General features: G+C 56.1%; 49 protein-coding genes (1 of these 49 running past the window's edge). 27 read left to right on the top strand and 22 right to left on the bottom strand.

Annotated elements, in window-relative coordinates; all coding sequences use genetic code 11:
* The 3 genes in view from ACR0BZ_RS14740 to ACR0BZ_RS14730 are tightly spaced (at most 5 nt apart) and all read left to right on the top strand, a layout consistent with a single transcriptional unit that may run on beyond the window.
* Positions 1-174, top strand: the 3' portion of a protein-coding gene (locus tag ACR0BZ_RS14740) for a nitric oxide reductase activation protein NorD (protein ID WP_480920596.1). The gene continues 1,749 nt to the left of window position 1, outside the view; only the last 174 of its 1,923 coding nucleotides appear in the window; its start codon lies off the left edge, out of view; its stop codon occupies positions 172-174.
* Complete coding sequence (locus ACR0BZ_RS14735; protein ID WP_480920595.1) at positions 171-719, top strand: cytochrome c oxidase subunit 3; 549 nt, start codon at positions 171-173, stop codon at positions 717-719. Before ACR0BZ_RS14740 ends, ACR0BZ_RS14735 begins: the two co-directional genes overlap by 4 nt.
* Before the next feature lie 5 nt (positions 720-724).
* Positions 725-1,012: a cytochrome C oxidase subunit IV family protein gene (locus tag ACR0BZ_RS14730; RefSeq protein ID WP_480920594.1), complete on the top strand. Its 288-nt coding sequence runs from the start codon at positions 725-727 to the stop codon at positions 1,010-1,012.
* A 52-nt stretch (positions 1,013-1,064) separates the two neighbouring features.
* On the opposite strand, the gene hemA is transcribed toward ACR0BZ_RS14730, so the two are convergent.
* The gene (gene hemA / locus ACR0BZ_RS14725) at positions 1,065-2,288 is read right to left on the bottom strand and encodes a 5-aminolevulinate synthase (RefSeq protein ID WP_480920593.1); all 1,224 of its coding nucleotides are present in this window, start codon (positions 2,286-2,288) and stop codon (positions 1,065-1,067) included.
* Positions 2,289-2,473: 185 nt separating this feature from the next.
* Between hemA and ACR0BZ_RS14720 the strand changes: the two genes are divergently transcribed.
* From ACR0BZ_RS14720 to ACR0BZ_RS14710, 3 genes are all read left to right on the top strand, one after another.
* Positions 2,474-3,166, top strand: coding sequence for a Crp/Fnr family transcriptional regulator (locus ACR0BZ_RS14720; protein ID WP_267365173.1), 693 nt, complete (start codon positions 2,474-2,476; stop codon positions 3,164-3,166).
* Between the two features lie 139 nt (positions 3,167-3,305).
* The gene (locus ACR0BZ_RS14715) at positions 3,306-4,316 is read left to right on the top strand and encodes a D-cysteine desulfhydrase family protein (protein ID WP_480484321.1); all 1,011 of its coding nucleotides are present in this window, start codon (positions 3,306-3,308) and stop codon (positions 4,314-4,316) included.
* Between the two features lie 184 nt (positions 4,317-4,500).
* Positions 4,501-5,745, top strand: a complete 1,245-nt coding sequence (locus ACR0BZ_RS14710) for a molybdopterin molybdotransferase MoeA (RefSeq protein ID WP_480920592.1) — start codon at positions 4,501-4,503, stop codon at positions 5,743-5,745.
* Here ACR0BZ_RS14710 and ACR0BZ_RS14705 read toward each other — a convergent pair.
* The 4 genes from ACR0BZ_RS14705 to ACR0BZ_RS14690 form a co-directional block, all read right to left on the bottom strand.
* Positions 5,742-8,162, bottom strand: a complete 2,421-nt coding sequence (locus ACR0BZ_RS14705; RefSeq protein ID WP_480920621.1) for a GcvT family protein — start codon at positions 8,160-8,162, stop codon at positions 5,742-5,744. The two genes, ACR0BZ_RS14710 and ACR0BZ_RS14705, sit on opposite strands and share 4 nt — an antisense overlap.
* A 152-nt stretch (positions 8,163-8,314) precedes the next feature.
* Complete coding sequence (locus ACR0BZ_RS14700) at positions 8,315-8,554, bottom strand: hypothetical protein (protein ID WP_480488707.1); 240 nt, start codon at positions 8,552-8,554, stop codon at positions 8,315-8,317.
* Positions 8,555-8,687: 133 nt separating this feature from the next.
* Positions 8,688-9,845: an aromatic ring-hydroxylating oxygenase subunit alpha gene (locus tag ACR0BZ_RS14695; RefSeq protein WP_480488705.1), complete on the bottom strand. Its 1,158-nt coding sequence runs from the start codon at positions 9,843-9,845 to the stop codon at positions 8,688-8,690.
* A gap of 103 nt (positions 9,846-9,948) precedes the next feature.
* Positions 9,949-10,854, bottom strand: coding sequence for a LysR substrate-binding domain-containing protein (locus tag ACR0BZ_RS14690; RefSeq protein WP_480488703.1), 906 nt, complete (start codon positions 10,852-10,854; stop codon positions 9,949-9,951).
* A gap of 140 nt (positions 10,855-10,994) precedes the next feature.
* Here ACR0BZ_RS14690 and ACR0BZ_RS14685 point away from each other — a divergent pair, with 140 nt between their 5' ends.
* Together ACR0BZ_RS14685 and ACR0BZ_RS14680 are read left to right on the top strand one after the other, a co-directional pair.
* On the top strand, positions 10,995-11,939 hold the full coding sequence (locus tag ACR0BZ_RS14685) for a PDR/VanB family oxidoreductase (RefSeq protein WP_480920591.1): 945 nt from the start codon (positions 10,995-10,997) through the stop codon (positions 11,937-11,939).
* Positions 11,940-12,356: 417 nt separating this feature from the next.
* The gene (locus ACR0BZ_RS14680) at positions 12,357-14,183 is read left to right on the top strand and encodes a BCCT family transporter (protein ID WP_480484328.1); all 1,827 of its coding nucleotides are present in this window, start codon (positions 12,357-12,359) and stop codon (positions 14,181-14,183) included.
* A gap of 197 nt (positions 14,184-14,380) precedes the next feature.
* On the opposite strand, the gene ACR0BZ_RS14675 is transcribed toward ACR0BZ_RS14680, so the two are convergent.
* From ACR0BZ_RS14675 to ACR0BZ_RS14660, 4 genes are all read right to left on the bottom strand, one after another.
* On the bottom strand, positions 14,381-15,172 hold the full coding sequence (locus tag ACR0BZ_RS14675; protein WP_480484329.1) for an FAD binding domain-containing protein: 792 nt from the start codon (positions 15,170-15,172) through the stop codon (positions 14,381-14,383).
* A gap of 95 nt (positions 15,173-15,267) precedes the next feature.
* Complete coding sequence (locus tag ACR0BZ_RS14670) at positions 15,268-17,628, bottom strand: xanthine dehydrogenase family protein molybdopterin-binding subunit (protein WP_480920590.1); 2,361 nt, start codon at positions 17,626-17,628, stop codon at positions 15,268-15,270.
* Between the two features lie 80 nt (positions 17,629-17,708).
* Positions 17,709-18,191, bottom strand: a complete 483-nt coding sequence (locus ACR0BZ_RS14665) for a (2Fe-2S)-binding protein (RefSeq protein ID WP_480920589.1) — start codon at positions 18,189-18,191, stop codon at positions 17,709-17,711.
* A 28-nt stretch (positions 18,192-18,219) separates the two neighbouring features.
* A complete protein-coding gene (locus ACR0BZ_RS14660) occupies positions 18,220-18,768 on the bottom strand; it encodes an SRPBCC family protein (protein WP_267367516.1) in 549 nt (182 codons plus the stop codon).
* A 180-nt stretch (positions 18,769-18,948) separates the two neighbouring features.
* Here ACR0BZ_RS14660 and ACR0BZ_RS14655 point away from each other — a divergent pair, with 180 nt between their 5' ends.
* Genes ACR0BZ_RS14655 through ACR0BZ_RS14645 form a run of 3 tightly spaced genes read left to right on the top strand, consistent with a single transcriptional unit; the run spans position 18,949 to position 23,061 of the window.
* Entirely contained in the window at positions 18,949-19,629 is a 681-nt protein-coding gene (locus ACR0BZ_RS14655) for a response regulator (protein ID WP_480484332.1), read from the top strand.
* A 45-nt stretch (positions 19,630-19,674) separates the two neighbouring features.
* Positions 19,675-20,844 carry an FIST N-terminal domain-containing protein gene (locus ACR0BZ_RS14650; RefSeq protein ID WP_480920588.1) on the top strand — a complete coding sequence of 390 codons (1,170 nt, stop codon included), beginning with the start codon at positions 19,675-19,677 and terminating at the stop codon, positions 20,842-20,844.
* A 3-nt stretch (positions 20,845-20,847) separates the two neighbouring features.
* A complete protein-coding gene (locus ACR0BZ_RS14645; RefSeq protein ID WP_480920587.1) occupies positions 20,848-23,061 on the top strand; it encodes a hybrid sensor histidine kinase/response regulator in 2,214 nt (737 codons plus the stop codon).
* A gap of 24 nt (positions 23,062-23,085) precedes the next feature.
* Here ACR0BZ_RS14645 and ACR0BZ_RS14640 read toward each other — a convergent pair whose 3' ends face one another.
* Positions 23,086-24,030, bottom strand: a complete 945-nt coding sequence (locus ACR0BZ_RS14640; RefSeq protein WP_480920586.1) for a LysR family transcriptional regulator — start codon at positions 24,028-24,030, stop codon at positions 23,086-23,088.
* 129 nt (positions 24,031-24,159) lie between these two features.
* Between ACR0BZ_RS14640 and ACR0BZ_RS14635 the strand changes: the two genes are divergently transcribed.
* The 6 genes from ACR0BZ_RS14635 to ACR0BZ_RS14610 all read left to right on the top strand — a co-directional run bounded on the left by ACR0BZ_RS14635 (position 24,160) and on the right by ACR0BZ_RS14610 (position 33,272).
* The gene (locus ACR0BZ_RS14635; RefSeq protein WP_480774227.1) at positions 24,160-25,167 is read left to right on the top strand and encodes a TAXI family TRAP transporter solute-binding subunit; all 1,008 of its coding nucleotides are present in this window, start codon (positions 24,160-24,162) and stop codon (positions 25,165-25,167) included.
* Between the two features lie 80 nt (positions 25,168-25,247).
* Complete coding sequence (locus ACR0BZ_RS14630) at positions 25,248-27,461, top strand: TRAP transporter permease (RefSeq protein WP_480774228.1); 2,214 nt, start codon at positions 25,248-25,250, stop codon at positions 27,459-27,461.
* Position 27,462: 1 nt separating this feature from the next.
* Entirely contained in the window at positions 27,463-28,701 is a 1,239-nt protein-coding gene (locus tag ACR0BZ_RS14625; RefSeq protein ID WP_480920585.1) for an NAD(P)/FAD-dependent oxidoreductase, read from the top strand.
* Between the two features lie 38 nt (positions 28,702-28,739).
* Positions 28,740-29,480 (top strand): aspartate/glutamate racemase family protein, encoded by a 741-nt coding sequence (locus ACR0BZ_RS14620; RefSeq protein WP_480484339.1) that lies wholly within the window; start codon positions 28,740-28,742, stop codon positions 29,478-29,480.
* A gap of 135 nt (positions 29,481-29,615) precedes the next feature.
* Positions 29,616-31,796 carry a Tex family protein gene (locus tag ACR0BZ_RS14615; RefSeq protein ID WP_480774230.1) on the top strand — a complete coding sequence of 727 codons (2,181 nt, stop codon included), beginning with the start codon at positions 29,616-29,618 and terminating at the stop codon, positions 31,794-31,796.
* Between the two features lie 279 nt (positions 31,797-32,075).
* Positions 32,076-33,272 carry an acetate/propionate family kinase gene (locus ACR0BZ_RS14610; protein ID WP_480546686.1) on the top strand — a complete coding sequence of 399 codons (1,197 nt, stop codon included), beginning with the start codon at positions 32,076-32,078 and terminating at the stop codon, positions 33,270-33,272.
* Here the strand turns inward: ACR0BZ_RS14610 and ACR0BZ_RS14605 are convergent.
* The 5 genes from ACR0BZ_RS14605 to ACR0BZ_RS14585 form a co-directional block, all read right to left on the bottom strand.
* Positions 33,269-34,036 carry a citryl-CoA lyase gene (locus ACR0BZ_RS14605; RefSeq protein WP_480920584.1) on the bottom strand — a complete coding sequence of 256 codons (768 nt, stop codon included), beginning with the start codon at positions 34,034-34,036 and terminating at the stop codon, positions 33,269-33,271. The two genes, ACR0BZ_RS14610 and ACR0BZ_RS14605, sit on opposite strands and share 4 nt — an antisense overlap.
* On the bottom strand, positions 34,033-35,217 hold the full coding sequence (locus ACR0BZ_RS14600; protein WP_480920583.1) for a CaiB/BaiF CoA transferase family protein: 1,185 nt from the start codon (positions 35,215-35,217) through the stop codon (positions 34,033-34,035). The genes ACR0BZ_RS14605 and ACR0BZ_RS14600 overlap by 4 nt, the downstream gene beginning before the upstream one ends.
* On the bottom strand, positions 35,210-36,721 hold the full coding sequence (locus ACR0BZ_RS14595; RefSeq protein ID WP_480588430.1) for a tripartite tricarboxylate transporter permease: 1,512 nt from the start codon (positions 36,719-36,721) through the stop codon (positions 35,210-35,212). The genes ACR0BZ_RS14600 and ACR0BZ_RS14595 overlap by 8 nt, the downstream gene beginning before the upstream one ends.
* Before the next feature lies 1 nt (position 36,722).
* Positions 36,723-37,205 carry a tripartite tricarboxylate transporter TctB family protein gene (locus ACR0BZ_RS14590; RefSeq protein ID WP_267366075.1) on the bottom strand — a complete coding sequence of 161 codons (483 nt, stop codon included), beginning with the start codon at positions 37,203-37,205 and terminating at the stop codon, positions 36,723-36,725.
* 66 nt (positions 37,206-37,271) lie between these two features.
* Positions 37,272-38,252 carry a tripartite tricarboxylate transporter substrate binding protein gene (locus ACR0BZ_RS14585; protein WP_480484345.1) on the bottom strand — a complete coding sequence of 327 codons (981 nt, stop codon included), beginning with the start codon at positions 38,250-38,252 and terminating at the stop codon, positions 37,272-37,274.
* Positions 38,253-38,359: 107 nt separating this feature from the next.
* Between ACR0BZ_RS14585 and ACR0BZ_RS14580 the strand changes: the two genes are divergently transcribed.
* The 3 genes from ACR0BZ_RS14580 to ACR0BZ_RS14570 are packed head-to-tail and all read left to right on the top strand — an operon-like array spanning position 38,360 to position 41,371.
* On the top strand, positions 38,360-39,028 hold the full coding sequence (locus ACR0BZ_RS14580; protein WP_480507962.1) for a response regulator transcription factor: 669 nt from the start codon (positions 38,360-38,362) through the stop codon (positions 39,026-39,028).
* Positions 39,018-40,385 (top strand): sensor histidine kinase, encoded by a 1,368-nt coding sequence (locus tag ACR0BZ_RS14575; protein WP_480484358.1) that lies wholly within the window; start codon positions 39,018-39,020, stop codon positions 40,383-40,385. Before ACR0BZ_RS14580 ends, ACR0BZ_RS14575 begins: the two co-directional genes overlap by 11 nt.
* The gene (locus tag ACR0BZ_RS14570; RefSeq protein WP_480484346.1) at positions 40,364-41,371 is read left to right on the top strand and encodes an ABC transporter substrate-binding protein; all 1,008 of its coding nucleotides are present in this window, start codon (positions 40,364-40,366) and stop codon (positions 41,369-41,371) included. The genes ACR0BZ_RS14575 and ACR0BZ_RS14570 overlap by 22 nt, the downstream gene beginning before the upstream one ends.
* Positions 41,372-41,379: 8 nt before the next feature.
* Here ACR0BZ_RS14570 and ACR0BZ_RS14565 read toward each other — a convergent pair whose 3' ends face one another.
* Both ACR0BZ_RS14565 and ACR0BZ_RS14560 read right to left on the bottom strand, forming a co-directional pair.
* Positions 41,380-42,696, bottom strand: a complete 1,317-nt coding sequence (locus ACR0BZ_RS14565; RefSeq protein ID WP_480920582.1) for an HlyD family type I secretion periplasmic adaptor subunit — start codon at positions 42,694-42,696, stop codon at positions 41,380-41,382.
* Complete coding sequence (locus ACR0BZ_RS14560; RefSeq protein ID WP_480484348.1) at positions 42,696-44,435, bottom strand: type I secretion system permease/ATPase; 1,740 nt, start codon at positions 44,433-44,435, stop codon at positions 42,696-42,698. The genes ACR0BZ_RS14565 and ACR0BZ_RS14560 overlap by 1 nt, the downstream gene beginning before the upstream one ends.
* Before the next feature lie 390 nt (positions 44,436-44,825).
* Here ACR0BZ_RS14560 and ACR0BZ_RS14555 point away from each other — a divergent pair, with 390 nt between their 5' ends.
* The 7 genes from ACR0BZ_RS14555 (at position 44,826) to ACR0BZ_RS14525 (ending at position 52,202) form a co-directional block, all read left to right on the top strand.
* Positions 44,826-45,602, top strand: coding sequence for a FadR/GntR family transcriptional regulator (locus tag ACR0BZ_RS14555; RefSeq protein ID WP_480488680.1), 777 nt, complete (start codon positions 44,826-44,828; stop codon positions 45,600-45,602).
* A complete protein-coding gene (locus ACR0BZ_RS14550; RefSeq protein ID WP_480920581.1) occupies positions 45,595-46,746 on the top strand; it encodes an aminotransferase class I/II-fold pyridoxal phosphate-dependent enzyme in 1,152 nt (383 codons plus the stop codon). The genes ACR0BZ_RS14555 and ACR0BZ_RS14550 overlap by 8 nt, the downstream gene beginning before the upstream one ends.
* A gap of 35 nt (positions 46,747-46,781) precedes the next feature.
* The gene (locus tag ACR0BZ_RS14545) at positions 46,782-48,041 is read left to right on the top strand and encodes an ABC transporter substrate-binding protein (RefSeq protein ID WP_480920580.1); all 1,260 of its coding nucleotides are present in this window, start codon (positions 46,782-46,784) and stop codon (positions 48,039-48,041) included.
* Entirely contained in the window at positions 48,023-48,973 is a 951-nt protein-coding gene (locus ACR0BZ_RS14540; RefSeq protein ID WP_480920579.1) for a carbohydrate ABC transporter permease, read from the top strand. The genes ACR0BZ_RS14545 and ACR0BZ_RS14540 overlap by 19 nt, the downstream gene beginning before the upstream one ends.
* A 10-nt stretch (positions 48,974-48,983) precedes the next feature.
* A complete protein-coding gene (locus tag ACR0BZ_RS14535) occupies positions 48,984-49,826 on the top strand; it encodes a carbohydrate ABC transporter permease (RefSeq protein ID WP_209506774.1) in 843 nt (280 codons plus the stop codon).
* A gap of 11 nt (positions 49,827-49,837) precedes the next feature.
* Positions 49,838-50,905, top strand: a complete 1,068-nt coding sequence (locus ACR0BZ_RS14530) for an ABC transporter ATP-binding protein (RefSeq protein ID WP_480920578.1) — start codon at positions 49,838-49,840, stop codon at positions 50,903-50,905.
* Positions 50,906-51,056: 151 nt separating this feature from the next.
* Complete coding sequence (locus ACR0BZ_RS14525; protein ID WP_480920577.1) at positions 51,057-52,202, top strand: AGE family epimerase/isomerase; 1,146 nt, start codon at positions 51,057-51,059, stop codon at positions 52,200-52,202.
* 153 nt (positions 52,203-52,355) lie between these two features.
* Here the strand turns inward: ACR0BZ_RS14525 and ACR0BZ_RS14520 are convergent, their stop codons facing one another.
* From ACR0BZ_RS14520 to hpaD, 5 genes are all read right to left on the bottom strand, one after another.
* Positions 52,356-53,411 (bottom strand): aldolase/citrate lyase family protein, encoded by a 1,056-nt coding sequence (locus ACR0BZ_RS14520; RefSeq protein ID WP_480920576.1) that lies wholly within the window; start codon positions 53,409-53,411, stop codon positions 52,356-52,358.
* Between the two features lie 12 nt (positions 53,412-53,423).
* The gene (gene hpaH / locus ACR0BZ_RS14515) at positions 53,424-54,224 is read right to left on the bottom strand and encodes a 2-oxo-hept-4-ene-1,7-dioate hydratase (protein WP_480900595.1); all 801 of its coding nucleotides are present in this window, start codon (positions 54,222-54,224) and stop codon (positions 53,424-53,426) included.
* On the bottom strand, positions 54,221-55,075 hold the full coding sequence (locus ACR0BZ_RS14510; protein WP_480920575.1) for a fumarylacetoacetate hydrolase family protein: 855 nt from the start codon (positions 55,073-55,075) through the stop codon (positions 54,221-54,223). Before ACR0BZ_RS14510 ends, hpaH begins: the two co-directional genes overlap by 4 nt.
* A complete protein-coding gene (locus tag ACR0BZ_RS14505; protein ID WP_480920574.1) occupies positions 55,075-56,547 on the bottom strand; it encodes an NAD-dependent succinate-semialdehyde dehydrogenase in 1,473 nt (490 codons plus the stop codon). Before ACR0BZ_RS14505 ends, ACR0BZ_RS14510 begins: the two co-directional genes overlap by 1 nt.
* A 93-nt stretch (positions 56,548-56,640) precedes the next feature.
* On the bottom strand, positions 56,641-57,492 hold the full coding sequence (gene hpaD, locus ACR0BZ_RS14500; RefSeq protein ID WP_480920573.1) for a 3,4-dihydroxyphenylacetate 2,3-dioxygenase: 852 nt from the start codon (positions 57,490-57,492) through the stop codon (positions 56,641-56,643).
* Positions 57,493-57,671 lie beyond the last annotated feature (179 nt).

Here is a 57,671-nt window from a genome sequence, read left to right as displayed (position 1 = left end):
GCCGTGCGTGAGGCACGCCGCGCCGGGCAATCGGTTTTTGGTGTCACCATCGACATAACCGGCAAAAGCTGGTTCCCCCGCATGTTCGGACAGGGCGGTTTCGCTGTTATCCCAGACCCGCACCGCCTGACCATGGCGTTGCCGCAAATATATCGCCAATTGGTCGGTGCATGAGCGAAACCTCCTTCATCGACGAGCTTCCGGGCGAATTGCTGATGTGGGTTCTGATTATCAGTGAGCTGCTGGTTTTTGGTGCCGGGCTGATCGCGTTCATGGGCGTTCGCCTGACCGACCCTGCAGGCTTTGCCGAGGCGCAATCGCATCTTTATCGAACAGGTGCAGCCTTTAACACTGCAATACTGGTCACATCTGGCTACCTGGCCGCGCAGGCCCTGAACTGGCGCCGCGCAGCATTCCGGTTCAAGGCCAAGCTTGCCCTGACAGGCGCGGCCGTACTTGGGATCGCATTCCTGGTTATCAAAAGCGTGGAATATGCTGGAAAGGCGGGGCAGGGCATTACCTATGAAACCCACCCGTTCTTCATGTTCTACTACCTGCTGACAGGATTTCACGCGGCGCATGTTCTGGCCGGGGTGGGTATTCTGTTGCTGGTCGCGTGGCGCGATGATCCTCGTAACATCGAGGCGGGCGCACAGTTCTGGCACATGGTCGATCTGGTCTGGATCCTGCTGTTTCCCGTGATTTATCTTCTGGGATAAACAATATGCCGGCAACTTCATCTTTTGCTAAATACTCCCGCCGGAGGCGTCCGAACTCACTCACCAGCGCATGGCTGGTGCTTCTGGCACTCAGTCTGGCCTCAACGCTTTTAACCCTGATGAAAACGCCTGGCGAACTCATTGCAGGTGGTATCCTGCTCCTTGCCTTGATCAAAGCCCGTGTGATCCTGGCCCGATATCTGGACCTGGCTGAAAGCCCGGGCTGGCTGCGGGGTTTCACCATAGTTTTGACGGGGTTCTCTGCCGTGATCTTCGCACTTTACCTGATCTGAAAAAAGCCGCCCCAAAAGGGGCGGCAGGTTACCAAGCAAAGGGACGCTTAGGTTATTGTGCGGCCATTGGCATCCGCGCGATCTGACAGCGCTGCCACAGCGCCGACAATGCGCCCACCAGATGATCGATATCCTCGTCCGTATGAACGGGTGACGGTGTGATCCGCAGGCGCTCGGTTCCTTTTGGAACTGTGGGATAGTTGATCGGCTGAATGTAGATGCCAAACTCCTCAAGCAGCGTGTCCGAAATGAATTTGCACTTCACCGGGTCGCCAACCATCACCGGGATGATATGGCTGGGGTTGGTCAAATGCGGAATGCCTTCTGCATCCAAAAGGGCGCGTACCTGCGCCACACGGGTTTTTTGCAATTCACGCTCGGCACTTGAATGCTTCAAATGCCGGATCGATGCGGCGGCGCCGGCTGCAATCGATGGGGGTAGGGCAGTGGTGAAGATGAAGCCACTGGCAAAGCTGCGGACAAAATCACACAGCGCGGCTGAGGCTGCGATATACCCACCAACCACGCCGAACGCTTTGCCCAACGTGCCTTCGATGACCGTCAGGCGATCCATCAATCCTTCGCGTTCGGCAATTCCGCCCCCGTGCGGGCCGTAAAGGCCGACGGCATGAACCTCGTCCAGATAGGTCATCGCGCCGTACTTGTCCGCCAGATCGCAGATTTCCTTGATGGGGGCGATATCGCCATCCATGGAATAAACCGATTCAAAGGCGATCATCTTGGGTGCGTTGGGATCAGCTGCGGCCAGTTTGGCGTCCAAATCCGCCAGGTCGTTATGTTTCCAAATCACCTTCTGGGCACGCGAATGCCGGATACCTTCGATCATCGAGGCGTGGTTGAGCGCATCAGAAAACACGATCAGCCCGGGAATTCGCGCGGCCAATGTCCCCAAAGCAGCCCAGTTCGACACATATCCCGAAGTGAACAGCAATGCCGCTTCTTTCCCATGCAGATCGGCCAGCTCAGCCTCAAGCAGAACGTGATCATGCGTGGTGCCCGAGATATTGCGCGTACCGCCAGCGCCTGCTCCACAGCGATCCAGTGCGTCGTGCATGGCAGAGATCACCGAAGGTTGCTGCCCCATGCCCAGATAGTCATTTGAGCACCAGATCCGCACATCCCGCTGAACCGGCCCGTCGGTTTGACGCGCGTTCGGAAACGCGCCACGATGGCGTTGCAGGTCGATGAAAATCCGGTAGTTGCCTTCGTCTTTCAAAGTGTCGAGGCTCTGGCTGAAAAATTGCTCGAAGTCCATCTGGCGTGCTCCCCGGATAACTGAAATTTCGTTGAACCTATGCCAGAGGCGCCCGCCCTTACATGACAATAGTCAAGTTGGAGACTGAGAAAAGGGTGGCACCCCCGCGCTGGCTTTGGCATAGCATATCTCGGGGTTGATCATCCGGGGGTGTTCCCGGAGCGGACGAATAAGGGGCTGCCTTCTTGTCACACGAGGCACAAAAGATAATTGCGCGGCAGTCACTGCTCTTGCGAAGCCTGCCAGAGCAACATGTCGATACTCTGCTGCGTCAGGCCGTCTGGCGGCAATACGACCGGGGCGAGACGATCTTTCTGCAAGAGGAAGAGGCCAAGGCCGTACATGTTGTACTGGCTGGTTGGGTCAAGCTGTTTCGCATTTCCCCGACCGGTGCCGAAGCCGTGGTGAGCGTTTTCACGCGTGGTGAAAGCTTTGGCGAAGCCGTTGCGCTGCGCAATGTGCGCTATCCCGTTTCGGCCGAGGCGGTATCTCCCTGCGAGATCATGCACATCCCAAGTCCGGTGCTGCTGTCGCTGATGAAGCAAGACCCGGAAATCTGCGTATCGATCCTGGCGGCCACATTCACGCATCTGCATTCCCTGGTGGCGCAGCTCGAACAGCTCAAAGCCCAGACCGGTGCGCAGCGTGTCGCGGAATTCCTGCTGAACCTGTGTGATTGCGATGCCGGCCAGTGCGAAGTTGAACTGCCGTATGACAAGATGCTGATCGCCGGGCGTCTGGGGATGAAACCCGAAAGCCTGAGCCGCGCGTTTTCGAGGTTGAAACCAGTTGGGGTTAAGATCAACCGAAACCACGCGGAAATTGCAGATATGGATGTATTGCGGAATTACGCGGAAAGCGACCCGAGCGAGAAATAGAGCCGCGTGACGGTTGCTCTGTATAGTAAACTGGCCATTCCCGGTCTGCGATCTTTCCGGCAATCACTATCTTTCCTATTCTTGCTGGATATGCCCTATCGGGCGTGATGCTGAATGGGTGAGTTGATGGAACACAGGCATGACGATTGAACAGCTACTGGCCGGTTTTCCCCGCGCGAGACTGATGACAGCTGCTACACCGATCGAACGGCTCGACCGTCTGTCCGACCAGCTTGGTCTGGATCTGTGGATCAAGCGGGATGATCTGACAGGGTTGAGCTTTGGCGGCAACAAGACCCGACAGCTTGAATTCTATATGGGCGAGGCACAAAAACAGGGGGCAGATACCATTCTGATCACCGGCGCTGTGCAATCCAATTTCGTGCGCACGGCTGCCATGGCTGCATCGAAGCTTGGGATGGAGGCCGTGCTTCAATTGGAAGAGCGTGTGCCGGATATGGGAGAACATTATTATTCCTCGGGAAATGTACTTCTGGCCCGGCTTCTGGGTGCCGAGCACATGCACTACGATACCGGAGAAGACGAGGCCGGGGCCGACAATGCCCTTCACGCGCGGGCAGATCAGCTGATCGCTGAGGGCCGAAAACCATATGTAATTCACTTGGGCATCGATCATCCGCCCTTGGGGGCGTTAGGTTATGTGGCCGGGGCTGCCGAACTACTGGATCAGATCGCCGATTTCGACGTGGCGGTGGTGCCATCCGGCAGCGGTTCGACCCACGGCGGGTTTTTGGCCGGGCTGCGGCTGGCTGGCAACACGGCACCTGTTTATGGCATCTGCGTTCGCCGCGACCGCCACCAGCAACATGCGCGGTTGCAAAAGGTATTGGAACGGTTGGCGGGTATGATGAAGTTTGACCCGGCTCTGGTCATGAATGACATCCTCACATGGGACGGCACATTGCCCCCTGGATACGGGCGGATAGGTCCGTCCACACGGAGGGCGCTTGAACAGATGGCGCGTGCCGAGGGTGTTTTTCTTGATCCGGTCTACTCGGCCAAAACCTTTGCAGGTTTGTTGGAATTACTTGAAAACGGCACAATTCAACAGGGCCAGAAAGTTGTGCTGTTGCATACGGGTGGGCAACCCGCGCTGTTCGCATATCAGGAAGAGCTGTTCCCGGCCTGAGAGCCATCCGGGAAGCCACTGTAGCGGAAGTCGCGCTTGGCCAGCCAACTCGTCGTTTCGAAGCGCGCGACGCGGTTTCACGTGACCTATGTCAATGACAGTACCGCGGATGTCGTGTCGGTTGAGCGAGCCTAGCCCACCTTAGAATGGATGGAAGGCATGTTCGCAGAGTTGGAGGCTGGATATGGCTGATGGATGCGGCTGTGATCGACACGCGCATATGTATCTGAGCGTGGATGAGGCCCTGCGCCGGGGCCTGTCCGCTGCTGATCCGATCACAGAAACGGAAACGCTACCTTTGGCCGCTGCAATTGGGCGAGTATTGGCCTGCGACTGTTTCAGCAAGGTCGATATGCCCGCTTTCGACAATTCGGCAATGGATGGCTATGCGGTTCGAACAGCCGATCTTGGCGATACCGACCTGTTCCAGATGCCGGTGGCGGGTCGCATCGCGGCGGGGGACAGCGGATCTCATGCTGCACCTGTGGGTAGCGCGCTGAGGATTTTTACCGGAGCGCCCGTTCCCTCTGATTACGACGCCATCGTCATGCAGGAAGATTGTGATTTTGTGGAGGGACAAATTCGCTTCAGCCGCCGTCCAAAGCCCGGGCAACATATCCGGCGTGCCGGTGAAGACCTTCGTGCCGGAGCGCCGATCCTGCGGCGCGGCTGCGAGATTGGCCCGCGTGAGGTGGCAGCCCTTGCTTCCGCCGGGTATGGCGAGGTCGTGGTCCTCCGCAAGCTGAAGGTTTTGATCTTTTCAACCGGCAGTGAGTTGCGCCAACCGGGTGAGCCCCTTGGGCCGGGGCAGATCTATAACTCGAACCGTTACATGCTGCTTGCGCTGTTGCAGAAACCCTGGATTGAAATCACGGACCGGGGGCAAGTTGAAGATGACTCCGAGCTTTTGAAACAGGTCTTGCTGGACGCGACTGAAACCTCTGACCTGATTATCACAACCGGTGGTGTTTCTGTCGGCGATGAAGATCATATGCCGCGTCTGTTCACCGAGATCGGTGGCGTGACGGATGTGATGAAAGTCGCAATGAAACCGGGCAAGCCTATCATGTTCGGTCGACGTGGCCGTGCTCTTTACATTGGTCTTCCGGGTAACCCGGTTTCTGCTTTTGTGACCTGGCAAATTATCGGATCGCAGATGATGGCGCGCCGTGCCGGTCTGCACCACACACCGCAGGCAGCCGTGCAGGCAGTTCTGTCGGAACCTTTGTACCGTACCGCAGGCCGACAGGAATATCGCCCGGTTCAGATTGACGGTTACACACCGGACGGACGGCCCCGATTGCGTCTGATGGAGCCGTCCTACAGTGGTCGTGTTGCTTTGCTTGCGCAAGCGGATGGATTGGCGATCATCCCGGCAGAAGTGACGGAATATCCCGAAGGGCAACGCCTTGAGCTATTGCGGTTTTAAGCCCTAAGCGCTTTTCCTGCGGCATCAAAGGGCGGTTCATGCAGGATTGTGGCCCTGTGTGGGCGCCCCAGAACCATAACCTCGACCTCATCACCTGGCTGGGCATTTTTCACATATCCCAAGGCCAACGACATTCCGACGGTGTAGCCATAGGTGCCCGAGGTCACCCGGCCGATCCCTTCACCGTTCTTGAAGATCGGCTCGCCACCGGTCGCGTCGGCGTTAGATGCTGTCACATCCGCTTCGTTCAGGTGCAGGATCACCAGGTGTTCCCGAGCCGGGTTCTGCAATACTTTCTGCGCAGCCGCCTTGTTGAGGAAGTCCTTTTCGAATTTGCAGAGACGATCAAGACCAACTTCCTGCGGCCAGTACTCCGGGCTGTATTCGCGGCTCCAAGACCCATAGCCCTTTTCGACCCGCATAGACATCAGTGCCCGGCTGCCAACAGGGCCAGCCCCGAACTCTTTTCCTGCCTCAAGCAAGGCATTGTAAAGCCGGGCCTGATCTTGGGTGTCGCAATGCAGCTCCCACCCCAGATCGCCAGTAAAGGAGACGCGCAGGGCAAGGACCTGGACTCCCGCCAGCTCGATCTTGGCGGACCGCATGAACGGGAAATCTTCGGTTGCCAGCGATGTGTTGGTCAGACGTTGCAGGATGTTGCGGGACTTGGGGCCGGCCACGTTAAAGCCGCACATCGCTTCGGTTTTGCTTTCGAAAGCGGTGCCTTCAGGCAGCGGAACCTGTTTGAAAAAGCGTTTGTGATACCGCTCTGCCATGCCTGAGCTGATCACCCAGAACTCGTCATCAGCCACGCGGGTAACGGTAAAGTCGCCTGCAATACCGCCGCGCTTTGAAATCAGTGGGGTCAGACAGGACCGACCAACGGTTTTGGGCATGGTGTTGGCAAAGACGGCGTTCAGCCAGTCTGCCGCACCCGGACCCTTGCAGACATATTTGGCGAAATTCGAGATATCGATGATCCCGGCACGGTCGCGCAACATCCTGCATTCCTCGCCCACCGGTCCCCACCAGTTCTGACGGGTAAAGCCATTGGTGTCTTTGGTGCCGGGCGTTGCGGCAAACCACAGCGGATGTTCCCAACCGGCGTTCAGGCCAAAAACCGCGCCCATGGCTTTCTGCGCCTCATAGATCGGGCGAACCCGTGCCGGACGACCGGCGCTGCGTTCTTCATTGGGGAAATGGATTGCGAACCGATGACTGTACTGATCTGCCACGCGCGCTTTGGTGAATGCCTTGGTGGCCCAGCTGTCAAAACGCGCCAGATCCCAGGCGAACATGTCGTATTCCGTTTCACCCTCGATGATCCATTGCGCTGCCATCTGGCCCATGCCACCCGATTGCGAGAAGCCGGGGATGATACCATTGCAGCAGAAATAGCCATCGACTTCGGGCACTGGCCCCATCAGAACGTTCGAATCCGGAGACCAGATCATTGGGCCGTTGATGACACGCTTGATCCCGGCTTCACCAACCGCCGGTAGGCGTTCGATGGCGTTCATCATGTTCTCTTCGATCCGTTCCAGATCATCAGGGAACAGGTCGTGGGCAAAATCCAGCGGCGTGCCTTCTTCGGCCCAGAACCTCATGTCTTTCTCATAGGCGCCGACCAGCAAGCCGTTGCCTTCCTGACGCAGGTAATACTCTCCATCCCGGTCCGAAACAGACGGCAGGCGGGTGCCGTGGCTTTTCACATCCGCCATGGATTCGGTTACGAAATACTGGTGCTCTGTAGGTTGCAGCGGCAACTCGATTCCAGCCAGTGCAGCAACCTCGCGCCCCCACAGGCCCGCTGCGTTCACCACCCAGCGTGTCCTGATGTCACCTTTTGGTGTTCTGACGATCCAACTACCATCCTCCTGCTGCTCGGTTGCGGTGACCGGAGTGAAACGGTGAATCTGCGCCCCACGTTGACGTGCGCCGACCGCATAGGCATTGGTCACGCCCGACGGGTCCACATTGCCGCCATCGGGTTCGAACATCACGCAACGGATGCCCTCGTAATTGACCAGCGGGTTCAGCTTCTGGGCTTCCTCGATGCTGATCTCATAGAAATTCATGCCATACAGCTTGGCCTTTGCGGCCTGTAGCTTCAGCTGATGTTCGCGTTCTTCTGTCTGGGCCAAGTATAACGAGCCGGGCTGGAATACTCCGCAGCTTTGACCGGTTTCGGCTTCCAGCGCTTTATACAGGCTCATCGTGTAATGTTGGATGCGGCTGATATTGGTACTGTCGTGCAATCCGTGAATGTTGGCGGCTGCGTGCCAGGTTGACCCCGAGGTCAGCTCGTCCCGCTCTAACAGAACAACATCCGACCATCCCAGTTTGGTCAAATGATACAGGATCGAGCACCCGATCACTCCCCCGCCGATGACCACGGCCTGAGCTTCGTTTCGCATTTTGGCTATCTCGCGCGTTTTCGTTCGCGCCTGTTCTTTCATGAAGACTGGCCCATCGACAATGTCGACAAAATTCGAGATCGAATGAAGTCAGCTAAACTCAAACTTTGAAAATTGCCTAGCGTCGCGGTACGCTTAAGCAAATGAGCTCGTCAGAACGTCAATCGGTGTGCGCGGCCACGTTCAAACAACTTCAGGTTCAACTCATCTGCCTCCGGCGCGCCGTATTCCAGCGCAAACACAAATGCGTGGGTCAGATAGAAGCACGCGGCTTCATGATGCTGGCGCTCTTCGGCGAGAATCGCCGCTTGGTGATACAGCCGGATCAATGCGGGTACATCTTTTTCCGCATGGGCCCGCAAGAGGTGTTTGTCGAGTTCGTCCAGATCCACTGTGACCCTTTCAGCGAATTCACCGGCTGTCCACTAGGAGACAAAAGACGCAACGCCGTCCCGTCTGCTGTTGTTACAACCGATCCGCGATCTGGTCAGAAGGGCCTGACCAGATCAACATTTTCAGGATTGCTTACACTTCAGCGCGGGCTTTTTCGATTTGCGTGGCCACCCAATGATGAAAACAATGGGTCGGGCCGTCCATCGCGGGCGAGAAACGGCCGCCATCGAATTTCACGCCGTGACGGCCTTTCTGCATGCCTTCAACCACAAAGACGTCTTCCTCGAACACCGTTTTCCACAGTTGCGCATTCTTGGCGCGCAGTGCCTCGTGTTCTGGCGCGTCTTCCGGTTTTTTGGCGTAGTAGAGCTCAATCCGTTCGTTCGAACGCTCATGCGTGATCGGATCGATGAGGAAGGCAAAGCCGTGGTCACGCTGAACACCCAGCAGGGTATTCGGGTAAACGACGATATATTCCGCGCCGTCATTCCACTGCTCACTCAGATTCTCGAAATCATCCAGCTTTTCGCCATCGTGACCCTCGAACTGGCGGTAGACATAGGTGCCCTGACCCGAATATTTGCCCAGTTCGTTGATGTTGTAGTGGTCTTCCAGACGCGAATAGCTGTTCAGGCCGGGATGAACCCAGGGCAGGTGATAGCTTTCGCAGTAGTTCTCAACAGCCAGTTTCCAGTTCGAGTTCAACTCAAGATAAACCGATGCGCCAGCGCCACCGTGATACATCGGTTGATCGAATTCTTTCCAGCGTTCCATCAACTCGCCATGGACATCTTCGAATTCCGGCGCGTCGCCGCTGACATTGACAAAGACAACATCCCGCCAGACATAAGAGCGGATACGGATAAGGCCCAACTCGGCGAAGTCCAGATCCTCATGGGTGTTCTGCCCAGGGCCACCGACATGAGGGGCAGTCCGCAATTCACCATTCAGGCCGTAGCACCAGCTGTGATAGGGGCAGCGGATCGCGCCGCGGATTTTTTGCGGCTTGTCGACCAAAATCATGCCGCGATGACGACAGGTGTTCTGGAACACGCCGATCTGACCGTCGCGATCACGAACCATCAACAGCGGCACACCGAGGAAATCGATCGGATATGCATCTCCCGCCTCGGGAATGTCTTTGCCAAAGCCGATGCCGGACCAGTTCGCAAACAAGACCGCATCCCGTTCTTCGGCAAAAACTGCGGGATCAATATAATGCTCGTTCGGCAGACCCTTTGCGGTGTTTACCGGTGTCAGAACAGACGAAAGCGGTGCGTGCTTGTTCATCGGCCACTCCTGAGTGATTTTGAATGAGTTTATCGCTGCATCCATTGGCGGCTGAGGCCGTCCACGTTCAATACTAAAAAACCTAATGGCAAATTGAGGCAGGCTAAACCGAACCTTCAGACAGTTCGTTGAGCAACCAATTCTTGAGAGCCAGCGCCCCTTCCGAAAGCTGATCGTCCGGGCGACCGACAAGATAGAAGTTGTCCGGGGCGGGCAGGCTGAATTCCTCCAGCGCGACGAGTTTCCCCGAAGCCAGCATGGGCTGGACCAGACGTTTCCATCCCAGCGCAAGGCCCGCCCCTTTACGCGCCACCTGAAGGGCAAGCGCATAGCTGTTCACCCGCGATTCCACGGGAACAACTCCAGAAAATCCGAGGTCGTGGAACCAGGATGACCAGGTCGTCCAGGTGCTGTCCTGAGTTTCGAGATGGATCAGCCGCCGCTGCACGAGGTCTTCAAGGCTGGCCCCTTTAAGGTCCGCGGCCATCTGGGGGCTGCAAACGGGTGTCAGGATATCGCGATATAGTTTCGTGTGCGTGAGTTGCGCGTTGGCGTCCCGGCCATAGCGGATGAACAGGTCGATATCCGGCCGGTCCGTGAAGGCCTTGTCCTGCGCCATCTGGTTCACTTTCACGTGCGGAAAATCCTGCCAGAACCGGATGACAGATGGCGACAGCCAAAGTGCGGCGACTGCAGTGGTTGATCCAACGGTTACGTGGTTCTCGGAATCATTGCTGCGAATCTTTTCAAGTGCCTTTGAAATCTGCCGGAACGAAGTGCCGAGTGCCTCAAACAGGTCTTGCCCATCCTCGGTCAGTTCCACGCCGCGGTGCTTTCGGACAAAAAGGGCCGCGCCCAGCTCGCTTTCCAGCGCCTTAATCTGATGACTGACGGCACCAGGCGTCACGGAAAGCTCGCTTGCGGCTTCCTTGAAACTGAGATGCCGAGCGGCGGCTTCAAAGGCCGATAGTGTCGTAAGTGGAGGAAGGTTGTAGTGGCGTCGAGACATGGAGGTTTGTTGGCTTTTGAACTCTGGGTGAGCTCAATTCACCCGAATGTTAGAAATTTTGCAATTGAAATCTATCTTTTTTCCTGTTGTTTGCTGAAAGACGCAGAATGTACGCCACGTGAGACCGAACAGGACAAGTGATGGATACTCAAGTTGCCCGCCTTGTGCGAAAAACACCACTCAGTCCCGACACCTCTGATTTCTGCTTCGAGATCGAAAGCGGGCGCTTCACCAGCCTCGAGCCCGGGGCGCATGTGGACATCCATCTTGAAGACGGTCTGATACGGCAATACTCGCTGTGGAGCTGGAGCCAGGATGGACGCCTGATCAACGTGGCCGTCAAACGCGAAGACGAAGGGCGAGGCGGGTCACTGGCGATGCATGACCTGCAAGAGGGCGCGACCGTGGAAATTGGCGGTCCCCGCAACCATTTCAAACTCGAAAGCCATGATCGGCACGTCACTTTGATCGCTGGCGGTATCGGGGCCACACCATTGGTTGCAATGGCACGTGAGTTGCTGAACCGAGGGCAGGATTTTCGTGTCTACTATCTTGTTCGTTCGAAAGAATACGCGGCGATGGATGCGCAATTCCGGGCGCTTGGACTGGATGAATGGTATCATTTGCATTGTGATAACACAGACGGGGTATTCGATCTGAGATCGGTCATGCAATCGATGCCGATGGGCGCAGACGTTTATACCTGCGGCCCGGAACCGATGCTGAATGCGGTACTGGAAGCAGGTGCCTTGCTGCGTGGCGGCGCGATACACTTTGAACGGTTCGCCGCCGCGTCGGACATTGAACATGCCCCGAACGCCGATTTCCAGATCGAGATCCAGTCGACCGGCGCGGTCTATCCCGTTGGCAAGGACCAATCTATTCTGGAGGTTTTGCAGGCCAATGGTGTGCAGGTTGATTTCGGCTGCTCCGAAGGGCTTTGCGGAACCTGTATCGTTGATGTCGTGTCCGGCGAAGTTGATCATCGCGACGGTATACTTACTCCGCAAGAGCAGGAAACGCATGAGTTCCTGTGCACATGCGTTTCGCGGGCAAAGTCCGACATACTGGTTCTGAAACTGTAAATGGAGTTACAATCACGCCCTCCATCTGTTGTCGCTAACATGTTATAAGTGCCATCAAGATGGTCGTTTCGAGTCGCATAAGGGTCGGATTCTCGGGCGAGCAGCCCCAACCTCCGATATAGGTTTTTTCGAATTGCAGGGCGCAACCACTTCTTGCGAAGCTGCAAGCAGGTTCAACGGCAAACTGATAGGTCACTAAGGACAAACAGATTTTGCAGGCGGCAAAAATCCGGGAGGAAAAGAGCGGTAGGAGATGCCACTTGAGCGTGTGGACTTGCCGCAAATCTCAGTTGATCTGAACACTACCCACTCACTGTTTGGTGCATTGTGCATGTTTGTTCACGCCGTCCGGCACTGTGCACCCCAAGCAGAAATCAAAAGAACAAGAAACGGCGAACACACGGAGGAAAACGCAATATGTCGATACCCGATCCATTCACGGACGTTGAGATAAAGACGGCGGATGCCGGTTTTTATGAAAACTACAGCGTCCCAATTGCCCTGATCAGCAAGGCCATCATGGTTGCGCTGGTTTTGTGGGCACTAGTATTCCCTGCAAATGCAAACGGCACGCTTGGCAGCCTGAACGGGCGGCTGCTCGAGCTTTTCAACAGCTTCTACATTGTCATTGTCGGGTTGTTCCTCGTTTTTCTGGCCGTTGTCGCCGCTATTCCGTCCACGGGTCGCCGTGTGATGGGAACACCCGGTGAAAAGCCCGAGTTTTCGAACTTCTCATGGTTCTCCATGATGTTCGGCGCCGGCCTGGGTGTTGGTCTGATGGTTTTTGCAACCGCAGAACCGTTGGGGCTGTGGGGTTCGAACCCCGAAATCGTATCCGAGGCGGTCGTTGGAAATACACCCGAAGCACTGCAGTCGGCTTACCGCTATACCTTCTTGCACTACGGGTTTCACGCTTGGGCCATCTATGTGGTGACCGGTTTGTCGCTGGCATATTACGCTTATACCCGCGACATGCCTCTCACCATCCGTTCGGCGCTGACGCCTCTGTTTGGCCGCTTCGTCAATGGTTTCTTCGGCCATGTGGTTGACGTACTTGGCGTTGTTGCAACGATCCTCGGTGTTTCCGTCACCATCGGCTATGGTGTCAGCCAGTTCATCGACGGGCTTTATGCCATCACCGGTATGGAGTGGGTCATGGATCTGGGTGGTGAAGTTCCAACCCCCAGCAAAGTGGGTCTGATCACCGGTCTGGTCGTCATCATGTGCCTGTCGATTATTTCGGCCGTATCAGGCGTTGGTCGTGGTGTTAAATACCTGTCGAACCTGAACCTCGTATTGTCGATCATCCTGTTGGGCACGTTTGTTGTTTTCGGCTCGTTCGTCTTTGCTATGACCACTTATGGCACTGCAATGGTCGACTATATCCTGCATATCCTGTCGCTCAGCTTTAACGCCTATGGTCCACTGTCAGTTGAAGCCTTCGCTGCGGCTTTGCCTGCCGAAGCACAAGCCCATGCCAATGATCTGATGGGCGGAGCTACCAATGCGTGGGGCAGCTTTGACGGTTTCAAGAGTGGCCTGGAAGGGGCAGCAGCAGAGTTGGATGAAGCAACCCTGGCAGCCGTTTATGCGGCGGGTGAGCAGGGGCGTCAGTTCGGCTGGCAGTCGGGTTGGACCACGTTCTACTGGGCCTGGTGGATCGCGTTCTCGCCCTTCGTGGGCCTGTTCCTCGCGCGCATATCGAAAGGACGCTCTGTCCGCGAGTTCATCGTAGGCTGTGTGTTCGCCCCGGCTTTGGTGTGCTTTGCATGGATGACTGTTCTGGGAGGAACTGCGATTGATCTGGAACTGGCAGGCGCCGCAGAAGGTGCAATCATCGGTGCATCGAACACCAACAAGCTGTTCGTGACACTATCTTACATGATTGACGGTGGTCTGCTGTCAATGCTGAACGTGATGTGCGTGATCCTGATCATGACATTCCTCGTCACGTCGGCAGACTCGGGCATTCTGGTGATGAACACCATCATGTCGGGTGGCAGCCAGGAGACGGGCATCAAGCACCGCATCATCTGGGGTGTCATCCTGACGGCTGTGATCGGCGCGCTGATCCTCGCAGCCGGTGAAAACAACCCGATGGATGCGCTGCGAAACGCGATGATCATCGGTGCATTGCCCTTTACTGCTGTGATGGGTCTGATGTGTATTGCTCTGGCCAAAGCTTTGTTCCGCGACAGCCAGCGTGACAAACACGCCGCTACAGGTGCACAAGCCGCCGAATAAAGCGAAAGCTTAGTTTATGACTTGATCAGGCCGCCCGGAAATGGGCGGCCTGATTTCATTTTGCGCAGACACTGGCCACGACCCTCAAACAACGGAAAAGTGCTGGCCAGCCCGACCTTGGTGAGACACCCAAACCATATCTCAACGAAAAAGCCCCGGTAAAAACCGGGACTTTTGAGCATCTTGTCGTGAAATGCCTACATGCAGGCTTCAACGGCGCGTTTGGTCATGACCGACACAAGATGCGCCCGGTATTCCTTGCTGCCATGTAAATCAGCGATCATGTTGGCGGGGTTAATCCGAAGGTCCATCAAGGCGTCCGGGCGAAACTCCTTGTTCAGCGCCTGCTCGGCTTCGCTCCAACGGAAGACGCCATCCTCACTTGCCCCGGTCACCGCCACGCGCACGCCGTCCGTGAAACGGGCCAAATATACCCCAACAAGTGCAAACCGCGATGCTGGTTGCAGGAATTTTTGATAGCTTGCCGCCTGCGGAACCGGAAAGCGGATCGAGGTGATGATCTCTCCTTCATCCAGGGCTGTGGTGAACATGCCTTGAAAAAAGTCATCTGCCGCAATTTGACGCGCGTTGGTCACCACGGTTGCGCCCGATCCCAGCACACCCGCCGGATAACAGGCAGCCGGGTCATTGTTCGCAACCGAACCACCGATGGTTCCACGATTGCGCACTGCCGGGTCGCCAATTTGTCCAGCCAATGCCGCCAGCGCGGGATAAGATCCTGCAGCGTCGCGAGCAACGACAGCGTGAGGTGTTGCACCCCCAACAGAGACTGAGCCGTCATCATCAACGCAGACGCCTTGCATCTCGGCAATGCCGCTCACCGACACCAGTTTGGACGGTGCCGCCAACCGTTGCTTCAATGTCGGGATCAGCGTTTGCCCGCCTCCCAACGCCTGCGCATCCTCTGCTGCCAATGCTGCAACCGCGTCAGCAATGGTCGAGGGCTTCTCAAACTCGAAATTGTACATTTCGTTCTTCCTTTCCGAAAGGCGCTGATCCGCCCTTCATCTGGCTATAAATATCCCGGGGAGCGCGAGGGGCTGGCCCCTCGCACCCCAACCTCTCAACCATGCATCGCCGTCCAAACGCGTGACGGGCTCATCGGCATGTCGATATGATCAACAGCCCTTCCACCCGAGTTCAACGCATCCAGCACCGCGTTGACCACCGCTGGCGGCGAGCCGATCGCTCCGGCCTCGCCGCAACCCTTCACGCCCAGCGGATTGTGCGTACAGGGCGTCTGGCTGGAATGATCCACGCCGTAGAACGGGACATCATCGGCGCGTGGCATCGCGTAATCCATGAAGGACGCGCTCAGCAGTTGGCCGTTCTCATCATAGGCACAGTTCTCCAGCAAGGCCTGACCGATGCCCTGGCCGATACCGCCATGCACTTGTCCGTCAACGATCATTGGATTGACGATATTGCCAAAGTCATCCGCAGCCGTGAACTTCTCGATACTGACCTGACCTGTGTCTGGATCAACCTCGACCTCACAGGCATAAGCCCCTGCCGGGAAAGTAAAGTTGGCCGGGTCATAGAACGCGGTTTCCTCCAGTCCTGGTTCAACTTCCAGCGGATAGTTGTGCGGTACATAAGCCGTGAGGGTCACATCCCCCCAAGCTACAGACTTGTCGGTCCCCGCAACGCTGAACTGACCGTCCTTAAGTTCGATATCCGCCTCGGACGCTTCCAGCAAATGGGCTGCGATCTTTTTGGCCTTGTCGATCACCTTTTCGGTGGCCTTGACCATAGCCGAGCCGCAAACCGCCAGCGAGCGTGAGCCATAGGTGCCCATGCCAAACGGGATCTTCGAGGTATCCCCGTGCACAATCTCGACCATCGACTCATCGATACCGATCATGTCGGCCACGACCTGCGGGAAGGCTGTTTCATGGCCTTGCCCGTGGCTGTGTGCGCCAACCATCACGCTGATCGAACCGGTGGCGTTCACCCGGACAGTTGCCGCATCATAAAGACCCGCCCGGGCCCCCAACATGCCAACGATATTCGAGGGTGCGATGCCGCAGGCCTCGATATAGCAGTTGACACCCAGACCCCGCAGCTTGCCGTTTGCCTCGCTTTTTGCACGACGTGCGGCAAAGCCTGCCAGATCGGCAGCCGCCTCAAGCTTGTCCATTGTCCCGTTATAATCCCCGGTGTCGTAAGTCAGCGCCACCGGCGTGTCATAGGGGAACTGCGTGACAAAGTTCTGGCGACGCAGGGCGATTGGATCGACACCCAACTCGCGCGCGGCCTTGTCTATAACGCGCTCCAGCTGGAAGGTTGCTTCGGGTCGACCAGCACCGCGATAGGCATCCACGGGCACCGTATTTGTAAACATCGCCTTCACATTCACCTGAATGACCGGGGTCTTATAGTTGCCAGCCATCAGCGTCCCGTGCAGCCATGTCGGAACCGAGCTGGAGAAAGTCGACAGATAAGCGCCCAGATTGGCATAGGTGTTGGTCCGCAGGCCGATGAAGTTGTTATCCGCATCCAGAGCCAGCTCAATCGTGCTGACATGGTCACGACCCTGCGCATCCGACATGAACGCCTCGGACCGGCTGGCGGTCCATTTGACGGGGCGGTTGCAGGCCTTGGCGGCAAAGGTGCAGAACGCTTCTTCTGCGTAATGGAAAATCTTGGTGCCAAAACCACCGCCCACATCCGGGGCTACGACGCGGACTTTATGTTCCGGCAGACCCAGAACGAACGCGCACATCAACAAGCGGATGACATGCGGGTTCTGCGAAGTGGTGTAGAGCGAATATTCATCCGTGCCCCGGCTGTACTCGGCCACAGCCACGCGCGGCTCCATCGGGTTGGCGACCAGCCGGTTGTTCACCAGATCCAAAGTGGTGACATGTGCCGCATTGGCAAAGACGTCGTTCACCTTGGCGTCGTCGGCCTCACCCAGCTGCCAGTCATAGCAGATGTTGTTTTTCAGATCGTCATGAACCAGCGTCGCGCCCTCCTGCGCGGCGGATTTCATGTCGATCACGGCGGGCAGTTCCTCGATATCTAGATCAATAGCCTCGGCCGCGTCACGGGCCTGTTCCAGGCTGTCAGCCACCACGGCAGCGATCGGATCACCCACGTGGCGCACCTTGCCCTGTGCCAGAATTGGGTGTGGTGGTTCCTGCATCGGCGCGCCGTGCTTGTCGGTCACTTCCCACCCACAGGGCATTCCGCCCACGCCTTCAAAGTCTTTGCCGGTGAATACTCTGACCACACCGGGCATACCTTCGGCGGTTGATGTATCTACAGAATTGATCCGACCATGCGCGATGTCGGACCGCAGGAAATATACGTAAGCCTGACCACGTACGTTGATGTCGTCGGTATAGTTGCCTGCTCCGGTCAGAAAGCGGACGTCCTCGCGCCGCTTGGAACTGGCTCCGATGCCACTGTCTTTGGGCATTGCTTGTTCTCCTCCCATAAACGGATGCTGCTGCACCCTTCACTTTTCCCACGGGCGCAACGTTTACGCCCGCAGCGGCATCATTCCGCAGCGATACTGCCGACGTCCTGGCCTGAGGCGGCCATGATCGCCTTGACGATATTGTGGTAGCCTGTGCAGCGGCACAGGTTGCCTTCCAGATATTTCCGTATTTCGACCTCAGATGGGCGTGGGTTGTCTTTCAGCAGCGCTGCGGCGCTCATCACCATACCCGGAGTACAGAACCCGCATTGAAGGCCGTGATGATCCTGAAAGGCTTGCTGGATCACGTTCAGCGAACCGTCCGCATTTGCCTGACCTTCGATGGTGCCAACATCAGCACCGTCGGCTTCGACCGCCAGCATATTGCACGACTTCACGGCCTGACCATTCACATGTACAACGCAGGCGCCGCACTGGGCCGTATCACAGCCGACATGCGTGCCCGTCAATGACAGTTGCTCGCGCAGAAAGCCGGACAGTAACGTCCGGCCCTCAACCTCGCCGCTAACGGCCTTGCCGTTCACGGTCATGGAAATTTTCATGACTTTCTCCTCCCTGAGTTCTAACGGTTCAACCGCCCAATACGCGCTTGAACCAACCTTTTTTTGCTTCGCCGCCTTCACCCTCGGCAGAAGGTTCAGCTTGAACCTGATCCGAGGTTTCCGGATCAGGTGTTTTTTCGGGTTCGACCGCGTTCTGAAAATTTTCAAAGAACCGGTCGGCCATTTTTCTGGCGACGCCATCGATGACCCGGCTGCCCAGCTGGGCCAGCTTGCCACCGACACGTGCGTCGACGGTATAGGTCAGCAGAGTACCTTCGGGCACATCAGACAAACTGACATCGGCCGCACCCTTGGCAAAACCCGCAGCCCCACCCTTACCTTCACCCGAGAGCTTCACGCTTTCAAGCGTTACGATATCAGAAAGGGTAACGGCCCCTTTGAAGGTCGCTTTTACGGGGCCGACTTTCTGCACCACCGTTGCTTCGAACCCATCATCGACCGAGCCGGTCATTTCCTGACATCCCGGAACGCATTCTTTCAGAACCTCAGCCGACAGAAGCGCGTCCCAGACCTTGGATCGCGGCGCGGCAATGACGCGGCTGTCACTAAGCTCCATTTCTCTTCTCCAGGTGTTTTTTCTTACGCTACGTGGTGTTTTTCGCCCTGCCTATTAGACCTTGGGTGTAGGTGTCGCCGAGCCGATCTTATGTACGACTTTGGGCCAGTAGGCGCAGATTACTTTCGTTGTTAGGATTGGGTAAGCTGGGGACAACCTGATTGAAAAAGGCAATACCAAATGCTTGCTGACTCCGTTGTAAGGTCTGGCTTCGAGAAAGTGCTGATCGTCGATGACCACCCCCTGTTTTGCGACGCGCTGTCGATGACCTTGCAAAGCGTGGCGCAGATCGGCGAAATCCATACCGCAGACCGATTGGAAGGCGCGATGGAACTTCTGTCAGGGGGGCTGAAACCGGACGCGGTCATGCTGGACCTCAACCTGCCGGATGTGGAAGGGCTGGACGGCCTTGTCCGTCTGAAGGCTGCTGCGAATGCCCCGGTTATTGTGGTGTCCTCGATGACGGATAATCGCGTTGTCAGTCAGGTGATTCAGGCGGGCGCATCGGGTTATGTGCCCAAGCATAGCCAACGCGATGTGTTTCGCCTGGCATTCGAGACAGTGCATTCCGGCAAAGTTTTCGTGCCCGAAGGGTGCGTTCTGATCAATGTCGAAGAGGATGAACACGCCGACGCGGTCAATCGGCTTGCGACGCTGACAAATCAGCAGGCCCGCATTCTGCAACTGATCTGTGAGGGCAAGCTGAACAAACAGATTGCCTATGACCTGTCCATTGCGGAACCCACGGTCAAAGCGCATGTCACGGCAATCATGCGGAAACTGGGTGTGCAAAGCCGGACGCAAGCCGTTCTGATTGCAAAGAAAGCGTCGTTTGCCAGCGTCTTGCAAGACCAAGGCTAAGCGTCATACTCTCACCACATCGTCGCGCTTTAGGGAGGAGGCTCGATGGACCAAGCAGTCGGGTGGGCGACAGCCCGGACCGGTGCAACAGGCATCGTCAAAACGGCTTTCGTGCGTTACGACACCGGGCAGGCGCTTGGGGTGCTCGTACGTCAACTCGGGGCTGAACCGCTTGCGCTGGTGATACTTTTTGTCAGTCCAAACGCGGACGCGGCTGCGGTCATTACCAAAGCCGAGCAGGTGTTTGCGCCTACTCCGGTGGTTGGCTGTACCACCGCCGGAGAACTTGCGGATAGCGGTTATTGCGAGGATCAGATCGTCGCGATTGGCCTGCCACAGTCCCATTTCGACACGCGTACGGTCCTGGTTTCCGATCTGAACGATTTTGAGGCGGAAAGCATCATCAATGAGATGATCCACAACCGAAACGACATGATGGTCACGGCGCCCGACTGGAACCATGAGTTTACTTTCCTGATGATCGACGGATTGTCGACCAAAGAGGATGCGTTGACCTCCGAGTTGGCCGTCGGTTTGGGGCCGGTGCCATTGTTTGGCGGATCGGCCGGTGATGGAACCCGGTTCGGGCGTACCTATGTGCTGCATCAGGGCAAGGCGCTGAGCAATGCTGCCATACTGACTCAGGTTCGTACGCGGTGCCCGATCAAGGTGTTCAAAACCGATCATCTGGTACCAACGAACCGGCGCATGGTGGTGACCAAGGCGGACCCGGCAAAACGCATCGTTCAGGAAATCAACGCTGAGCCCGCCGCTCGTGAATACGCCCGTATCCTTGGCAAGGATCCGGAACAACTGACGACATTCACATTTGCGGCGCACCCCGTTGTTGTGCAGATTGGCGGGCAGCATCACGTCCGCGCCATTCAGCAGGTGGCGGGCAACGGGGACCTCGTCTTTTTCTCGGCCATTGATGAAGGGCTTGTGCTGACGCTGGCCGAACCAAGGGACATGGTCGAGCATCTTGAGGAAGAAATCGGCCTTCTGACCGAGAAACGGCAACCCGACACCATTCTGGGTTGCGACTGCATTCTCCGCCGACTGGAAGCGCAGGAAAAGCAAAAGACCCGCGAAATCTCGGACATTCTGGCCCGCAATCACGTTGTCGGATTTTCAACCTACGGAGAGCAGTACAATTCCATCCACGTGAACCAAACTCTGACGGGTGTTGCTATATATCCACCCGAGAAAGAGTAACGCATGATCGAGCATCTTACAGACCCGTCGGACTCGGTTGACCGCCAGAACGAGAAACTTCGCAAGATCGCTGAAGCGCTGATGCGCCGGGTAGAAGAATCCACCGATGCGTCAGGCGCAGCTTATGCACAGTTTCAGCGCGCGGCCGTGCTTGAACAAGAGGTCCGCGCCCGGACGAATGATCTGGAACGTGCCCTTGAGTTGCTGAACGATTCCAATGCCAGATTGGCACAGGCGAACAAGGACACCGAAGCCGCACGCGCTGACCTGGCCAATGCAATCGAAACGGTGCAGGAGGGGTTCGCCCTTTTCAATCGCGACGAAAAACTGGTGCTGTGCAACAGCCGTTTTGGTCTGCATATGCCTGACATTCAGGAGCGGCTGAGCCCGGGGCTGAGCTTTGCCGAATATGTTGAATTGGTCAGCCGATCAGGGTTCCTGTCCCTGCCTGAAACAATGACACCGACAGACTGGGCCAAAAGCCGTTTGGACCGGCATACGGACGATCATGTGGTGTTCAATGTCCGGCTTGTTGGCAATCGGTGGTCGCAAGTGTCCGAGCACCGCACACCAGATGGCGGGACTGTTATTCTGCAAACCGATGTGACTGATATCATGCGGATCGAACGGCAGGAACGTGACCGGATTCTGGATGACAAGGCCAGGCTGATCCGCGCGACGCTGGAACATATTGAACAGGGCGTTTGTATTTTTGACAACAAACACCGTCTGATCGGTTGGAACAACCGCGCCAGCGAGTTGCTGGCCATTCCGATCGCACAGTTTCAGATGGGGACCCGGTTTGAATCGCTGTCCAATCGCCTTGGCACGAACATCAAGTTCCAGAAGGGGGTAACGGAAGCCGATCTGCTGGATTGGGTGACGCGGCAAACTTATCGCCGTCCTCTGCAATTTCAGATGCACCGCGGAAGGTCAAAAATTCTTTCGGTGTTTGCGCAGGAGATGCCGGACCGGGGCTTTGTGATATCCTTCACCGATGTAACCGCAGAACGAAAGTCCGCTCAGGCCTTATACGAAGCCAAAGAGCTGTTGGAACAACGCGTAACATCTCGCACAATGGAACTGGCTGACGCGTTGAACGAGGCCGAGCGTGCAAATGCATCCAAGTCGCGATTCGTGGCAGCTGCCAGCCACGATCTGTTGCAACCTCTTTCTGCGGCAAAGCTTTATGTTGCATCGCTGGGCAGCGGCCTGGATAAAGACGACGCAAAGACCGTTGCAGGCAAGGCTGAAAGTGCGCTGAACAGCGTTGAACACATTCTGGAAGCGCTGCTGGATATCTCGAAGCTGGATTCAGGACGGGCCACCGCGCATTTGTCGACCATATCAGTGAGCACGCTGTTTTCGCAGATGGAAGACGCATTTCGCCCGGTGGCGCAGGCAAAAGGGCTTGAGCTGTCATTTGTTGACACGAACGCGCGTGTGACCAGCGACGCCAGCTATTTGCGTCGGATTTTGCAGAACCTGCTGTCGAACGCGATCAGGTATACCGAGACCGGAAAGGTTCTGGTCGGTGTGCGGCGTCGCAAAGGCGCAATTGCCTTGCAAGTCTGGGATACAGGTATCGGTATCGCGTCAGACCAAAGAGACATCGTCTTTCAGGAATTTCAGCGCCTGCATTCTGATGCCAGCGCCGCAGAGGGTATGGGATTGGGCCTTGCAATCGTGGAGCGCGCCTGTGGGCTGTTGCAACATCCAATCCAGCTGTATTCCGAAGTAGGCAAAGGCACTGGATTCTCAGTCGAAGTGCCGTTGGCGCGGGAAGAGCAGACCACATCTAGCAGCGCCCCTGCGGCCCACGATCCGGGCTCCAAGGTACTTGGTAACACGGTCGTATTGTTGATTGAGAATGATGAAAACCTTCGTAGTGCACTGACCATGACCATCGAATCCTGGGGGGTCGAGGTTTTGGAGAGCGAAAGCGAAGACGAAGCAATCAATCTTCTTCGTGAAATTGACATTTTGCCCGATGCAATAGTTGCCGATTTTCAGTTGAACCACGATAGAACCGGTGTCGACGCCATACATGCCCTGACGAACGAATTTGGACCTCTGCCCGGCTGCGTTATTTCGGCCAACCGATCACCTGAACTGGCCAGGCGCTGCAAGCGCGCCAATCTGCCTTTGCTCTACAAACCGCTTGATGCGCAACTTTTGCGGTCAACGCTGGAGTCATCGATTGAACAACGCAACTGAGCAGCACTGGAAACGTGTATGTTTTCAGGCGATTTCTGTCTGTGGGTTGGCACCTGTTCGATGTAGCATCGACAAAACCTCTGCCTTCCAGCCGGCTTTGATCTGCAACGCTAGCTGGGACGGAGGCCGGTGGTTCGGTGACAGGATCGCATATTCATACCTCAACGGTTCACTGAAGGGCAAAAACACGACACGGTCGTTTGAAATGTTCAACTCCCGCTCGGTAACGACTGTCAACGGATCGACAATCGTGCAGCATTGGCCCGATCCGACAAAGGGGATAAGCGGCAGAAAATATTGGCAGGTCACGGTTGGTGTGTAATTCGCCGAGACCATCTGAAACGCTTGTCGCACTTTTTCCTGAAACGGATGCGTGTCATGCAGCCCGCCCATTGGAACTCCGTCAAGATCGGATATCGTAATGGCGCTTTCTTTCGCCAGAGGGTTGTCTCTGTCCAGCGCGCAAAAACAGTCGCCGCTTATGATCTCGGCTGAGAACTGTGGTTGCTTACCTGTCGGATGCTCAAAATCCGCAAACCCGAAATCGATGTTCTGAGTACCCGCCAGTTCCATAATCTGCGGAGAGCTGCGGGTTGAAAGTGTAATTTGTATATCGGGGTTTCCACCAACTGAACGGCTGATGAAATTCGGAAAGGCAAAAGTGGAAGGGCCTGGCATCGCTGCAATATTCAAACTACCGGAACTCCCTTTAAGAAGTCCGTGCATCGTATTGGAAATCGTAGATAATCTGTCCAGAATACCGGTGGTTTCTGACAATAGGTAGTGCGCTTCCGGTACTGGAATCAAACGGCGCCCTCTTCGTTCGAACAGGATCAGCCCCAAACTTTTTTCTAGGTTCTTGAGCGCAAGGCTGATGGCCGGCTGTGTCCGGTTCAGCTTTTTTGCGGTTTGAGAGATAGAGCCGCTTTCCATCACCTCACGAAAAACAGTCAATTGAGTAAGGTTCATTCCACATCCATAAGCCAAACTTCAGTTTAGTTAAATATAACAAATTTGTATTTATGGTAAATCTCCATAGGCTGATTGGATCAGAGTTCGGACAAACCGAATCCAATGATCCAAAACTGGGAGTTTACGATGAGACTGATGAAATGCCTGACAGGTCTGGCTTTGGCAGGCGCTATGGCCGCGCCTGCACTTGCACAGGACCCAACTTTTTTCCGTATTGGCACCGGTGGTGCAGGCGGCACTTATTTTCCGATTGGCGGAACTATCGCAAATGGGATCTCGGCCCCTCCGGGCTCGCGCCCCTGCGAAGAGGGTGGTCAGTGCGGCGTACCCGGCCTGATCGCGATTGCACAATCAACAACTGCGTCAGTCTTTAACAACGCGGCAGTGGAGAATGGCGAGCTTGAGGCCGGTCTGGCCGCCGCTGATGTCACCCGTTCGATGTATCTGGGCGAAGGCAAGTTCGAAGGCAAGCCGCATCCCAAGCTGCGCATTGTGGCAAACCTGTTCCCAGAGGATCTGCATCTGGTTCTGCCCGCAGGTCAGACCATTGGTGACCTGAGCGATCTCAAAGGCAAGCGCGTGGGTATCGCACAGGCTGGTTCAGGCACACAGGTGGCCGTGCTGCAGATGTTGGATGCATGGGGCGTAAACCGCGATAACATGGACGAAGCAGAGCTGAACAACAGTCAGAGCGCCGAGCGTCTGGCCGATGGGCAGCTGGACGCGTATTTCTACGCAGCTGGCTGGCCGGTCGCCGCTATGGTGCAGTTGTCATCGACAAAAGGCATGAACCTGCACTCGTTCAGTGACGAAGACCTTGCCAAGATTAACGAGATCATTCCGGCCTATATCCCTTCCGCCATACCGGGCGGTGTGTATGAAGGGATTGACTCCGAAACCAAGACCCCAGCGGTCAGCGCTATGCTGGTTGTGTCGTCGGATCTGTCCGAAGAACTGGTCTATCAGCTGACCAAAGCACTGTGGAACGACAACACCCGAAAACTGCTGGACAACGGTCACGCCAAAGGCAAGCAGATCACAGCTGACACAGCTTTGGACGGGGTCGAAGCACTGGGTGTCCCGCTGCATCCTGGTGCAGAGAAGTTCTATAAAGAAGCAGGCCTTCTGCAGTAATCGAACCTCATTGAAGCCTGTCGTCGGTGCCCCTGTGCGGGGCACCGCACTCTCCTTACACGCGCAATCAGAGGGCCATCATGTCCGAGACCGAAACACGCGATGACCACGACCTGACAGCCGAAGAACTGGCAGCCATCGAAGAACAGTTCGACGAAGGCGCCGCAGTACGTCAGGTTACACCGAACACGGCCAAGGTTCTGCGGGTTGTTGCCCTGTTATTCGCGTCCTATGAATTCTTCACCGCAGGTTTCGGCTTGCCGGCGGACCACTGGCACATGGGCATTTATCTGGCCCTGTTATTCATACTGGTTTACGCGACCATTCCGATTGTCGGGGCCAAAAACCTATATGCGCTCAAAATCAGCAGGTTTCGTATCGGGAACGTCCCGCTTTATGACCTGGTATTCATGGCATTTGGCATCGTTGCGGCGCTTTACGTTGGATTTGCCTGGCGCGGTATTCCCTTTCTCGGGATCGAGGAACAGACTTTTCGTATGGGTAATCCCAACAATTACGATGTCTTTCTTGGCGTGGTTATCATTCTGCTGGTACTTGACATCGCCCGTCGCACGCTGGGTTGGGTGCTGCCGCTGATTATCTGCGTATTCATCTCTTACGCTCTGCTTGGTCCTTATTTTCCCGGTTTGTTGCAGCATCCCGGTGTAAATTTCAAAACCTTCGTGTCGTCGATGTACTTTCCGCAGGAAGGCATCTATGGCGTCACGCTTTGGGTCGTTTCGACCATAGTCTTCCATTTCGTTTTGTTTGGTGTGATCGCGCAGCGCACCGGGTTGGGACAGTTGTTTATCGACAATGCCACCATTCTGGCGGGTCGCTATACAGGTGGCCCGGCCAAGGTGTCGGTCGTTTCATCGGCATTCTTTGGAACGATCTCGGGGTCTTCGGTCGCCAACACGGTTTCAACCGGAGCGCTAACCATCCCGAACATGAAACGCCTGGGTTATCCGGGCCATTTCGCGGGCGGGGTCGAGGCCGCTTCCTCGGCGGGCGGCCAGATCACCCCGCCCATCATGGGAGCCGCGGCCTTTATCATGGCCGAGTTCCTGGAGGTGCCTTACACCACTATTGTCATTGCCGCGATCTTCCCGGCGCTTCTTCACTACGTCGGTGTCTTTGCAGTTGTGCATCTGATGGCGCGCAAGCTGAACCTGAAGGGTCTGACGAAAGAGCAATTACCGCAGCTTAAAGCTGTCTGGGCTGAAGGTTGGGCCAATATCGTGCCCCTGATTGGCCTGCTGGTGGTGCTGTTTACCGGTTACACGCCATTCATGTCGGCCTTCTGCGGCATATCGCTGGCGGTGATCGCGGGTATGTCGCGTATCAAGCAGCCACCAACGCTGATTTACGCGGCGGCGTTTCTGGCCTTTGTGTTGTGGAAATTCTCGGATGGCGGGTTCGACCTGACAATGACCGCGATACTCTGCGCGCTGTCTGTGACAGCCACACTGAACCCACAAAAACGTATCGAAGTACCCGAGATGCTGGCTGCTGTCGAACTGGGCGTAAAATACTCGCTGGCGGTGGGTGCCGCTGCCGCCGCTGTCGGTATTGTTGTGGGTGTGATCAACACCACCGGTATCGGCTTTCGTATCGGATTTATGGTCACGCAAGGGGCGGGCAATCTGGCGACGGATCTTTATAATATGATCTCGTTCGGCAGCTTCCAGCTGTTTGCAATTGAAGACCTGCAACTGTTCATCTCCCTGATCTTCATCGCTGTCGTCTGCATTTTGATGGGGGCGGGTATTCCGACCACCGCGCTTTACATCATGCTGGTTTCTGTCGCGCAGCCCGCGCTGGCCCAGTTGGGTGTTCCGCCCATCGCAAGCCACCTGTTCGTGCTTTACTACGGTGTGGTATCCGAAATTACACCTCCGGTCTGTACCTCGGCTTATGCGGCAGCTGCGATCGCCAACTCAAATCCGTTCCGCACCGGGCTGTCCGCGTTTACGCTCGGGTTGGGCAAGGTGATAGCGCCGATGGCATTCGTCTATGCGCCGGTTTTGTTGTTCGTGTCCTCCACAGGGTTTGATTTTTGGGAATTCACATATACTGCGGCAAGCTGCATAGCGGGGGTCATCGCTCTGTCCGCGGCGGTCGTCGGCTATTGGCTGCAACCGCTCAACGTATTTTCTCGTATTCTGATGGCCTTTGCCGGGATCATCTTCGTGGCACCCACGTTAACGGCTGACCTGATCGCGCTGGCAGTGGCGTCACCCGTGATCGTTGCGCAGTTGATCGCCCGTACCCGAACTCAAGCAACGGCCTGACATGTCTGAACGTGTTACCATAATTGGCGCCGGGATCGTCGGCATCTGCTGCGCGCTGTCATTGCAGGAACGTGGCAAAACCGTGCGGTTGATTGACCGGGGAGAGCCCGGGCAGGAGACCTCATTCGGTAATGCCGGTGTCGTCTCGCCATGGTCAGTGATCCCCCAAGCGGTTCCCGGTATCTGGAAGGCAATCCCCCGGATGCTGCTGGACCCCAAAAGCGCCCTGTCCGTCAGGGCCTCGTTCTGGCCGAGGATGGTCCCTTGGGGCATGAGGTTTTTGAGGGCATCTGATGAACGATCGGTCCGCCGAATCTCGGATGCGATGGAGCTTCTTTGCAGACCGTCGATAGAGTTGTATCGACGTCATTTGCAGAACACTGGTTATGAAGACCTGATTGTCGATTCCAACTACATCCATGCTTTCCGACACCCGAATCAAGCTGACCTGAAGGCGCTGGGATATCTGATCCGACAGGAGAAAGGTGGGCAACTCGAGAGGATCGACGGCCCAGAGTTGCGCCGAATTGAACCCGCTCTATCCGAGGATTTCGAAGCAGCGATCCTTATCAAAGGTCAGGCACGGATTACATCACCCGGTCAGATTGGCGCGGTTCTGGCTGAAAAAGCGCGCCAACAAGGCGCTGAGTTTATTCGGGCCGAAGTTCGAAAACTGAACCGTACCGACGAGGGGCGGTGGCATCTGACAACCCAGACCGATACGCTTCAGGCTGATACAGTCATATTGGCTGCAGGTGTGTGGTCTGCCGAGCTTTTGAAACCTTTGGGTCTGTCTGTGCCGCTGGCTGCTGAACGCGGGTATCATGTTCAGTTCCCCGCACCTTTGGCGAGCCTTCAGAATTCGGTCATGGATGTGGATGCCAAAGTGGTTGCCAGTTCGATGCAGGGCGGGCTGCGTGTGGCAGGCACCGCCGAGTTTGCGCGTGTAGATGCCCCGCCCGATCCACGAAAACAGGCGTTACTGACGCGACAAGCCAAGGCAATGATACCGGATCTGAATACCGCCGACACGCAATTCTGGATGGGGCGCCGCCCATCGTTTCCAGACAGCTTGCCTGCCATCGGGCCGATTGACGGGCATCAGGGATTGTTCAGCGCTTTCGGTCATTCCCACTATGGCCTGATGATGGCGCCTAAAACCGGAGAGCTTGTGGCCGATCTGGTAGCTGGACAGCGTCTGAACATCAGTCTGGACCCATTTGCCTTGTCGCGGTTTTGAAACACGCGAAGCGACTTCTCGAGAAGGATCACAACGTCATGCCGATCTACCCAGGTGGACAGAATATCTGCGGGGCATCCATCGGGGTTTTGTGCCTGGAAAGCTATTTCCCCAAACCTCCGGGCCATATCAAAAACCCATCGAGTCTTCCGTTCCCGGTGCTGTATGAGATGATTGAAGGCGTCACAGTACCAAAGCTGCTGAACAACCCGACACCAGAGTTGCTGGAGCCCTTCATCAAAGGCGCGCAGAGGCTTGAATCCGAAGGTGTGCGGGCCATCACTGGCAGTTGCGGGTTTCTTGCATTGTTCCAGAAAGAGCTGGCCGAAGCCGTGTCCGTGCCCGTTTTTGCCTCAAGCCTGATTCAGGTGCCGCTGGCTTATTACATGACCGGTGCCAGTGCACCGGTAGGAGTGATAACCGCCGATTCCTCGGCGCTGACGCAACGCCATTTCGATGGAGTTGGGGCAGGGGATATCCCCGTAGCTGTGCAGGGTCTTGAGAACACGACCGAGTTCGCCGAAGTCATCCTGCGCAATACGCGCACCCGAATGGATACCGATCTGATTGAGGCTGAAGTTCTGAATGCTGTACGCAAACTGAAACGCGATACACCGGAAATCCGTTCGCTGGTACTGGAATGCACCGATCTACCGCCTTACGCGGCCTCAATTCAGAAGGAATTGAGCCTGCCGGTTTATGATCTGGTGACCTTGGCACATATGGCCCATTCGGTAAGCACGCGTAGCCCGTATCGCGGACTTATGCCGTGGGTTTGATGTGGACACTGCCTGGCGTGCTGACTTGATGAACAGCCAAACTGAAACGGCCTGACTGCGGAGTGAACCAAGGGTCTTCCCCTTGCCGAAACGGCTGGTTAAGAAGTTCTTCCACCGTCGCTTCAGGAGGCACCATTGGACCGTATCGCCCGCACTATCGCCACCGAGATTAAGGCACGTTCCGAGCAGGTCGGTGCCGCGATCAAGCTATTGGACGAAGGTGCAACCGTGCCTTTTGTCGCCCGATACCGGAAAGAAGCAACCGGAGGATTGGACGACACCCAATTGCGCCTGCTGTCTGAGCGGCTGACTTATCTGCGCGAGCTTGAAGCGCGGCGTGAAACCATCCTGAACTCGATCAAGGATCAGGGCAAACTGACCGACGATCTGAGTAAATCCATTGCGCGCGCGGAAACCAAAGCGCAGTTGGAAGACATTTATCTGCCGTATAAGCCAAAACGGCGCACCAAGGCGATGATTGCACGCGAAAATGGGCTTGAACCTTTGGTTGACGCTATTCTGGCGGACCGCAACTGCGACCCTGAAATATTAGCCGCGGCGTACCTCACCGAGGCGGTAACAACGACCCGGGATGCTTTGAACGGTGCGCGGGATATTTTGACCGAGCGGTTGACAGAAAACGCCGCTCTGCTGGGCGAATTGCGCAGTTTCATGCAGCACGAGGCTCTGCTCAGCGCAAAGGTCATAGAAGGCAAGGAAAAGGACGGTACCAAGTTCAGTGACTACTTTGACCATTCCGAATTGTGGGCGGACGTGCCGTCACATCGGGCATTGGCGATGCTGCGGGCATCCAAAGAGGGCATCGTCACGCTGGATATCGCGCCTGAACCGGAGTTTGGTGCCGCGCGGGCCGAGACGATTGTCGCCGCCCATCTACAGACACGTGGCACTGGGCTAGCAGACGTGTGGTTGCGCAAAGTCGCGGGCTGGACTTGGCGGGTGAAACTTTCGCTCTCAATGATGGTCGAACTGATGGCTGATCTGCGCAGCCGGGCGCAGGACGAAGCCATTCAGGTCTTCTCGCGAAACCTCAAGGATCTGCTGTTTGCCGCACCGGCAGGTGCCAAGGCGACCTTGGGCCTGGATCCGGGCATTCGTACGGGCGTAAAGGCTGCTGTTGTTGATGCAACCGGCAAGGTTGTCGCCACCGACACCTTGTACCCGTTTCAGCCGAAGAATGATCTGCGAGGTGCACAGGCCAGTATCCTCAATCTGATATCAGCTCATCGGATCGAACTGATCGCAATCGGGAACGGGACGGCCAGCCGTGAAACCGAAAGATTGGTTGCAGACACTCTTGCACTTCTACCCAAGACGGTGAAAGCACCAACAAAAGTTGTGGTGTCAGAAGCTGGCGCTTCGGTCTATTCCGCATCTGAACTGGCTGCGCGCGAATTTCCGGATCTGGATGTCTCGCTACGTGGAGCGGTCTCGATTGCGCGCCGATTGCAGGACCCTTTGGCCGAGCTGGTTAAAATCGAACCGAAATCCATCGGTGTTGGCCAGTATCAGCATGATGTGGATCAGCATCGCCTGTCACAGTCGCTGGATTCCGCGATCGAGGATGTGGTGAATGCTGTCGGGGTTGATCTGAACACCGCATCTGCCCCTTTGCTGTCACGCGTGTCTGGTCTGGGTCCGGCGCAGGCCGAAGCGATTGTCACCCACCGTGATCTGAATGGGCCCTTCCTATCGCGGAAGGATTTGCTGTCAGTCGCCCGCCTTGGACCACGTGCGTTCGAACAATGCGCCGGTTTCCTGCGCATCAGGGACGGTTCCGAGCCTTTAGATGCGTCTTCAGTGCACCCTGAAGCCTATGACATTGCGCGCCGGGTCGTTGCCGCCTGCGGTCGCGACATCCGAAACATCATGGGCCATGATGGCGCGTTAAAGGGGTTGCGGGCGGAACAATTTGTAACTCAGGATTTCGGCCTGCCGACAGTTCGGGACATCTTTGCCGAACTGGAAAAGCCCGGTCGCGACCCCCGCCCCAGTTTCGTCACCGCATCTTTCACCGATGGCATCGAAGAAATCACCGATCTGAAGCCCGGAATGGTTTTGGAAGGCACAGTCACCAACGTCGCCGCCTTCGGCGCTTTTGTGGATATCGGCGTGCATCAGGATGGGCTGGTTCATGTCAGCCAGCTGGCGGATCGGTTTGTCAAAGATCCGCATGACGTGGTTAAAACCGGGCAGGTGGTTAAAGTACGTGTAGTCGATGTTGATGTCGCGAGAAAGCGCATTGGGTTGACCATGCGAAAACAAGGGGGTGGAGGAAACCGTCGCGGAGGATGAAGTGAACTGTGCTTCTGAACCCGTGTTTGACAGCTTCAGCTTAGTGCCTTGCACGTGTTCCAATCCATGATTACGACTAGGTTGGCAGGAATGAAGGTGATGTTGGCACCCCGGAAAAATTGGGCTGAACGATCTTTTCTTCCATGGAGATTTGCAAAGACCGGGGTTTGTAGCGGTTGGCTGGCTCGTAGTCTTGGGTAATGTCTTAAACTCAACCTTGTACCAGAGCGGATCAGTAAACCTTAGGAACTTCACCTTTTCGCAAACCAGAGGATATGCATGACACATGTCGTGACACTGAATGCCGGATCGTCTTCGATGAAGTTCGGCCTGTTCGAACTGACAGAAGACGATCCAGTCATGGTGTGCACCGGTGTGGTCGAACGGATCGGCGAGCCAGAACCAATCGTCAAGGCGCGGTCATCTGGCGGTGGAGTTCTGGCGAATGGCACGGCAGGTGATATTCACGATCACGCTGCTGCACTGGACTGGGTACTGAACCTGTTGTCACGGGCCTTCCCCAGTTGCGAGGTCACCGCGGTTGGGCATCGTATTGTTCACGGCGGACCTGAGATCGATACGCCTTTGCCGTTGACCGCCGCTGCTTTGGAGGAGTTGGACAAGCTCTCTCCGTATGCACCTCTGCACCAACCGCATAACCTAGCTGGCGTCAAGGCAGCTATGGAACGTTTTCCGAATGCCGCCCAGATTGCCTGTTTCGACACGGCCTTTCATCGCAACCACCCCTGGGAGAACGACGTATTCGCCCTGCCGCGCGAGTATTACGACAAAGGCGTCCGACGCTATGGTTTTCACGGGCTTAGTTATGAATACATCTCAGACCATTTGGCCAAAACCGCGCCGCTTTTGCACGCGGGGCGGGTTGTGGTTGCGCATTTGGGTAACGGAGCGTCGATGTGTGCCATGATCGGGGGGCGATCCGTCGGTTCGACCATGGGGTTTTCGTCGTTGGACGGGCTGCCGATGGGATCCCGTTGCGGTCAGCTTGATCCCGGTGTCTTGTTGTATCTGATGGATCAGGAAGGGTTGAGCGCCTCAGAGATTTCCGACCTTCTGTTTCGCAAATCAGGGTTGCTGGGTCTTTCGGGACTTTCAAGCGACATGCGCACTCTTGAAAAAGCAGATACCCGCGAAAGCCGACAGGCCATTAGCTATTTCACGTTCCGCATCCGCCGCGAACTTGGGGCAATGGCCGCAATATTGGGCGGTATTGATGCCTTGATCTTCACAGGTGGTATCGGAGAAAACTCGCGCCTTGTACGCGACAGGGTATGTTCCGGAATGGGCTGGCTGGGGATTGAACTGGATCCCGATGCCAACGCGGACAATAATCGGATCATTTCGACAGATCTGTCCCGAGTGGTCGCCATGGTTATCCCGACAAATGAAGAGCTGGTTATTGCCCGTGCGGCCGCCGATCTGTTGGCAAATCGATCCCATCGGAAAAGCGCTTAACCCGGCTGGTACGTCCAGCGATACGAGGGTGGGGTCGGCCCTTTGTTGCGACCACCTTGCTGCATCTGCTCCCAGGCATGTGCCAGAATACCTACTGATCGGGACAGGCAGAAAAGGCCGCGCGCCAATGGTGGCGCAAACCCAAGCTCGGCATAAATAACTGCGGTTGCGCCATCGATGTTCATCGGGACGGGTTTACCCTTACGCCGCGCAATTTCTGCCTCGATCTGCTGCGCAATGCGCATGAATTGCCCATCGCAAGCACCGGTTTTCACCGCTTCGGCGACCAAGTCCATCAGGCGCGGCGCGCGGGGGTCTGTGGGCGTGTGAAACCTGTGTCCAAAACCCGGAAGTATCTTTCCGTGGCTTTCGATCCACGCATCGATTGCCTGCGCCAAAGTGCCAGGGTAATGGCCCACAAAGTGGTAGAGTTCCACGGCCTGCTCGCCGGCCCCTCCATGAATGTCGCCCAACATGTTCACCGCGCTTGCCATCGCGTTGTTGAGGGGCAGGCCACATGTAACCGCCATGCGCGCGGTCGCAATCGATGGGGCCTGAGGACCGTGGTCGACTGCCGCGACCAGCGCGGCTTCGAACAATTTGGCCTGCGCTTTTGATGGGCGGTCTCCACGTACCATAAACCAGATCATTTCCGTGAAACCAAGACGTCCGATCAGGTTTTGAATCGGCTCTCCGCGCAGGTCTATCCGGCCAGGTTCCATATCGATGATGGATGTTGCCCACCAATCTGCCACATCGCTCATATGATCCCCTCTCTGCTTAGCGCGTCGATTTCCGCGTCGGTCAATCCGATTTCGGACCACACCGCTTTGTTGTCGGCCCCAAGCTTTGGTGGTGCGATTTGCGGCATTCGCCGGATGCCATCCATTACGACGGGACTGCCTGCAAGCTGCATCTGTTCGCCGTGAACCTGTAAAGAGCCAATCAGACCGCGATCGGAAAGTTGCGGGTCTGCAAGGGCTTCGGGCACGGTCAAAACTTGTCCGGCTGGTACTCCCAATGCATTTAGTGCACTCACCCATTGGGACGCAGCCTTCGTTCTTAGGGTTCGTTCCAGTTCTGAGCGTAAGGCGTGGCGGTTTCTTTTGCGGTCTTCACGCGTTGCGTAGTCGGGGTTGTTCAGCAGGTCATCCCGCCCCAGATAGCGGGCAAGTGCCTGCCATTGCTCGTCCCGATTGGCCGCGATGTTGATCGGGCTGTCCAGCGTGGCAAACGTACCTGAGGGGGCCGAGGTTGTGTTCTCATTCCCATGCGCTCCGGGCGTTACGCCACCCACCAGATAATTTGAAACAACCCAACCCATTGTCGAAATAACGGCTTCGGACATCGCAACATCCAGATAGGTGCCGCGTGGGTTGGCGTTCAATGCCGCCGCGACTGCAAAGGCGGCCGTCATCCCCCCGACCGTGTCCGCCAACGGATAGCCGACGCGATACGGTGCCGTGTCGGGGGCGCCGGTGATTGACATCACGCCGCTGATACCCTGCACAATCTGGTCATAAGCTGGATCGCCGCGCCGGGGGCCATCCTGCCCGAACCCGCTGATGGCGCAATAGATCAGGTTGGGATTAACGTTGCGCAGAACTTCATAACCAAGACCAAGACGATCCATTACTCCGGGCCGGAAGTTTTCCACCAGAACTTCAGCTGACTGGACAAGGCGTTTCAGCAGCGCCTTGCCCTTTTCCGATTTCATGTCCAGCGTGACAGACTTTTTTCCGGCGTTCTGCGCCAGAAAACTGATCCCCATCCCCGCCTTGTTCCTGGCGGGATCTGCACCCAGAACGCGAGCAAGGTCGCCACCACCGGGGCGTTCGACCTTGATCACGTCGGCACCCATCAATGCCAGTTGGTAGCAGCAATACGGACCCGCGAGGACATTGGTCAGATCGAGAACCCGTATTCCCGCCAGCGGGTCAGTCACCTTCGGCAACCCCTTCCGCCCGGGCCTGTGCACGGCGCGCGCGGTAGCTGGGTAGGAGCACCAGAAGCGCCGCAATAACCAGCAGACCCAGCGTCATCGGGCGTTCCCAGATAAAGGCGATACCATCGTACAACTGCATGGACCGTGAGAAGTTGTCTTCCATCATACCGCCGAGGATGAAACCGATCAGCAGTGGTGCCAGTGGGTAATCAGCAAATTTCAACGCCGTTGCACATACCCCAAAACCCACCAGTATCAGCAGTTCGGTTGCATTGTTCTGTCCGATATAGGCCCCCATCAGAGTAAAGAACAAAATAAAGGGGATCAGATAGTTACGCGGCACCGAGAGAACTTTGGCAATATAGGGGATCAGCGGCAGATTCAGGATCAGAAGTACCAGATTGCCAATGAACATGGACATGATGACCGCCCAAAAGATCTGCGGTTCGTCCAGCATAAGGCGTGGGCCCGGCGTCACGTTCAGGGCAATCAATGCGCCAAGCAGGATCGCCGTCGTTCCCGATCCGGGAATGCCAAGCGTCAGAAGCGGCACGAACGAGCCTGTACAGGCGGCGTTGTTTGCTGTTTCAGGCGCGGCCAGCCCTTTGATTGACCCTTTGCCGAATTCGTCCTGCTCGGCCTTTGGAGCGATGTTACGTTCGACTGCGTAGCCCAGAAAACTGGCAATCGTTGCGCCTGCACCGGGCAGAACGCCGATGAAAAACCCTTGGATAGACTGGCGGCCAATCACCGGAGCAATGGCTTTGGCTTCCTCCCTGCTTATGCGCAGGTCCTTGATTTCACCTTCTTCGCCCTTAAGGTCCTTGGGTTTGAGAACAAGAAACAGCGCCTCGGGTAACGCGAACATGGCCATTGCAAGTGTGATAAAGCCAAAGCCCGACTGCAAATCCATGATGCCCATGGTGAAACGAGGCATATTGAACAGTGCGCCTTCGCCAACGGTGGCCATGATCAATCCAAGGATTGTCATTATGATAGCCTTGGCAACCTGACCTGTTCCCGCAAAGGCGGCAATGGCCGACAAGCCGACAACCATCAGCGCGAAATACTCGGCTGAATGGAAAAGCAACGCAACAGACGACAGGGCAGGGGCGAAAATCATCAAAAGCAATGCGCCTAGCGTACCGCCTGCAAAACTCGCGATTGCTGCAATGGTCAGGGCTTTGCCCGCTTTGCCCTGACGTGCCATTGGGTAGCCGTCAAAGCTTGAGGCGACGGTACCCGCGACCCCCGGCGCATTCAGCAGAATAGAAGAGGTCGAACCACCAAAAATGGCGCCATAATACACACCGGCCAGCAAGATCAGCGCAGCGGACGGGTCGCCCATGGAAATAGCTACCGGGATCATGATGGCGATGATCGACATCGGGCCCAGACCCGGCAGCATTCCGATGAATGTGCCAATCAGACAGCCCGCCACGACCATCAGCAGATTTTGCAGTGAGAATGCCGTTTGCAGGCCAATCAGAAGTCCTTCAAGCATGTCAGCCTCCGAAAATGCCGGGCAAAGGGCGCATGTATATGCCAAGGACTTCCTGAACCAGATACCAGACCGTACCGGTGGCGATCAGGGCGACGGGCAGCATGATATGCCATTTTCGTTCACCCAGGATAAAAGACCCAAAGATCAGGAAGGCTGAAGTTGAGATCAGGAACCCGACGGGACGCAGGCACAACGCGTAGACAACCATCAGAACCAGCAGCATGATCGCCTGACCAAGATGGTAATCGCCCAACCGCCGGTAATCGATTTCAGGTTCGCTGGGTTCAGCCTTTTCAAAGCCCAGCAGAATGATCGTGGCCGTGATTATCCCCAGAATAGACAGCACTTTGGGGAAAGTGCTTGGCCATATGGGGTTTCTTTGCATGAAAGGGGGAAGACTACTGTCCATCGTGAACCAAGCGGCGTAGCCATATGTTAAACAAACACCCAGAAGAATGAGCGCGATCCAGCGATCCAGCGCCATGAGACCCCCTCCTTTTTTTCGTCGTCAGGGATGGCAGAGCGGGTTACCGCTCTGCCCAAATTGTATTCAGAGGAAGCCCAGCTTCTTCATCAGATCACCGATCTGTTGTTCCTGCTGCTCAAGAAATGACCGGAAATCATCGCCCGAGTTGTGGATGTTCACCCAACCGTTGCGTGCACGAACCTCTTCCCATTCCGGGGTGTCGTACATCTTGGCAATCGCGGCCTGGTATGCTGCAAGCTTGTCCTCGGGCAGACCCGGGGCCGCAAAGAAGCCACGCCAGTTCACAAAGGTGGTGTCGATGCCCTGTTCTTTCATGGTCATCGCGTCTGGGGCGGCCTCTACGCGATCTGCCGATGTGACGCCGATGATTTTGACTTCACCTGCATTGGCCAGATCGACGGCTTCAGAGAAACCTGTAGACAGCGCTGCGATCTCACCGGACAGAAGGGCAGCCATGGCTTTGCCACCCGCATCATATGGAATGTACTTCACGCCAAGCGCATCTTTTCCGGCCGCTTCCATCACCATGGCTGCGACCAGGTGGTCCATACCACCAGGAACCGAGCCACCGCCGATGGCCGTGTTGCCCGGGTCGGCGTCGAAGGCTGCCAGCAGATCACTCATAGAGTTGATGGGGCTGTCTTTGCCGACAACAATGGCTGCGTAATCACCGATCGTACCCGACACCAGCGTCAGGTCGCGGAAGTTGTGAGGGAACACGCCAGTCAACGAACGGATCACGATTGGCGTGGAGTTTACCATCAATGTCCCGTGGTTGCTGTCGGCGTTTTCAATTAGATAGCCGATGGCTTTGCCGCCACCACCGCCTGACATGTTTTCATAAGACGCGGTGCCCACAAGGCCGGCGTTCGTCAGCGCTTCGCCGGTGCCGCGGGCGGTACCGTCCCAACCACCACCGGCGCCGCCGGGGATCAGAAAGTGGATGCTGTCCACTACCTGGTCTTCAGCCAGAACAGGTCCTGCAAGACCTACTGCAGCTACAGCTGCGATAAGGGCGCGACGGCCCAGTGCGAATGTTGTCATGATGTCCTCCCATTTGACAACGGGCCGCATGGCGGCTCAGATTGGGAAAACTTAAACACACCAACCTGACATCAACCTGTCATGCACGAGAATAGTGTTAAGACCCGATGAAATTTCTACTTGTCGAAGACAATCTTGACCTCGCAAACGCGATCGGCTCCCGCATGAGGTTGGACGGCCATGTGGTTGATCACGCTTCAAAACTGGACGATGCGACAGCCTTTGTTGAATCGCAGGAATACGATCTGATCCTGCTGGATATCATGCTGCCGGACGGGGACGGTCGCGATTTCCTCAAGCGACATCGCGCGAGCCATTTGGACACGCCGGTGATCGTTTTGACGGCCCGCAGTCAGGTTTCGGATCGAATCGGCTCGCTTGATCTGGGTGCTGACGATTATGTCACCAAGCCGTTTGATCATGCCGAGCTTGAAGCGCGCTGCCGCGCAGTTCTGCGTCGCAAATCCGGGAATACGAAGACAACGATAGAAGTCGGTGGCATCGTATTCGATCCCCTGGCGGGCCATCTTACCGTGGGTGACGAGACCGTGTCGCTGCGGAATCGTGAACTGCGCCTGCTGGAATTGTTCATCAGCGCACCTGGTCAGGTTTTTTCGAAACAAAAACTAACCGACCGGCTTTTTTCTTATGATGATGATGTCTCTGATAACGCGATCGAAGTTTATGTGGGCCGCCTGCGCAAGCATCTGGAACCCTCGGACCTGAAGATCACCACGCTTCGTGGGCTGGGATACAGACTTGACCATGCCTCCTGATCCCAATGTGTCAGGATCGCTGCGGAACAGGCTGGTTCTGACACTGATCGGCGGCGCGGCCATACTTGCGTTCCTGCTGTTTGTCGCAGTCCGAAACTATGCTGCGCAGGTCGCGCAACAGGGGCAAGACAACATACTTGGTGCATCAGTGGCCTCAATCCTCGATGCGGCCGCCTTGCGGGAAGGGGTGTTGGAGGTCGATATCCCATATGCCGCCTTCGCGATGCTAAGCACCCCTGCGGACGACCGGATCTTCTATTCTATTTTTCAGGACGGCACGTTTCTTTCCGGATACGAGGATTTTCCACCGACCATTGGACCGCGTGACGGAAAATCGCTTTTCAGTTCCAGTCAGATTCGCGGTGAAACCATTCGTCAGGTCAGCGCCAGCCGGACTTTGGTGGGATTGGATAAGCAAACCGAACTGGTGGTCGCGCTGGGGCAGACACAAGACGCGTTGGCCGAAACTCTGGACCAGATTTCGCGCAATGCGGCGATTCTGGGCGTAGGGTTCTTTGCCCTTGCTGCCGCTCTTTCCTTTTGGGCGACGTCCTCGACCATCGGGCAGTTGAATAGATTGACAACCTCTGTCACCCGCCGTGGGCCGCAGGATCTGAGCCCGTTCAAAAAGCCGGTACCCCGCGAAATGGCCCCGTTGGTTGCTTCACTGAACTCATTGATGGGTCGGCTTGATCAGTCACTCAGCCAGTCAGAAGACTTTATTGCCGAGGCGGCCCACCGTGTTCGCACCCCTCTTGCTACGGTCAGGTCCTATGCTGACGCCACTTTGCAAAGGGTTGAAAAAGAAGAAAACCGCGAGGCGCTGCGCTCGATGGTGCGCGCCATTGACGAAAGCTCTCGTGCAGCCGGACAGCTGTTGGATCATGCGATGATCACGTTCCGGGCTGACCACCTTGAGCGGGAAGACATTGACCTGAACGCTTTGGTCAGTGACCTTGTGCAGCGCCTGACACCAATTGCCGAGATGAAGGACTTGTCGTTGTCGCTTTGTGGCGACCCACAGGTCATGTATTCAGGTGACCCCATCCTCATTCAAAACGCCGTGCGCAACATGATTGACAACGCACTTAAATATGCTCCGGCCGACAGTTCTGTTCGCATCGAAGTCACGTCGGAGCCATGGGCTCAAATCCGGGTAAAAGACCGTGGCCCGGGGTTTCCCTTAAACGAAATTGACACTCTCACGCGTCGGTTTGAACGGGGTAAGAACGCAAGTGGTACCATTGGGTCCGGTTTGGGCCTGACCATCGCGCAGGACGTTGCAACAGCGCATGGTGGAGCGCTTGCCTTGTCCAACAGACAGGGAGGCGGCGCATGCGTTACATTATCGCTTTAGTCTTCCTTTGGTTTCCCGCTGTCACACAGGCGCAAGTCTGGGAGGATCGGCAAGTATTCAACGCCGAAGCAGACGAGGCACATATTCGGGTCATCTCAAGCACCGATACGTTTTTGTTTGAGCCTATGATTTCCAGCTTTATCAAGGAAAACCCTGACATTTCTGTCGAGTATTTGGTGACGGGTACTGCCGACATCGATCGGATCGTGCGCACCGCACCGGAAGATTTCGATATTGTCATTTCCAGCGCCATGGACCTGCAACTGAAACTGGCCAATGACGGTTATGGACGCGTGATTGATGACATATCGCTGCCATCCTGGGCGCAGTGGCATCGCAGTCTTTTCGCCTTCACGTTCGAGCCCGCGACCATCGTGATCAACCGTGCCGCCTTTTCCGGCGCGCCTGTCCCAGAGACCCGACAGCAACTGATTGAAGCTCTTCGAATGCGACCGGACAGCTTTCGGGGCCGGGTGGGAACTTATGACATCCGTCAGTCCGGTCTAGGGTATCTGTTTGCGACGCAGGATGCCCGTGCGTCAGAAACGTTCTGGCGCCTGATGGAAGTCATGGGCGGGTTGGATGTGCGTCTGTACTGCTGTTCCGGCGACATGATTGATGATCTTGTTAAAGGTGAGATCGCCGTAGCCTATAATGTACTTGGCAGCTATGCGGATGCGCGCGCCGGGCACAAGGATACGCTTGAGGTTATCCTGCCGTCGGATTTTCAGACGACCATGATGCGCACGGTGATGGTTCTTGAAGGTACACCCGTACCCGAATTTGCCGCGTCTTTTGTTCGTCACCTTGTATCAAAGCAATCCACGCAGTCAGGTGGGGGCCACACCCTCCCGCCTTTGGCACCTTTTGACACGGACGAAGAACGTGAAACGATTGGGCTGGATCCAGCGCTGATGACGTTTTTGGACAGATTAAAACGCCGCCGTTTTCTGGCCGAATGGGAAAGCGCAGTTATCCAGAGATAGCCCTGCCGTCATTCCCTAAATGCACGATTGAAGTAATCGGCCATCGGCTTGACCAGATAGGACAACGGGGTGCGTTCATCGGTTTTGATCAGTGTCTCAACAGGCATACCCGGCAAAAGCTCCTGACCGTTGAGACGGTCCAGCTCGCCATCATTCATAACCACTTCGGCGCGGTAGAATGTAAAGCCGGACTTTTCATCCGTGAATGTATCGGCTGACACGTTTTTGACCTGCCCGTCCAATTCAGGCGTTTCACGCTGATTGAAGGCCGGAAACCGCAGGGCGACAGGTTGACCCACATGCAGCTGATCCACATGGATCGCGTCAACGCGCGCGGCGACAAGCAATGGCGTATCCTGTGGAACAACATACATCATGGGTTCACCCGGCTGAACGACAGACTGAAGGGCAAAGACCTGACTTCCATATACTGTTCCGCTGACCGGTGCGCGGATGTCCAATCGTGTCAGCCGCTCGGACAGGGACAGTCGGCGTTCCGATAGTTCAGCAACTTGCGCCTGTACGTCCCGCAACGTGGTAATTGCCTCTTCCCGGCGGGTTGCAGTCAGTTCAACGATCTGGATCTCGGTTGATGCGATCTGCCCTTTGAGGCGGGCGACAGCGGCTTCCAGTCGGCCTATTTCACCTGTCAGGCTGGCTTCTTCCCGTTGCAGGGCCAGTACACGACTGGTTTGTGTCAATCCACGTTTCAACAGGCTTTGCTGGTCTTCCAGCTCATCCTCGATCAATTCAACCTGACGGCGCAGCGAAACGAGTTGGGCCTGCGTGCCTTCAATCTCACTCTCGATCTGAACCAGCTGCTTGTTCAGCTGTTCTTGCTGTTTGGATAGGGTTTCCACCCGGGCGTCGAACAGGTTTTGCTGACCTTCGATCAGGTCCAGATCAATGCTGTATTCCGTCTGAACCTCGTGCAACTGCGCCGCCAACTCTTGCGACGAAAGCCCGTCGCGTTCGGCCTGAAGCCGGACACGCCGTGTCAGAAGCTCAAAAAGCTGCGCTTCCACAATCGTCTGTTCGGACGATAGGAAAGTATCATCCAGCCGCAACAGCATCTCGCCCGAGGCGACCACATCACCATCGCGTACAAATATTTCGCCAACAACGCCGCCATCAGGGTGTTCGACCACCTGACGGTTGCTTTGTACCTCGATCACTCCTGAGGATACGATTGCACCAGCGAGGCGCGTCTTCACTGCCCAAAGGCCCAGTCCGCCAACCAAAATGGCAAGCGCGGCGAATCCTACCAGGGCGGGAATTTTCATACTCCAGGCCTGCGCCTGCTTCTTGGTCGTGTTTTTTGCCATTATTCACCTACGGGGCTAAGCTTGCGCTTAATCGCGCCCGCGTTCTGCACCATTGCGCTGAGAACCTCGTCACGACTGCCGAACCTGACCACTTGTCCTTTTTCGACAACGGCCAGATCGTCACATTCCGAAATGGCCTGCGGGCGGTGTGTCATGATGATGGCGGCTTTGCCTGCCGCCTTGAGCCCCCTCACGGCCGCGTTCAAGGCTTCGGTGCCATCCGCGTCCAGTGCCGAGTTTGGTTCGTCGAGAATAAGCAGAACAGGGTCGCCATAGAGGGCGCGGGCCAGAGCGATGCGCTGTTTCTGCCCGCCTGACAACTGACTGTCATTGCCTTCAAGGAAGGTACCATAACCTTTCTCCAAAGACAGGATCAGGTCGTGCGCATTGGCTTTCTTGGCTGCGGCCACCACCGCTTCGGAATCCGGGTTTTCTGACATCCGGGCGATGTTCTCGGCCACGGTCCCGTTAAACAGGGTAACCTGCTGCGGCAAATATCCGATATGGCTGCCCAGATCGTTGGAGTCATATTGATCCAGAGTGGCACCACCCAGTCGAATTTCACCGGCTGCCGGATTCCAAAGCCCCAGCAACGCCTTGGCCAGTGTCGTCTTTCCCGATCCGCTTTTGCCGATGACACCCAGCGCCTTGCCCGGTTGCAGCTTCAGATTCACGTTCCGCAACGTTGGCGTTGTTGCCCCGGGGGGAATGACAGTCAGCGATTTGGCTTCCAGCTGCGCCTTCGGGATGGGCAAGCGAATCCGCTGCTCTTCGGGCGGGGTCTGATCCAAAAACCGGCTTAGGGAAGTCCAGGCCGTTCGCGCACGTTCGATCATGCCCCATTGGCCGACCGCTTGTTCGACCGGGGCGAGGGCCCGACCCAAAAGGATTGAACCCGCGATCATCGCGCCCGGTGTCATTTCGTTTTGCAAAACCAGCCACGCGCCCAAGGCAAGCATTGCAGATTGAAGAAACAGTCGTAACGACTTGGTCAAAGACGTAAAACTGCCTGTCCAGTCGCTGGCCGAAATGGTTTGGCGCAAGGCATTCGAACGCTGGTCCAACCACCGCTTTGTCACGTCCGCCTGCATACCCTGTGAGCGCACAACCTCTGCCGCTTGTCTCGCATGTTCCGCAAAGGCGTTTGCCCGCGCTGCTGCAGTTTGTGCTTCAGCGACTTTTCTGCTGGTCAGAGCCTGATTGAGCAGTGCAATCACGACAAGCAGAACACCGCTTGCCACGGCCAGCCAGCCCAGCAAGGGATGAAACAGGAAAATCGCACCCAGAAAAACAGGCGTCCATGGAATATCCATCACCGCCAGCAGAACGGGGGATGAGCACAGGTTTCGAATGGATTCCAAATCACGCAAGGCCGTTGCCGGGGCAGATCGTATTTGCGGCAAAAGTGAACGCCGCAGCGTTGCTTCGAAGACGCGCTCATCCAACTGTGACTGGAACCGTGCGCCGAACCGGGCCACGATGCGTCCGCGGGCAAAATCCAGCATCGCCATCAGCGCATAAAGCAACGCCACCAACAAAAACAGCGCTGTCAGTGTTTCCACTGCACGCGAGCCCAATACCCGGTCATACACCTGCAACATGAACAATGGGCCCGTCAGCATAAGCAGGTTCACAAAAATGCTGAACAAGAACGCCAAAGCAAGGAACGCGATCCCCTGATTGCGCACATTGCGCAGTTCATGCCGGGGGGCCGCAGATACGCGGTGTTCAGGTTTCAATGTTTTAAATCCATATTATCCGGAGATGCGCCCCCGCATTTAAAAAGTTAGATCAGCCTTGCCAAGTTTGCACATCTTTTTTTGGGCAAGAAACCGCGGGTCCCTAGCGTAAAGAAGCACTATTCAGCCGTAGCTGACAAAAATCTAACGGCAATTACAGGCGCCGCTGGGCGGGCGTTTCAGGATTACGGCAAATCGGGCGGAATACAGCAAATAGACGGACGCGCGAAGACCGCAGCCCGCCAACAAGCCGCAGGCGATTAAGGTTGCATTGATCCCGCCGCGAAATGACCGAGACCGGATTTTTCGACTTCAACTGTAAGGATGACAAGCTTTTTTTTAATGTCGGACATTATTGTTTATTTTGTCCTACATTAAATGTAAAAGTGAATGAAATACGAATCGGAGAAGCCGCGCGTGGTCAAAAGAACGCCCCCAAAGGAAAAAGCTGAGAGTGTCGGCAACACCTTGAAGGTGCTACCGGCTGGCAGCAGCGGCCGGGACGTTCTGGAGGCTCTCTCTGGAATGATCGAAGTGGAAGGATTGAAAGTAGGGGATCGCCTGCCGCCAGAGATCGAAATTGCAAATCAGCTTGGGATCGGACGGGCGAAGGTTCGCGAGGCCCTGACAAGTTGGCAGAATATGGGCATCGTTGTACGGAACAAGAAAGCCGGGACGCGATTGGCGGCCGAGGTATCTGCCAATACGATCCATCTCCCACTCACGCTGAAGCTCGAAGCCGAAAGCCTTTTGCGAACACACGCCGTGCGCCGGCCACTGGAAATCGAGGCAGCAAGGTTGGCAGCACTGAATTGCTCAGACGCGCAGCGGCTTTTGATTTCGGCCCGCGTTGCAGAGCTCATAGCTGTTCATTCTGCAGGTGAGGATTGGCGGCCGGCCGATTACCGGTTTCACGCGGCACTGCATGAAGCGTGCGGAAATCCACTTTTCGGGCAGTTGATCCGGCAAATTCAAAAAGCTTTTCACGAAGTATATGACACGCCCTTCGGTCAACCACACTTGGGTCAGGCCTCAATTCCAATACATGCGCCGCTGGCCGAAGCAGTTGTCTCCGGCCGCGCGGACGAAGCCGCAAGTATTATCGGCGCGATCATGGACATGGTCGAAGCAGAAGTTCTAGAAATCATGGAAAGCCAGAATGTCTGACTACGAAGACCTTTCGACGCGTCTTGCAGCAACCTTCCCGGATGCGGCTGGTTCGGTCACGCCGCCGATCGTTCAAACCTCACTGTTCACTTTCGACAACTACCAAAGTTTTGAAGACCGGATGGCCGGAAGATCAGAAACGGCCATCTACACGCGTGTGGAAAACCCGACCGTCGCCGCGTTTGAAACGCTTATGTCTGAAGCCGAGCAAGGTCAGGCAGCCGTTGCATTTGCTTCCGGGATGGCGGCCATTTCCTCTACGCTGCTGGCATTTGTCAAACCCGGTGACCGGATTGCCTGCGTCGAACATGTCTATCCGGATTCATTCCGGTTCATGGAGCGCATCCTGCGCCCGTTCGGGGTGCATATCGACTACCATGCGCCGGAGCGTTTCGAGAACGACCCCGATCTGCTTGCCGATGTAACGGTTGCCTATCTGGAGAGCCCCGGATCGATCGTTTTTGAGGCGATGGATCTACGTCGCGTCGCAGAGCATGCCAGACGCCACAATGTGTTGACGATGATCGATAATTCATGGGCAAGCCCGGTGTTCCAACGCCCCCTCTCATTGGGCATCGACATCGTCATCCACTCGGCCTCGAAATACATTTCGGGGCACTCGGACACGGTTGCGGGCGTGGTGGTTGCCTCCCGGGACCATATCGCCCGCATCCGTGATCTGACACTTCCTTTGCTTGGCGCCAAACTGGCACCTTTTGAGGCCTTCCTGCTGACGCGCGGCCTGCGCACGCTGAACGCACGCATGATGCAGCATCAAGCAACGGCCAACACGTTTGTTGATCGCCTGGCCACTGTTCCGCAGGTCAGGCGGGTCAACTCACCCGGTGCCAACGACGTGCCCGGGTTGACCGGGCGGTCCGGTCTTATGTCGGTTGAGTTTGATGACAGTGTCGACATCGCAAAACTTTCTGATGCCTTGAACCTATTCCGCCTCGGTGTGAGCTGGGGTGGCTTCGAAAGTCTGATCCTGCCTGCGCGCGTCGGGCTTGCTCAGGCTGGCGAACAGAACTCAATGCAGAAATTTGGGGTCTCACCCAATCTTGTGCGCCTGAGTTTGGGGCTCGAGTCGGCAGAAGATCTATGGGCCGATTTTGCTTCGGCTCTCGCCGAAAGCACGGCTTAGAACTGTTCGCTCAGTAAAATCAACAGGAGGAAAACATGAAAAAACTACTAACTGGAATGACGGCAGCGGCCGTGCTCATGAGTTCGGCATCTTATGCCGAGACCACACTGAAACTGGTCGAGGTCATTACAAGCCCCGAGCGTACAGAGGTGCTTCAGGGACTGGTTGATGAATTCGAAGCCAATAACCCCGACGTCACTGTCGAGATTGTATCGCTACCCTGGGGCAACGCGTTCGAAAAGCTGGCAACAATGGTGGCAGGAGGCGACATCCCGGATGTGGTTGAAATGCCCGACACCTGGCAGGCCCTCTATGCCGGGTCCGATCAGCTGGTCAGTCTCAAGGATCATGTCGCCGGATGGGAACACGGGGCTTCGCTGACTGACAAGACAGTCGCCATGGGCAGCCAGGCGGGTGACCTTTATATGATCCCGTACGGATTCTATCTGCGGGCGATGTTCTACAACAAAAAACTGCTGGCCGAAGCGGGTATCGACACTCCCCCGACTACGATGGAGGAGTTCAAGGCAGCCTCGGCCGCAGTGTCCGAGCTTGAGGGCAAGTATGGATACTGTTTGCGCGGTGGTCCCGGTGGAACAAATGGCTGGATCATGTTCGCGGCAGCCATGAACGGCACCAACGAGTTCTTCACAGAAGTCGGTGTCAGCCGCATCAACGAGCCCGGCTCGGTCGAAGGTATCCAGTTCATGATCGATATGTATCAGAACGGGTATGCGCCCAAGGATGCCGTCAGTTGGGGCTTTAACGAGATCGTGGCCGGCTTCTATTCCGGCACCTGTGCATTCCTTGATCAGGACCCGGACGCACTGATCGCTATTGCCGAACGGATGCCTGCCGAAGATTTCGCGGTCATTCCGATGCCTGTCGGACCATCGGGCAAAGCTTTCCCAACAATTGGGTTCGCAGGCTGGTCGATCTTCAATGCGACTGAACATGAAGACGAAGCCTTTGATCTGGTTGCGGCCTTGTCGACGCCCGAAGCCAACGCCACGTGGGCAAAACGCGTTGGCGTCATTCCGATCCACAAAGGCGCTGATCAGGATCCTCATTTCCAGACCGAGCAATTCAAAGGCTGGTTTGAGGAACTGAACGGCGAGCAATATGTGCCGACAACAATGCCAACCAACCTGGAACAGTGGGGCTATTTTGGTAGCACGCTTCTGCTGGAAACCAGTCAGGAAGCCCTGTTGGGGCAGCGCAGCGCGCAGGACGTCGCGGACGAGTGGGCTGAGTTCCTCACTGATGAGCACGCCAAGTGGAAGGCAAAACAGTGATTTCGCGCACTCAGAAAACTGTCAGGCCCGGGGAAACCCGGGCACGACGCTCGCTCTACCTGCAATACATGGTCGAGCCGTTTTTCTATTTGTCACCCGCAATTCTTCTGATCGGTGCGGTGATCATGGTTCCGCTTATCATCGGAATCTCATATTCGTTCCAATCCATTGAGCTGCTGAAGCCTTTTGCTTCCGGCTGGATCGGATTTGAAAACTACGTTGATCTGTGGAGAGACCGCAAGTTCTGGATCGCGATGGAGAACACGCTGTTCTGGACCTTTTGGTCGATAACGTTCCAGTTTCTGCTTGGCCTTGGCCTTGCCATGCTTTTGAATACGCAGTTCTATGGAAAGAAACTTTTTCAGGCGCTTGTTTTCCTACCCTGGGCTGTCCCGACCTTCCTTTCCGCGCTGACATGGGCGTGGCTTTTTAACCCTGTCATCGGCCCGCTACCGCATTGGCTGGCCGCCCTTGGCATTCTGTCAGAGCCCTACAATATCCTTGGCGATCCTAAGCTTGCAATATGGGGCCCGATCACTGCAAATATCTGGTTCGGCGTACCGTTCTTTGCGATCACACTGCTGGCGGCTTTGCAATCGATACCCGGTGAGCTTTATGAGGCCGCAGAAGTCGATGGCGCGACCCCCTGGCAGACCTTCACCAAGATCACGTTGCCGTTCCTTGCTCCGATGATCGCGATCACCGTGATGCTGAGGACAATCTGGATCGCCAATTTCGCCGACCTGATCTATGTGATGACCGGTGGCGGGCCTGCGAATTCGACGCAAATCCTGTCGACCTATATCTTCACCACCGCTTTTCGAAAACTGGACTTCGGCTACGCGTCTACCATTGCTGTGGCGCTGCTGGTGATCCTTCTGATTTACGCCGTTATCCTGCTCTGGCTTCGCAAGAAGCTGGTCAAGATTTGAGGAGTTGGCCATGTCAGCTGTCAGGAAACCCAACCCCCTGCTGGTTGTGGGCAAATACGCGGCACTTGCGTTCTATCTGATCTTTGCGTTGTTCCCGCTTTATTGGTTGCTCAAGATCGGGTTGACCCCGGACGCACTGATCTTTTCAGAGGGCACCCGGCTGTTTCCAAGCGAGGTCACCTTTTCAAATTTCAAGACGGTCATATTTCAGACCGACTTTGTAGCCTATTTCCGGAACTCTCTTGTGGTGTCGCTGGGGGCTGCGTTCTTTACTACTCTGTTTGCGGCTGGGGCGGGCTATGCCTTTTCGCGCTTCGTTTTCGCGGGCAAACGCATCATCATTGCCTTGATGCTTATCACCCAGATGTTCCCGCTTCTGATGATCATTGCACCGATCTATAAGATTGTTGCCGACCTCGGACTGCTGAATTCGCTGACAAGTCTGATCGTTGTCTACACTGCGTTCAACATCCCCTTTGCTACTTTCCTGATGCAGTCTTTCTTTGATGGCATTCCCAAAGATCTGGAAGACGCGGCGATGATGGATGGCTGTACGCGGTTTCAGGCGCTGCGCAAAGTGGTGTTCCCACTGACATTGCCCGGTCTCGGGGCGACGCTTGGATTTGTCTTTACTGCTGCATGGTCCGAGCTGTTGTTTGCGTTGATGCTGATTTCAAAGAACGACGCGATGACATTCCCGGTTGGCTTGTTGACATTTGTTTCCAAATTCTCGGTCGATTGGGGACAAATGATGGCGGCCGGCGTGCTGGCTCTGATCCCCAGTTGCCTCTTCTTCATCTTCATACAACGCTATCTTGTGCAGGGCCTCACGTCCGGCGCGGTCAAAGGATAGGAGGCCAGATCATGGCACGTATCGAACTTCGTGACGTTGCAAAACGCTATGGATCCGTTGAGGTCCTGCGCAACATCAACCTTGAAATTCAGGATGGTGAGTTCATCGTTCTGGTCGGCCCGTCAGGCTGCGGCAAGTCCACTTTGCTGCGCATGGTTGCTGGTCTTGAACCGATATCAAGCGGCGACTTTCTGATCGATGGCGAGCGTATGAACGATGTGAGGCCAAGAGATCGGGACATCGCGATGGTATTTCAATCGTATGCGCTTTACCCGCATATGGATGTTGCGCGGAACATGGGTTTTTCGATGGAAATCCGCAAAGCTCCGGTGGCTGAACGCATATCAAAGGTCGCCCAGGCGGCAGAGACGCTGGGGTTGACCAAATTGACGGATCGCTTGCCCAAGGCCCTTTCGGGTGGTCAACGTCAGCGGGTTGCCATGGGGCGGGCCATCATCCGGGACCCACGCGCCTTTCTGTTTGACGAGCCTTTGTCAAACCTTGACGCGGCTTTGCGTGTCGAGATGCGGCTGGAGATTGCGCGGCTGCATCAAAAACTAGGTGCGACCATGATCTATGTGACCCATGATCAAGTCGAAGCGTTGACGCTGGCAGATCGGATCGTTGTTCTGAACGCAGGGGATATCCAGCAAGTCGGCAGCCCGCTCGAGCTTTATGAAAGACCGGCCAACAAGTTTGTTGCGCAATTTATCGGCTCACCCACCATGAATGTTGTGCCCGCTCTGGGAACCGAAACAGGTGTGAATGTCGGGAATGGGGTTGAAATAAAAATCCTCGATCAACCCCTTACCGCTCAGGCCAAAGAACTGGGTGTAAGGCCGGAACACATCGATGTCGTGGACAACGGTGCCGGTGATCTGTCGGCCGTTGCGGATGTTGTTGAACATCTGGGGTCGGACACGAACATCTACGTCAATGCCGTGGGGATCGGCCCCATGATGGTGCGCAAGCATGGCAATATCCCCGTGAAATCCGGGGACCGTCTCGGTTTGCGTATTCAAGCGCAGAATGCACATCTGTTTGCTTCGGATGGTACAGCGTTGCGACGGGCTTGCTGAGATGGTGGATAATTTAGAAGATCGGGCTTCGTCGCACGCAACAGAACTCCATCCGCGGGATCTTTAGATGAACGAAAACCAGCTGTTGCTACCTGGGTCGCAGTCCGAAGCCGGGTTTTGGATTGAAACGTCAAGACACCGCGATTGGTTGATGAACGAGGCCAAGCGGCAACTTACGTTCTTCAGCGCGAGTTGCCGGGATGAGCCTGGGTTTCATACACTTGGTCACGATGGCAGCCCGCTGCCCGGCAAGCTGCAGGAGCTGCACACGACAACCCGGTTGATTCATTCTTATGCATTAGGACATCTGTCTGGTTTTCAAGGTGCTGAACGGATCATTGATCACGGTATGGCATTTCTTGAAAGCCATCACCGAGATCGCGACCACGGCGGATATCTTTGGGCGCTGGAAGGGGATCAGATCAAGGATGACCGCAAGCTTGTTTATGGGCACGTCTTTGTCCTTCTTGCCTCGGCAAGTGCGAAAATGGCGGGTCACCCGGATGCAGACAAACTAATGACAGATGTCCGAAATGTTCTGGAAAAACACTTCTGGGACGAAGAAGCGGGCCTGTTTCGCGATGAATGGAACAGGGATTGGACGCCGTTTTCCGCATATCGTGGAATGAATGCCAATATGCACGGCGTTGAGGCGATGCTGGCGGCCTTTGAGGCAACAGGGGACGAAATCTACCTGTCCCGCGCCGGTCGCATTCTGGACTTTTTCATTGGCAAAATTGCACCCGGTGAAAACTGGCGGCTTCCCGAACACTATTCGTCTGATTGGCAAATTAACCGGGATTATGCGGGCGATCCGATGTTCAGGCCTTCCGGCACAACGCCGGGGCATTCGTTTGAATTGGGTCGACTTCAACTCCAGCATTGGGATTTGTCGGGTCAAACGAACTCCAATTCTCCGAACACGGCGCGCCGCTTGATTGCGCAGGCTTTGAAAGATGCGTGGCTGCCTGGTGGCGGGTTGGCCTACACACTTGATTTTGATGGCCGCGTTGCCAACGCTTCGCGGTTCTGGTGGCCCATCACCGAAGCCATCGGGGCGGTTGCCGCTCTGATCGTGCTAGACAGAAGTCCAGAAGACGAGGAGTGGTACAGAAAGCTCTGGACCTATGCGAATGAAACATTTGTCGATCATCAGCATGGCGGCTGGTATCCAGCAGTAGATGGGGCAGGGGCTGTTGTGACATCTATCTTTGACGGCAAGCCGGACATCTATCACTCGTTGCAAGCCTGTCTGTTTCCGCTGTCACAACGTCTGTCGAGGATGATGCCGCTTTAGAAACTAGATGTTTCGAAAAGCCTCAGATTCAGCTTGTTTTATCTGGGTACGGACCCGGTGCAGAGTCTTGTCGAATACCCGCAGACTACAAATCGTAGCCTGCGGCGGTGTCCGAAAGTCCCGGGCGCGCTCGGTTGCCCTTGCATTCCAGCGTTATGCATTCCAAACAACCTCGAACTCCTCGCGAAACGCAAAGCGTTTCAGGTGGTCCTCTATAACACCCATCCAAAAATCCAAATCCTCACGAGGGCCGACTGAAGCAACTATTTCCAGCCCTTCGTCCGTCGCTTTCATCGCAACCGCGCGCCGGTTTTCAAACGAAACGTTTCCTTCAGTTGCGTCAAATTCGACTTGCCCTTTGTGGGACCAGTGCTTGCATAACTGCTGAAGATACTTGCTGGCCATTTCTGTTCGCGCATTTCCAGACGCGCACTGGTCTGGCAACATTTCCAACGCAGTTTCGGCCGCCCCGCGCATAGACTTGGCAAAAAGTGTTACGTCGATATTCGTGGCCAGGAACGTAACCCCAAGATCCAGACACTTGCGCTGCATCACGGGGTCCAACGTTAGGATGCCCGCTGCCTTGCCCGCGGCCACGATCCTTGTCAACGCGTCCAAAACCGCTTCGACCACGTCGGGGTGGCCAGCATTGCCGATGTGCCCCATATCCGCAGCCAAATCTGACGGACCGATAAATACGCCGTCGACATCTGTGGTCAAGATGTCATCCAGTGCATCCAGGCCAAGGCGGTTTTCCACCTGAACCAACAGGCAAATCTGGTCGCCTGCCGTTGTCAGGTAATCCGGGATCGCCGCGAAACGCGAAGCACGCGCCAGAGCAGACCCAACGCCTCGAACTCCATGTGGTGGATATTGCACTGCGCGCACCAATTCCCGCGCTTGATCGCCGCTTTCAACCATTGGCACCAATATGCTTTGGACGCCAGCATCGAGATATTGCTTGATCATCCAGGTCTCGCCAATTGGCAGGCGCGCTACCGACTGGCTACCTGTGCCTTCGATGACCCTCACTTGCTCAAGGATAGACCGCAGATCGTTCGGGGCATGTTCCCCGTCAACAAGCAGCCAGTCAAATCTGGATGTGGCGGCGATTTCGGCGGCATATGCATTGGCCATCCCAATCCAACATCCGATCTGGGGTTTTCCGGCTTTCAGTGCGGCCTTGAAGGGGTTTGTTGGCGCGGGCATTAAGGTGCTCCTTCAATCAAATTTGATATCGACCGAGCCGAAGGGTCCGAAATCGGCGTGAATTTCTGTGCTTGGCGGGCATTCGACGGGGCGAATGAAGCTGCCCGACAGGATCACTTGTCCGGGTTCAATACTTTGTCCGTATTGCGCCATGCGCCGGGCCAGCCAGACAACACTTTCAACAGGATCATTCAATACGCCGGCCCCAAGGCCGGTTTCCTCAATCTCACCGTTGCGGAAGGTCAAGGCACCAACCCAGCGCAGGTCGAATTCGTCAATCGCGTGGCGCTCTGTACCCAGCACAATCCCTGCATTGGCGGCATTGTCGCTGATCGTATCAAAGACGGTTCTGGCCTTGCCGGTCTCGGGGTCCCGACGCTGAATACGTGTGTCCAGAATTTCAATCGCCGGTGAGACGTAGTCCGTGGCGGATACGATATCGTCGCGGCCGACATTCTCGCCACCGACGGCGGATTTCATGACAAAGGCGATTTCAGCTTCGATCCGGGGCTGAATGAAACGGCCCGCAGGGACCGTACCACCGTTTTCAAACGCCATATCATCAAACAGGATGCCGCTGTCGGGAATATTGATGTTCAGCGCATATTGCATCGCTTTCGATGTCAGACCGATTTTCCACCCGATGACCTTGCGACCCTCAGCCAGCTTCTGGCGATAGATGGCGTTCTGCACCTCATAAGCGTCGTCCATACCCATCTGGGGGTGGCGCAGGCTCAGCAGACCGATCTGGTCGCCGGTGCGTTCGGCCTGAAGCAGGTCGGCTGCTGCGCGGGCATGCTCTTCGGGTGTCATGCCTTCTCATCCTCGACTGTGTTGCGCAGGGTGCCGATACCTCCGACAGAAACCTCGACCACGTCACCCGGTGCAAGATATTTTGGCGGGTCAAAGCGCGCGCCCGCACCGGTGGGGGTGCCGGTTACGATAAGGTCACCCGGCTTCAGGGTCATGAAGGTCGAGATATACTCGATCTCGCGCCGGATCGGGAACATCATGCGGTCGAGGGTGTCGTCCTGACGCAACTCACCATTGACGTGGGTTTGAATGCGGGCGTCATCCAATTGCGCCGGGTCGGTGAAGGGCACCAGCCAAGGGCCGATCGACCCTGAATTGTCCCAGTTCTTGCCCTGAGTTACGTTGAACTTGGCATGGCGCACCCAATCGCGGATCGTGCCTTCGTTGCACAGCGTCAACGCGGCGATGTGCTCATAGGCTTCGTCCTGCGAAATCCGGCGACCCGCCTTGCCGATTACAATGGCCACTTCGCCCTCGTAATCCAGCGTGTGGTTTTCCGGCGGACGGATCAGCGGGCGGTTGTGGCCGGTAAAGCCGCTGGCAAAGCGGGGGAACAGCGACATATATTCCGGTTGCGCGCTGCCATCCTTGTATTCCGCATTTCTGTCCGGGAAGTTCACGCCGACGCACAGAATGCGACGGGCATCCGGCATCACCATTTCATAGGTGAAATCGGAATGGGTCACAGGCTTACCCTCGGCCGCCGCAGCCAACCGGCTAAACTCACCCGCAGCGATGACCTCATACAGGCTGGAAAACTCGGGGAAATCACCGTTCAGGGCAATCGCACCATCATCGGTAATCGCGCCAAAGAAGGTATCCCCTTCGGCGGTGAAAGTAGCAAAGCGCATTAAGCCTCCTCGGCGGTGTCGATGCCGCCCATGCACAGGTATTTGAGTTCCATGAAGTCATCCAGCCCATGGCGCGAGCCTTCACGGCCCAGACCAGACATCTTAACCCCGCCAAACGGAGCTTCCGCAGTCGAGATCAGGCCGGTGTTGATTCCGACCATGCCATATTCCAGCTTCTCGGAAACTCGCCAAACGCGAGCCAGGTCGCGGGAATAGAAATATGAGGCAAGGCCGAACTCGGTGTTATTTGCCGCAGCGACGACTTCGCTTTCGGTGTTGAACTTAAAAAGGGGTGCGACCGGGCCAAACGTCTCTTCGGTCGCGACCGCCATCTCCGAAGTAACACCGGTCAAAATGGTTGGCTCAAAGAATGTGCCACCCAGATCGTGTGAATTGCCGCCCAGAGTGACTTCGGCACCTTTCGAGGTCGCATCAGCGATGTGTTCAGCAACCTTGTCGACAGCCGCCTGATCGATCAGCGGACCAAATATGATACCTTCGTCAAAGCCATTACCAGTGGGCAAAGTCGCTACTTTGTCGCGCAGCTTGGCGGCAAAGGAATCGTAGACACCGGCCTGCACGTAAATGCGGCTGGCGCAAACGCAGGTCTGACCATTATTTCGAAATTTGGCGATCACCGCTCCTTCCACAGCGGCGTCCAGATCAGCATCATCGAATACAATGAAGGGCGCATTGCCACCCAGCTCCAACCCCAGTTTTTTGATCGTTGGCGCGCATTGCGCATATAGAAGCGTTCCGATCTCGGTCGAACCGGTAAAGGTCAGCTTCTGCACTGTCGGGTTCCCGGTCATCTCGCCGCCAATGCCACGCGCTGAGCCGGTGACGACCGAGAACAGCCCCGCAGGCAGGCCCGCTCTTTCGGCCAGAACCGCCAACGCGATAGCTGAGAATGGAGTCTGGCTGGCCGGTTTCAGAACCATGGAGCAGCCCGCCGCCAGAGCAGGGCCAGCCTTGCGCGTGATCATAGCGTTTGGGAAATTCCACGGCGTAATCGCGGCTACAACCCCGATGGGTTGTTTGATCGTCAGGATGCGTTTGTCTGGAGCGTGGCCTGGGGTGACATCACCATAGGCGCGGCGGGCCTCTTCTGCGAACCACTCAATGAAGCTGGCACCATAGGCGATCTCACCTCTGGCTTCGGCCAGTGGCTTGCCCTGCTCAGCTGTCAGGATGGCGCCCAGATCGTCCTGGTTCTCCATCATCAGTTCGTACCAGCGACGCAGAATTTGACTACGCGTTTTGGCGGTGCGTTTAGCCCACTCATGGCGCGCGGTCTCGGCAGCAGCAATAGCTTCGGCGGTTTCGGCGGCGCCCAGATTGGGAACATGACCAATAACTTCGCCGGTGGCAGGGTTGGTGACGGCAAGGCCGTTGGCCGGGTCAGCTTCAATCCAGCGTGTACCTACAAGGGCAGCCTCTCGCAGCAAACCGGGGTCTTTCAAAGGAAACATTTGGGGACCTGCATCAGTTCGAATTAGATAGATCAACGGCTTGCCCCGCCAAAAGGCACCAGGGGCAAGCAATCGGAATGGAAACCGCGATCCTCAGACCGGGAATATGACGTTAGTCTGACCGGTGCCTGAGGACGGGAAATACTCGGTCACAACCTCGCATTTCTTGTCGTAAGCGTCCCAGCCGAGTGCGCCGTATAGCATCGCGGTATCATGCATCGAACCTTCACCGCAGCAGAAGTTGGCATAGTCACCCAGCATCTTGAGGAACGTAGCGTGATCGCCGTTTTTCCACATTTCCAGCACGTGCAGATCCATCTGGCGATTGAATTCTGAGCTGATTGTGAAAGTGCCGTTATTGGCGGCATAGTCCTTGTTGGCCCAGATCTTGTGCGACAGCGAACCCGACGCAACCAACAGCACCTTTTCGTCGCTGGCCTCGACTGCTTCGCGGATTGCCTCGCCGACGATACGGCTCTCGTCATGAGCGTGCACGGTGCACCACGCACCGATCGACACCACTTTCATTTCGTGTTCACGGCTCATGAACCGCATCGGCACCAGCGTGCCGTATTCCACCTCAAGGCTGTCCAGGTGATGGGCCAACGTATAAGCACCCTTTTCGGTCGCAATCCGCGCAATCGCATCACCCAATTCGGGGTTGCCCTCATATTTATAGGGCAGGTCCTGAATGAACTGCGGGAATTCATTCGACGTGAATAGACCCTCAAAATGGTCGTTGGCGTTTATGTGAAAGCCCGCGTTCAACACCCAATGCGTATCACAGATGACAACCGTTGTTGCGCCCAGTTCCTTGGCGCGACGAGCAATCTCCCGGTGGCCATCAATAGCCGGTTGACGCTTGCCTTTGATCGATCCTTCCTGCTCGGACATGAGCAGGGTAGGCACGTGAGTCATTTTGGCGGCAAGTACGATTTCTCCCATGGTCTCCTCCTGGAGTTAGAGTTTCTTCGCGCGTATTTCGAGTGCAGTCGGTTACAGTTTCCCCAGCTGCATGATGTTGTGGTTTCCGGTTGCGAAGCCGACGTGTTTTTGTTCCATGTAGAACTCGAAGCTCCAGTTGCCGCCGTCGCGGCCGATACCGGATGCCTTGACGCCGCCGA

Source organism: Ruegeria sp. P8, assembly GCF_056534665.1.
This window is presented reverse-complemented; position numbering and strand designations above follow the sequence as displayed.

Bases quoted from the DNA above. Each gene is read 5' to 3' on its own strand.
- ACR0BZ_RS14735 (WP_480920595.1), top strand. From the start codon at position 171: ATGAGCGAAACCTCCTTCATCGACGAGCTTCCGGGCGAATTGCTGATG.
- ACR0BZ_RS14730 (WP_480920594.1), top strand. From the start codon at position 725: ATGCCGGCAACTTCATCTTTTGCTAAATACTCCCGCCGGAGGCGTCCG.
- hemA (WP_480920593.1), bottom strand. From the start codon at position 2,288: ATGGACTTCGAGCAATTTTTCAGCCAGAGCCTCGACACTTTGAAAGAC.
- ACR0BZ_RS14715 (WP_480484321.1), top strand. From the start codon at position 3,306: ATGACGATTGAACAGCTACTGGCCGGTTTTCCCCGCGCGAGACTGATG.
- ACR0BZ_RS14710 (WP_480920592.1), top strand. From the start codon at position 4,501: ATGGCTGATGGATGCGGCTGTGATCGACACGCGCATATGTATCTGAGC.
- ACR0BZ_RS14705 (WP_480920621.1), bottom strand. From the start codon at position 8,162: ATGCGAAACGAAGCTCAGGCCGTGGTCATCGGCGGGGGAGTGATCGGG.
- ACR0BZ_RS14695 (WP_480488705.1), bottom strand. From the start codon at position 9,845: ATGAACAAGCACGCACCGCTTTCGTCTGTTCTGACACCGGTAAACACC.
- ACR0BZ_RS14690 (WP_480488703.1), bottom strand. From the start codon at position 10,854: ATGTCTCGACGCCACTACAACCTTCCTCCACTTACGACACTATCGGCC.
- ACR0BZ_RS14685 (WP_480920591.1), top strand. From the start codon at position 10,995: ATGGATACTCAAGTTGCCCGCCTTGTGCGAAAAACACCACTCAGTCCC.
- ACR0BZ_RS14680 (WP_480484328.1), top strand. From the start codon at position 12,357: ATGTCGATACCCGATCCATTCACGGACGTTGAGATAAAGACGGCGGAT.
- ACR0BZ_RS14675 (WP_480484329.1), bottom strand. From the start codon at position 15,172: ATGTACAATTTCGAGTTTGAGAAGCCCTCGACCATTGCTGACGCGGTT.
- ACR0BZ_RS14670 (WP_480920590.1), bottom strand. From the start codon at position 17,628: ATGCCCAAAGACAGTGGCATCGGAGCCAGTTCCAAGCGGCGCGAGGAC.
- ACR0BZ_RS14665 (WP_480920589.1), bottom strand. From the start codon at position 18,191: ATGAAAATTTCCATGACCGTGAACGGCAAGGCCGTTAGCGGCGAGGTT.
- ACR0BZ_RS14660 (WP_267367516.1), bottom strand. From the start codon at position 18,768: ATGGAGCTTAGTGACAGCCGCGTCATTGCCGCGCCGCGATCCAAGGTC.
- ACR0BZ_RS14655 (WP_480484332.1), top strand. From the start codon at position 18,949: ATGCTTGCTGACTCCGTTGTAAGGTCTGGCTTCGAGAAAGTGCTGATC.
- ACR0BZ_RS14650 (WP_480920588.1), top strand. From the start codon at position 19,675: ATGGACCAAGCAGTCGGGTGGGCGACAGCCCGGACCGGTGCAACAGGC.
- ACR0BZ_RS14645 (WP_480920587.1), top strand. From the start codon at position 20,848: ATGATCGAGCATCTTACAGACCCGTCGGACTCGGTTGACCGCCAGAAC.
- ACR0BZ_RS14640 (WP_480920586.1), bottom strand. From the start codon at position 24,030: ATGAACCTTACTCAATTGACTGTTTTTCGTGAGGTGATGGAAAGCGGC.
- ACR0BZ_RS14635 (WP_480774227.1), top strand. From the start codon at position 24,160: ATGAGACTGATGAAATGCCTGACAGGTCTGGCTTTGGCAGGCGCTATG.
- ACR0BZ_RS14630 (WP_480774228.1), top strand. From the start codon at position 25,248: ATGTCCGAGACCGAAACACGCGATGACCACGACCTGACAGCCGAAGAA.
- ACR0BZ_RS14625 (WP_480920585.1), top strand. From the start codon at position 27,463: ATGTCTGAACGTGTTACCATAATTGGCGCCGGGATCGTCGGCATCTGC.
- ACR0BZ_RS14620 (WP_480484339.1), top strand. From the start codon at position 28,740: ATGCCGATCTACCCAGGTGGACAGAATATCTGCGGGGCATCCATCGGG.
- ACR0BZ_RS14610 (WP_480546686.1), top strand. From the start codon at position 32,076: ATGACACATGTCGTGACACTGAATGCCGGATCGTCTTCGATGAAGTTC.
- ACR0BZ_RS14605 (WP_480920584.1), bottom strand. From the start codon at position 34,036: ATGAGCGATGTGGCAGATTGGTGGGCAACATCCATCATCGATATGGAA.
- ACR0BZ_RS14595 (WP_480588430.1), bottom strand. From the start codon at position 36,721: ATGCTTGAAGGACTTCTGATTGGCCTGCAAACGGCATTCTCACTGCAA.
- ACR0BZ_RS14590 (WP_267366075.1), bottom strand. From the start codon at position 37,205: ATGGCGCTGGATCGCTGGATCGCGCTCATTCTTCTGGGTGTTTGTTTA.
- ACR0BZ_RS14585 (WP_480484345.1), bottom strand. From the start codon at position 38,252: ATGACAACATTCGCACTGGGCCGTCGCGCCCTTATCGCAGCTGTAGCT.
- ACR0BZ_RS14580 (WP_480507962.1), top strand. From the start codon at position 38,360: ATGAAATTTCTACTTGTCGAAGACAATCTTGACCTCGCAAACGCGATC.
- ACR0BZ_RS14575 (WP_480484358.1), top strand. From the start codon at position 39,018: ATGCCTCCTGATCCCAATGTGTCAGGATCGCTGCGGAACAGGCTGGTT.
- ACR0BZ_RS14570 (WP_480484346.1), top strand. From the start codon at position 40,364: ATGCGTTACATTATCGCTTTAGTCTTCCTTTGGTTTCCCGCTGTCACA.
- ACR0BZ_RS14565 (WP_480920582.1), bottom strand. From the start codon at position 42,696: ATGGCAAAAAACACGACCAAGAAGCAGGCGCAGGCCTGGAGTATGAAA.
- ACR0BZ_RS14555 (WP_480488680.1), top strand. From the start codon at position 44,826: ATGAAATACGAATCGGAGAAGCCGCGCGTGGTCAAAAGAACGCCCCCA.
- ACR0BZ_RS14550 (WP_480920581.1), top strand. From the start codon at position 45,595: ATGTCTGACTACGAAGACCTTTCGACGCGTCTTGCAGCAACCTTCCCG.
- ACR0BZ_RS14545 (WP_480920580.1), top strand. From the start codon at position 46,782: ATGAAAAAACTACTAACTGGAATGACGGCAGCGGCCGTGCTCATGAGT.
- ACR0BZ_RS14535 (WP_209506774.1), top strand. From the start codon at position 48,984: ATGTCAGCTGTCAGGAAACCCAACCCCCTGCTGGTTGTGGGCAAATAC.
- ACR0BZ_RS14530 (WP_480920578.1), top strand. From the start codon at position 49,838: ATGGCACGTATCGAACTTCGTGACGTTGCAAAACGCTATGGATCCGTT.
- ACR0BZ_RS14525 (WP_480920577.1), top strand. From the start codon at position 51,057: ATGAACGAGGCCAAGCGGCAACTTACGTTCTTCAGCGCGAGTTGCCGG.
- ACR0BZ_RS14520 (WP_480920576.1), bottom strand. From the start codon at position 53,411: ATGCCCGCGCCAACAAACCCCTTCAAGGCCGCACTGAAAGCCGGAAAA.
- hpaH (WP_480900595.1), bottom strand. From the start codon at position 54,224: ATGACACCCGAAGAGCATGCCCGCGCAGCAGCCGACCTGCTTCAGGCC.
- ACR0BZ_RS14510 (WP_480920575.1), bottom strand. From the start codon at position 55,075: ATGCGCTTTGCTACTTTCACCGCCGAAGGGGATACCTTCTTTGGCGCG.
- ACR0BZ_RS14505 (WP_480920574.1), bottom strand. From the start codon at position 56,547: ATGTTTCCTTTGAAAGACCCCGGTTTGCTGCGAGAGGCTGCCCTTGTA.
- hpaD (WP_480920573.1), bottom strand. From the start codon at position 57,492: ATGGGAGAAATCGTACTTGCCGCCAAAATGACTCACGTGCCTACCCTG.